The organism is Mucilaginibacter rivuli (genome assembly GCF_019391655.1).
Lineage (GTDB): Bacteria > Bacteroidota > Bacteroidia > Sphingobacteriales > Sphingobacteriaceae > Mucilaginibacter > Mucilaginibacter rivuli.
In genome coordinates this window covers 57672-115342 of record NZ_JAHXPQ010000002.1, presented here as the reverse complement: position 1 = coordinate 115342, position 57671 = coordinate 57672, and the positions used below count along the sequence as shown (strand labels likewise).

The window sequence follows — 57671 nt, the reverse complement described above, 5'->3', positions numbered from 1 at the left end:
GGTTTAGCATCAACATTAGCTTTATTAATGCCATTATTATAGGTGCCGACCCATAGGATTTGGTCTTTATCAAAAAATATCCTGCTGACGTAGGGAGAATTAAGTGACCATGGGTTCATGGAATTGTAACTGTAATGTACCTCTTTTCCTGTAGGCAGATACTGTTGAACAAGGGAGTTGCTCGTCCGATCAACGGACCAATTATAGTGCTTCGCCGTGAACTCCGGGCTAAGAAAAGGATTACCCTTCCGTATCAGGTTCAACAAGGCTGGTGATATTTTGTTGCTGGGTATACGTTCGAAATCATCCGTTTTGTAATTATATCTGCAAACGACATTCTGTTCAAACGTTTGTATCCAAAGGGTCTGGTGTTCATCAGTCACCACATCCAGTACCTTGTTGCCGGTAATACTGTGGGGATCTTTTGCATCATGCCGGTATATCCTGAACTTGTAGCCGTCATAACGGCACAGTCCCGATTCCGTACCGAACCACATAAAACCATATTTATCCTTCGCTATCGCATTGATTGTATTTTGCGATAGCCCGTCGTCGGAATTGATATGTTCAAACTTCAACTGAAGGTCCTGCGCTTGCCCGCTTAATCCCAGACAGGTCAATAACGCCAGAATAAATGCGGTAAATCTTAAAAACGGTATTCTTCCCATCTGCAAAACGCTCGGTACTCTAGTTTATCGGTTCTCAAATATAGTCAAAATACCTTTTTGGTGCCCCCCCGTTTTGTATCCTCCTTGACTGGCAGGTACCCTTATTCTGCATAAACATGCGTTTAAAATGGCTATTGGTGAAAAATCGCCAAAATGAGACTGCTTTTTGATACAATTTTACAGGTTGCATTAACCGCAAAAAAAATAGCCTTCATGATACAGATCTGAAACAACCACTGGTTTGATCTGCATTTATGGGTATCCTGCAAGTTTCAGTTTTTATGTTGACTTTACTTCTTTTTCATTAAGTAATCAAATCGGGATCTGTTGACATTGCGGGGGACGTAAATCAGGACAATAAGGAAGTGCAGATATGTTTTTTATGGTATTATGATACTAATTTACAGTTGTAGGTAGATAGGCCTGACTAAATTTGAATGACGATAAACCGATTAGAAGTTGGTCGCCAAGCTATCTTTCGCTCTTGGTCACGCTGATGGATGGACGAACAACATAAGCTACATATCATTGGCTGTATGGTCGCCTGGTATTGATGTTATTTTATTAGAAATGAGAAACGAAAAGTCAGCATATTTTGGCGGCAAAACCTTGGTCAAAAGAATAGCGGGGTCTATTGCGATGGATATCAGTAAAGGGGTATACAAAGTGAATCAGCGCCTTCCGTCGATCAACGATTACAGCTCTACCTATGCAGTAGCGCGTGATACAGTAGAAAAAGCATACGGCGAGTTAAAAAAGGTTGGCATAATCACAGCGATGCAAGGCCGTGGCTATTACGTGTTGGAAAAGCCCGAGACCAGGGTTCGTGTCCTGTTATTGTTCAACAACTTTGGCGATAATAAAAAACAGTTATACGATGCCCTTGTCACAGCCTTCAGGCACCAGGGAAAAATAGACCTTCAGATCTATCAGGATAATCTGTCTATATTGGAAGAGCTGGTCGATACCAGGCTGAATACTTATGACTATTTTATCGTTGCATCAAACTTCGCGACAGAACAGGCCAGGGAAAATTTCAATCGGGTGATTGGCAAAGTACCTCCTGAAAGGTGCATCGTGTTAACCAAAGACCCTAATACACCACCAGTCCATGGTTTGGTGGTACACGATATCGAGACGGATATGTTTAACATCTTAAACACCTCCAAACATTTACTATCAGCATACAAACAAATAAGTGTTGTTTGTCCGAATGGTTGCGAAAATGCAGAAGAGATCAAAAGAGCGGTAAAGCGCTTTTGCAAATCTGCAGGAATGGAATTTGATATCCTGTTCACTTTTGAAAATTTAAGGCCTGTCGCAGGTACCGTTTACATCATGATGTGTGAGACTGAACTGAGTGAATTATTGAAAGCGGTCAAACTCTCCCGCCTCACAGCGGGAAATGAGATCGGCATCATATCGGCCGGCGACACCATTTTCAAAGAATTGCTCGGCATTACGGTGGTTGCCATTGACCAGCAGCGGATCGCGCGATCGATTGCTACGCAAGCGCTGACCCACAAATCAGGCAAAGTGGAGGTTACTTTAAAAATGATCATACGTGATTCGGTTTAAGAAACCAACAGATCCGTAAAGTGGCCCGCGTTGATCTTTTGGATCTCGGCATTGGTTAAACCGGCATTGCCGTTTTAGCTGTAGTTTTTACAATTATTAACCGCCCTGAGGCATATATAAACCTTTTATTAAGACATTATGAATATTAAAAAATTGCTATGGCTGCTTGTTATGCCTATAACTATGGCCAATGCCGCCGCTGCTGACAAAGAGCCGGATTGGGTAAAAACAGTCGGCGCAAGAGTCGCACCGGTGCAAAAAACTGTCTACTGGATCGGAAACAATGAAGATCCAGAGACAGGTGCTCACATCAGCACCTCGCTCATACAACATGTAATTGATCTTTGTGCAGCGAAAGGTGGCGGGATTGTACGTTTTCGGCCCGGTCGGTATTTAACAGGATCGATATTTGTCAAATCGGGCGTTTGCCTGGATATTGACAAAGACGTCGTGCTCATTGGCAGTCAGAATATTAAGGATTATCCCGAGATCGATACGCGCGTAGCCGGGATAGAAATGAAATGGCCCGCTGCGCTTATTAACATCATTGGGCAACATCAGGCATGTGTTGAAGGGGAAGGCGCAATCAATGCTCAGGCAAAACCATTTTGGGATCTCTATTGGAAAACCAGAAAGGAGTACGAAAAGATCAACATGCGTTGGGTCGTCGATTGGGACGTGAAGCGCCCCAGGACGATATTATTGTATAATAGCCAGGACATTACCCTGAAGGGATTGTCAATAAGCCAGGCCGGATTTTGGACGGTTCAGGTGACTTACTCGCATCATGTGACCATTGATGGGCTAACCATACGCAATAATATTGATGGTACCGGACCTTCGACCGATGGTATCGATATCGATTCATCGACTTTCGCATTGGTGCAAAATTGTGATATAGATTGTAACGATGACAATTTCTGCCTGAAAGCAGGAAGGGATTGGGATGGATTAAGGGTTAATAAACCTACAGAGTACGTTGTTTTTCGCCATTGTGTAGCCAGGAAGGGCGCCGGGCTGCTCACCATAGGAAGCGAGACAGCGGGATTTATCAGGCACATCTACGCGACGGACATGACCGCTTATGGCACCAAAAATGGATTCAATATGAAAGCGGCAGCAACACGTGGTGGCGGTGCAGAGGATATTACGCTAACACATGTCGTAATGAATGACGTGGGAACTGCTTTTCAGTTGAGCCTCTATCAAAACCCAAGTTTTACCCACAATGAATATCCTGCCGGTATCAGGGCCGACTCCTTACCGGCTCATTGGAAAACGGTTCTGATGAGGATTGAACCGATATCCAAAGGGATACCACATTTTAAAGATGTCCATATCTCTGACATTTGTGTGAACAATGCTCAAAAGATCGTTAATGCCAGTGGCCTGCAGGAATCACCTTTGTGTGATTTCTTTTTTACCAGGTTAATTGGCACCTCCGTTACGGCGGGCGATATCAAACTTGTGCAAAACTGGCACTGGTCGGATAATGAGATCACAACAGGTGACGGATCTAAATTATCGACGAACTGATATCGATAAAAACTTGCACGCAGGTCGCGTTTCGGCGTTGCGTAAAACATCATCTATTCAAATAAATGGCATTTTTTCCAGGCTAAACCCGGTTTTTTTGCTATTTAACTATTTATACGCTTCGTACTTCAAGAATAACAGATACAATTTTCAGGGTTTTTTGAGAGGATTTTATAGGAAGCGAAGTAGGCTGGCACCCTAATTTTGGTACAACCAATAAAGATGGCGCGTTCGCATTTATTCGTGCGACCGGTGCTTTCCGATTAAAACCGATTTATAGCCATGAGATTAAGAATCACAGCCTTGTTGCGGAAATTTTGCGCTTGGGTAGCAGGCGGTGTACTGCGGGTACACGTTCTGCGTGGATATCAAAGTCCCGGCACGCCCTTGTTTGCCTTTTAACCAATTAAACCAACTATTGATTTATGAAGAAAATTTACCCCGTATTTTTATTCCTTTTGTTGCTCGCAAATGTGAACGGGGCTTTTGCCCAGGCACCAGTGATCAGCTCTTTCTCGCCAAATACCGGCGCTATAGGAACAAGTGTTACCATTAATGGAAATAATTTCAGTACGACTGCCAGCACGGTTAATTTCGGCCCGGCAAAGGCTACCATAACGTCAGCTTCAGCGACACAACTTATTGTGACCGTTCCGGCGGGGGCGACCTACCAGCCGATCTGCGTAACAGCCAGTAATTTGACCGGATATTCGGCTTTACCTTTTGACCCGGGTTTCGCTTCGAAAAAAAGCACCTATGCGCCCGCTGATTTTGATAATCCGATATTAACCGATAACGGCGCAGGTACTTATCCAAGGATGTCAGTGGCTGGTGATTTTGACGGCGATGGTTTCACCGATCTCGCTGTGGTCAATCCGACAGGCGGTAATATTACCATTTACCTCAACAACCCGGCTTCACCCGGCACTTTCACAGCGGCACAAACGTACGCAACAGGGGGAACGGCCGGCATATTTATTACCACCGCTGATCTTAATGGCGATGGTAAACCGGACCTGATCACTGCTAACAGCACCTCTAACAACGTATCTGTTTTATTAAATACTTCAACAGGTTCGGGAAGTGCCAATATCAGTTTCGCTTCACCGGTGTTATTGGCTACCGGAAGTATCCAACCTTTTTCCGTAGCGGTTAATGATATTGATGGTGACGGCAAACCGGAAATCGCAGCCTGCGGTTCATCCAATAACGTTTATGTTTTTCAAAATAAAACGTTGGCAACCGGAGCTGCTATCTTTTCAAATGGCGTAACTTTCAGCACCGGCAGTGGCAGTTTGTCAGCAAACTTTGTGACCATGGGAGATATGGATGGTGATGGCAAACCTGAACTCGTGGTTGTAAATGGTGTGGTGAGCAACAGTACGGGTATTAGTTTCTATATCTTCCGAAATGCAATGGCATCGGCAGGCACGATAGCAACTGCTACGTTTGCCTCGCCGATATCTTTTCTTTCCGGCATTTCCAATCCGATCTGTAACGGGATCGCTCTTGGTGACCTCGATGGCGATGGTAAACTTGACGTGGTCGTTTCTAATACCCATACCAACAACCTCAGCGTATTTAGAAACAACAATACAGGGACAGGGACATTCTCTTTCGATGCTGTTGTGATCTTCGCCACAGGAGCGGGCGGTTCCTTTGGCCTGCCTGTGATCAGTGATATCGACGGTGATGGGAAACCGGATATCGTGGCCAATAACAACGGCGCAACAACCATATCTATTCTCCACAATAACTTCACGAGCGGAGCGATCAGTGCAAGTTCTTTGATTAAAACCGATCTTCCGAATGCGGGTGCGTCGCCGGGTTTCCCGACGGTGGCAGATCTCGACGGTGATGGCAGGCCGGACCTGGTCATCGGTACCTCATCAACTTCCAATACAAAATTCTCCATTTTTCACAATAACCCCGCGATCCCGTTAGTAACCACTATTACGCCTTTAAACGGCACTGTGGGCTCATCGGTGACAATTAACGGGAACTACGGATTTTCTATTCTACCCGCTAATAATATCGTTTGGTTCGGCGCGACAAAAGCGACTGTTACCTCCGCGACCAGCAATAAACTGACCGTTACCGTGCCTTCAGGCGCCAGCTATCAACCCATCTCCGTCCTGAATAGAACAGTACCAACCAGGGGGCTGAGCGCTTCCTCGGCATTAACCTTTAACCCTACTTTTACCTCCCTGAATAGCATCAGCCCGGCTGACTTTGATCCCAAGGTGGATATCGCGGCCACCGGAACCGGCCCATTACAAATCCTGACCGGGGACCTTGACGGCGACGGACTGGCCGATATGGTCGTAGCAAATCAAACAACCCGTACCGTTTCGATCTATATACATACCAATCCCACTGCAGGCTATGCTACCGCATATCCGTCCACCCCAAATTACACCCTGACGCCAACAGGCGGTACCACTCAGGCAGTTTATATCGCTTTAGGCGATCTCGACGGAGATGGTAAGCTTGACCTGGTGATGAGTGGATCGGTAGTTAGTTCTACTAATACTTCTCTGGTCTATCCGACCTCGACGGCCACAACGGGTAATTTATTTGGCACGCCACTGAATGTAAGCAGCGCAGGCGCTGTAACAGCCATTGCCATTGCCGACCTGGATGGAGATGGGTTAAATGACATCGCATTCGCCGGTGCAAGTTCAAATTCGCTCAGCTTATTACGAAATACCTCCACGAATGTATCGACGGGCGGTGTTTCAACACAAACTTTCAGTTTCGCGTCCAAAGTTGATATCAATCCAGGTCTATCTGCGAATGCACTCGGTTTGGCGGTAGGCGATATCGATGGCGATGGTAAACCCGATCTTGTAATCAGCAACAACAGTTCAAGCGTAGGTCAGGTAGGGATCCTGCGCAACGTTATCGCAGCCCCGGGAACGGCGCTTTCTGCGACCAACGGCACATCCTTTGTGTATCCTACTGTTGCAGCCAATACGATTATCGCCGGCAATTTCGCAACTACAGGCCCTAATAACATCACTTTAGGCGACCTTGACGGCGATGGAAAGATCGATGTGGCGGTAACTTTAAGGGCAGGTTCTGGCGTGGGCCTGTTACGCAATACATCAACGTCTAATAATTTCACATTTGACCCATTGGTAATATTGAATACAGGGTCCGCACCTAAATCCGTGTCGATCGCGGATATGGACGGTGATGGCAAACCCGACCTTATAGTTGGCAATAACGGAACATCTAAGGTTTCGGTATTGCGAAACGTATCCACAAGTGGCGCTACCCTTTCAACATCGTCATTTGCCACAAATGTCGATTACGCGACAGGAAATGGTACCGGAGTGATTGCTGTTCAGGATATCGACGGCGACAGTAAACCTGATATTCTGGTACCTAATCAGACAGCCAACACCATTTCCATTATTCACAATAATCCATCGACTCCGGTTGTCACTACGTCTACGGGAACGACAAGCTTTCAATCAAATACCAGCTCAACACCGGTAGCGGTAGATGCGGGCGTCACGGTTACCGAGACCAATGGGCTAACACTGGCCAGCGCTACAGTGTCTATTACCACGGGCTTTGTTTCCCCTGAGGATATACTGGCATTTACTAATGATGGTACAACAATGGGAAATATTGCGGGTAGTTATAATAGCACAACAGGGGTATTAACGTTAACATCATCAGGGTCTACAGCCACGCTGGCACAGTTCCAGGCGGCGTTGCGGGCTGTTACATACATTAACGGCAATGCCCAGACCACAACAACCGGTCGTACAATCTCTTTTGTAGTTAATGATGGATATCAAGCCAGTCCCGTTGCCACCAAAGCGGTCGCTATCGTTTCAACCAATGCAACATTAAGCGCTTTATCCCTGGACGCAGGTACATTAACGCCAGCCTTTGATGCCGGTACAAATACTTATACAGTATCTGCGGCGAATAATATTACATCCGTTATTGTTACACCTACCGCAGCTGTTTCTGGCGCTACGGTGAAGGTAAACGGCACCACGGTCGCCAGTGGCACAGCCTCGGCCAGCATTAACCTGAATGTAGGTACGAACATTATTACGATAGTAGTCACTGCTTTAGACGGGACGACCACCAACACCTATATAGTAACCATTGCTCGTGCACCATCTATCGACGCAACCTTATCAGGTTTGGCTTTAAGTGCTGGTACAGTAAACCCAGCTTTCGCATCAGGAACTACCAGCTATACGGTATCGGTAAGTAATACAACGACAAGCATTACGGTTGCGCCAACAGTTAACCAGGCGAATGCCACCGTAACAGTTAACGGTACAGCGGTAACCAGCGGTTCGGCTTCGGGCAGTATCGCTTTAGCGGTAGGCGCAAATACCATCACTACAATAGTAACTGCCCAGGATGGTACAACCACTAAAACTTATACCGTAACTATAACCCGTGCGCAATCCAGCGACGCGACCTTAGCGGCATTGGCCCTAAGCAGTGGAACATTATCGCCAATCTTTGCTTCGGGCACGACCAGTTATACCGCATCGGTAAGCAACGCCACTGCAACAATAACAGTTACCCCAACGGTAAATGAACCTAATGCCACATTAACCGTAAACGGAAACCCGGTAGCCAGTGGCAGTCCTTCGGGCAATATCGGTTTGAACGTTGGGGCCAATACCATCACCACCGCTGTCACGGCACAGGATGGTACAACCATTACATACACTGCTACAATAACAAGGTTTTCTAATGATGCGACCTTGTCAGCTTTCACGGTAAGCGCAGGTGCATTATCTCCAACTTTCGCATCAGGAACCACCAGCTATACTGCATCGGTGAGCAATGCCACAACAAGTATTACGGTTACGCCAACAGTGAACCAGGCTAACGCGGCTGTAAAAGTAAACGGCACATCAGTTACCAGCGGTTCGGCTTCAGGCAATATTAGCCTGAATGTCGGTACAAATACGATTACTATCGTAGTCACCGCTCAAGATGGCACTACGACAAATACCTATACCACAACCGTAACCAGAGCAGCATCAAACGACGCGACTTTATCGGCTATGGCAATAAGTGCAGGTTCGTTAAGTCCAGCTTTCATATCAGGCACCACCAGCTATAATGCATCGGTAAACAACGCAACCACAACAATAACTGTTACCTCAACGGTAAATGAACCTAACGCCACAGTAAAAGTAAACGGAAGCACAGTAGCCAGCGGCAGCGCCTCTAGCAGCATCAGTTTGAACGTTGGTGCCAACATCATCACTACTGTAGTAACAGCACAGGATGGCACCACAACAAATACGTATACCACTACCGTAACAAGGCTTTCAAACGATGCGACCTTATCGGGATTGGTAATTAGTGCAGGTACATTGAACCCAACTTTCGCATCGGGCACCACCAGCTATACTGCATCGGTAACTAATACCACTACATCATTAACAATTATTCCAACATTGAACCAGGCTAACGCCACCGTAAAAGTGAACGGAACCGCGATAAGCAGCGGGTCGGCTTCGGCGAGCATCCCATTATCGGTAGGCACCAATATGCTTACTACCGTAGTCACCGCTCAGGATGGCATAACTACTAATACTTATACTACTACGGTAACCAGGGCAGCATCAAGCGATGCAACCTTATCGGCAATGACAATAAGTGCGGGCTCATTAAGCCCGGGTTTCGCATCAGGTACGACCAGCTATACGGCTACAGTAAGCAACGCCACCACGACGTTAACCCTTACCCCTACGGTAAACCAGGCTAATGCTACTGTAAAAGTGAACGGTACAGCGGTAACCAGCGGTTCAGCTTCGGGCAGTATCACATTATCGGTTGGTACCAATACGATCACTACCGTAGTAACCGCACAGGATGGCACAACTACGCAAACTTATACAACTACCGTAACCCGTGCGGCTTCATCGGATGCGACTTTGTCGGGATTGGCAATAAGCGCAGGCGCATTAAGCCCCGGTTTCGCATCAAGTACGACCAGCTATACGGCATCTGTAGGTAACACGGTCACAACATTAACGCTTACCCCAACCGTAAATCAGGCTAACGCCATTGTAAAAGTGAATGGGACAACGGTAACCAGCGGCTCGGCTTCGGGCAATATCACATTATCAGTAGGTACCAATATCATTACAACGATAGTAACTGCACAGGATGGCACCACAACAGGTACCTATACAATAACCGTAACGAGAGCCGCATCAAGTAATGCGTCACTATCAAATTTGGTACTGAGTACGGGTACCTTAACCCCCACTTTTGCATCAGGCACTACCAGCTATGCGACCGGTATTTCTACCGCCGTACCTTCGATCACGGTAACCCCAACGGTATCGGATGCAACCGCCACGGTAAAAGTAAACGGTACGATAGTAACCAGCGGCACAGCCTCGGGCAATATTACAATGAATACCGGATCGAATACAGTTACCATTGTCGTAACAGCACAGGATGGTACGACGACCAATACCTATACCGTAGTCGTCACAAAATCTTCCTTGTCATCGGTTTCTACATTAAATAACTTGGCCCTAAGCACAGGCACGTTAAGTCCGGGTTTCGCATCGGGCACCACCAGCTATACCACATCGGTAAATAACACTACTACTAGTATTACGGTTAGCCCAACTGTAACGGATGCTGCTTCAACAGTAACGGTAAACGGCACGACGGTAGCCAGTGGTTCGGCTTCGGGCAGTATTGCATTGTCGGTAGGAGCAAATACTATCACTACGGTAGTTACAGCGCAAAACGGGATCAACGTGAGCACTTATACCATTACGGTAACCAGGGCAGTATCAAGTGATCCGACCCTGTCTGGATTAGCAATAAGTGCAGGTTCATTAAGCCCAAGCTTTGCAGCAGGCACCACCAGCTATACCGCATCGGTAAGTAACGCTACCACAATATTAACCCTTACCCCAACGGTAAACCAGGCTAACGCCACCGTAAAAGTAAACGGTACAACCGTAACAAGCGGTACCGCTTCGGGCAGCATCAGCCTGAATGTAGGTACAAATACCATTACCGCAGTTGTGACTGCACAGGATGGTACCACAACCGGAACTTATACCGTAACCGTAACCAGAGCAGCGTCATCCAATAATAATTTGTCTAACCTGATAACCAGCAGTGGTACACTATCACCTTCGTTTGCAGCGGCTACCAACAGCTATACCGCTATAGTAAGCGGCTCAACAAGTTCGATAACCCTTACACCAACTACGGCTGATGCTACCGCCACTGTAACTGTAAACGGCACAACGGTAACCAGCGGCGGCACTTCGGGCAGTATACCACTGAGTTTGGGCACTAATTCGATCAGTATTATGGTAACTGCTCAAAACGGTGCAACCAATACTTATACCTTATCGGTAACCCGGCAGAATATACCGCAAACCATTACCTTTAATGCGTTAACACCCGTAACCTATGGTGCAGTTGATTTTGCGCCGGGTGCTGCCAGCACGAATACAGGTATTGCCATTACCTATGCCAGTAGTAATACAGCAGTAGCCACCATTACAGCAGGCGGGCTGATCCATGTGGTAGGGGCAGGCAGTACGAATATCACGGCATCACAAATTGGGGATGCCACTTATGCCGCCGCTACGCCGGTAGCACAGGCTTTAACAGTAAATAAAGCAGCATTATCCATTACTGCGGATAATCAAAGTAAGAACTATGGCGCCATTAATCCTGCTTTAACAGCCAGTTATAGCGGTTTTGTAAACGGCGATACGAATGCCAGCTTAACCTCTCAGCCAACTATAAGCACAACTGCGGTAACAGGCAGTGCGGCGGGTACTTACCCGATCGCCGCGAGCGGAGCGGCCAGTAATAACTATAGCATCAGCTATACCGCAGGTACATTAACAGTAAACAAAACTGCTTTAACCATTGCTGCGAGCAATGCGTTAAAAACGTACGGCGCTGCTAACCCAACACTGGCAGTGACGTATAGCGGTTTTGTGAATGGCGATACCAATACCAGTTTGACTGCACAACCAACCATTACAACCACGGCTGTAACAGGCAGTGCGGCGGGTACTTACCCAATCACCGCAAGTGGAGCGACGAGTAATAACTATACCATCAGCTATACCGCAGGTACATTAACAGTTACCCAGGCAAGCTTAACCATAGCGACAAGAAATGCCACTAAGATATACGGTGCAGCTAACCCAACCTTGGCGGTAACCTATACCGGTTTTGTAAACGGAGATACGAATACCAACTTAACCACTCAGCCAATCATCAGCACAACGGCTGTAACAGGCAGCGCGGCGGGTACCTATCCGATCACGGCAAGCGGCGCGGCAAGTAATAACTATAGCATCAGCTATTCAGCGGCTATTTTAACCGTTACCCAGGCAAGCTTATCCATAGCGGCAAGCAACGCCACCAAAGTATACGGTGCTGCCAACCCAACTTTGGCGGTCACCTATAGCGGTTTCGTGAACGGTGATACGAATAGCAGTCTGACCACGCAGCCGACTGTTGCAACGACAGCGGTAGGAAGCAGCGCCGTCGGAACATACCCGATCACAGTAGGCGGCGCGGCAAGTAATAACTATAGCATCAGCTATACCACAGGCACATTAACCGTTAGCCAAGCCACACTTACGATCGTGGCAAGTAATGCCATCAAAGTATACGGCGCAACCAATCCAACATTAGGAGCGACCTATACCGGCTTTGTGAACGGCGATACGAATGTCAGTTTAACCGTTCAGCCAACCATTACAACCACAGCGGTAACCGGCAGCGCGGCGGGTACCTACCCGATTACCGCAAGCGGCGCGGCAAGTAACAACTATAACATCAGCTATGCAGCAGGTACATTAACAATTACCCAGGCAACACTGACCATCGCGGCAAGCAATGCCACTAAAGTGTACGGCGCTGCTAACCCAACATTGGGGGTAACCTATACCGGTTTTGTAAACGGAGACACGAATGGCAGCTTAACCGCCCAGCCAATTATTACAACCACGGCGGTAACCGGCAGCGGGGTAGGCACTTACCCGGTAACAGTAAGCGGCGCGGCAAGCAATAACTATAGCATCAGCTATACAGCAGGTATATTAACAATTACCCAGGCAACACTGACCATTGCGGCAAGCAATGCCACTAAAGTGTACGGCGCTCCTAACCCAACATTGGGGGTAACCTATACCGGATTTGTAAACGGCGATACGAATGCCAGTTTAACTGCCCAGCCAATTATTACAACCACGTCGGTAACCGGCAGCGGGGTAGGCACTTACCCGGTAACAGTAAGCGGCGCGGCAAGCAATAACTATGCTTTTAGTTATACAGCAGGTGTGTTAACGGTAAGCCCTGCAGCGTTGATCATAGTGGCCAATAACCAAACCAAGGTCATCAATACTGCTAACCCGGCATTAACAGCAGCCTATATCGGTTTTGTGAATGGTGATACCAACAGCAGCTTAACTACACAGTCAACATTGACAACTACGGCAACATTGACCTCGCAGGTTGGCACCTACCCCATTACAGTAAGCGGAGCATCATCGCCAAACTATAGCATCAGCTATACACCGGGTACCTTAACAGTAACGGCATCAGGGAACGCCAGCCTGGCTAACCTAACTGTCAGCGCCGGTAGCTTGAGCCCGGTATTTGCCCAAGCGACAACAAGCTACACTGCAAGCGTATCGAACGCGGTCGCATCAATTACCTTAACCCCAACCACCGCCGATCCTACATCTACTGTAAAAGTGAATGGTGTAATCGTAATCAGCGGCACTACCTCGCAAAATATACCATTGGTGGTTGGTCCGAATATCATTACTACGCTCGTAACCGCACAAAATGGTACAACGGTAATCACCTATACCACCACAGTAACCCGTGCGCCATCCAGCAACGCGAATTTGGCTAATCTGACCATCAGTAACGGTATACTTGCCCCGGCCTTTGCACCATCGACTTATGTATATACTACGCTGGTTGACAATACGGTGAGCCAGTTTGCGGTTACGCCAACATTGGCCGATGCAACAGCAAGCATTCTGATCAACGGACAACCGGCAGCAAATGCTAACCAGAGCGGTTTGATCAACCTGCTGGTCGGCGATAATATCATTACCGTATTTACAACCGCGCAGGATGGTATTACCAAACTGACTTATACGCTTACTGTGCACAGGGCAACAGCACCGGATGCCATCAAGCCAAACAATATCCTGTCACCTAACGGCGATGGTAAGAACGATGCCTGGATAGTGAAGGATATACAATCGTACCCGAATAATAAAGTGACCATTTACGATAGGGCCGGGCGTGTGATATATACCAAAAACACCTATACCAATGACTGGACCGGAACCTTCCAGGGATCGCCATTGGCTGAAGGAACGTATTATTATGTGATTGACTTGGGTACGGGGGATGCGCCGCTAAAAGGTTTTGTAACCATACTTAGACAGCGATAGTTTATGAGTAAAGATAAAAGAATAAAGAGCAAAGACATGACAAATTATATCAGCATAAATAAGATCGCCATAGTTAGCATACTATGTATGGTGCTTATTCTAGGTATCCAGCAGGCAAGCGCCCAATTAACCGGCATGCAAACCATGTATTACCAAAATCAGTACCTGGCTAACCCGGCAATGGCAGGTATGGAGCAAGGCCTGAATATCAACCTGGGTTATCAGCAACAATGGACAAGCGTGCCCGGAGGTCCTAAGCTGCAGAATTTCACTGCGGATTATAACTCGGGAAATAATGTAGGCCTCGGTTTGAATGTCAGTGGCGACAATGCCGGGTTGATCAATCGTACAAGGGTAATGGGTACCTATGCCTATCACCTGCCATTGAGCGATAAAGATGATAAGCTAAGCTTCGGTTTATCGTTAGGTATAAACGATACCTATATCGATTATACGAAAGTGAACGGCGACCAGGGTGATGTGGCCGTGCAGAACTTTAATCAGCGCAGTATTTACGTTGACGGCGACTTTGGGATATCATACACCGGCCGGAAGTTTACCGCTCAGGCAGCGCTGCCGAATATGAAGACCTTGTTCTTCAGCAATGACAACAACAATAACCTTGAGGTTGACCGGGCAACTTTCTTTACCGCATTAAGCTACAAAATTCATGCTGACAACGGCATCAGTAATTACACCCTGGAACCCAAGATTGCGTATCGGGGAGTTAAAGGTTTTGACAACATCCTGGATGCCGGAGCGCAGATGACGATGAACGACTATAACATCAACTTTGGTGGAATGTATCATACCAATAAGAGTTTTACCATCACCTTTGGGGTAAACCTGGCAGCGATGGATATCATGGCAGCTTATAGTAACAATACAGGCCCGCTAAGTGTTTATGCCAACAACACTTTTGAGTTTGGGATAAAATTGAAAATGTTTAACAAATAAACACCGGTTTGCTGTAATAGTTAATAGTCAGAACCTAAACTTTAAATATTAATATTAAGTTACAATGAGCGACAAAGAAGAATGGATAAAACCGGAAATGAAAATATTAAATACCGGAATTACAAAAGAGCAATGTTTAAAACTATCTGAGCATGACGCTATGAAACATTTAAACGACACCCATATTAAACAAACAGATACATCAACGATGAAGAAAATTATTACCGTATTATTTATCGTAAGTAGCTTGACGACAATATCGCATGCGCAGCAAACAGCCAGGGTCAAACAAACCCCTCAGGAGCAGGCAGCCAAAGAATGTAAGGCCCTGAAAAAAAAGCTTGACCTAACCGATGAACAGGTGCAAAAGATTACCGCCATTTTTGCGGAACGGGATACTAAAATTGCGGATGGCAAGGGATTACCCGAAGCGGGAAGTGTGATAAAACAGGCCGATGAAGATGCCAATAACCAGGTTGATGTGTTGCTGACCCCGGATCAGAAAAAAATATTCGGCCAAATGGTTACTGATAAAAAATCAAAAAAAACTACCCAAAAATTCCTTATACCCAATAGCAAAGCAAAAAAGAGGTTTTAAGTTGTTATATTATTTAAAAGAAGAGGCGATCATGTTGATGGCCTCTTCTTTTAATGCGCTTATGCAATGGTTGAACAACTCTTTAACTTGAGGGCTTAAACAGGGCCGATTATGGGAGATAGGCATCGTTTCAAACTCAGCTTTTTTAAGGTTTTCTCCGTCTGACACTGTGTTTAAAGTCCATTTTTTTTATCATTTCTAAAGCAGTGTCCCTTCGTCCCCCTTTTACCCAGTCAGTCAGTTCCGATTTGTAAAAATAGAGCCGCTTGCCCCTTTTGTTGACCGGCACTTCGTTTCGGCAAACCTTACTGTACAGCGTTGGTACGGCAAGGTCAAGAAAGTCAGCGGCCTGCTTTATTGTCAGCAGATCTTCGGACTGACACTGAGATTGCCCGGTTAGCAAATGCTCAATACGTTCAACTTTCTCTAAAAGTAATGCAACCGCGTCCGGAAGTTGTTCGAAAGTTATCTTTTCCATGGTCATTACCTTCAAAAAATCAGCTGCTGAGGAAAAAAATTAACCGCATTTAACGTTTAAGAAAACTTTGCTGCGGTTATTCCGCTTATAAGAACGTTCGTAACGGATATAGCCCATCTCGTTCAGGTCGTGTAAGCATTTCAGGTAGGTCGCCCGGGCTGAGATTTTCGCCTTTTCCATGATCTCGTGGCTAAAAGCCATCACTGGATTTTCGAAACCTTGCTCCTGCCAGCAGTGGAGCAGCACCGCGTACAACCCAATATGGGCGACACTGATGCGGGCATCATTGCTGATGGCTTCAAAAAATCCCGATAATGGCCTGAATTTTTCCACGGGTAGACCTCCTTTAAACGCGGATGCCCGGTTTCCTGGCCTTTGCTAAATTGGCCTTTTGCTCGTCGCCGACTCCGGCTTTTTGGCTTTCCTTTTTATCGGCTTGTTGGCTTTGCTCCTTTTGGTCCGGCCCTGGGGATACCTGTTGCTGCTGCTTTGCGCCATCCTGTTTGCCTTGCGCCTGCCCTTGGTTTTCCGTTTGTGCCAGCTTTTGCTTTTCAACCGGTTTGACGATCAGGCTCTGGCCGTTGCTATCGTAAAAGTCGAATCGTTGCATGCGTGGATTGGCAGCCACGGTCGCTTTGACCTCCTCCTCCCCTTTCATGACCGTTACATTAACCTTATTGCCTTTTTGCATCGAAGCCAGTAAACGGGCTTTATCATATGGTTCCGCCAGTTCTTTGACCGGGTACCTGTTCAGCTCCTTTTCGTGGTTCCAGAACATCGTCTTCGGCAGGAAATTGCCGTATTCATCGCTCTCCTTAAAATTAAGGCCCTTCCAGCCCAGGTAGGTATCCCCTGTTGGTACCATTTTGATCTCCCCATTCACCTCCTTTGGTTCTACCTTGGGCTGTTCCCGGTAAGCAAAGCGCCCGTCCATCATGTTGTACCTTTCCTGCAAGGTATAATTGTATTGCTGGCCGACAAAAAAGGTCTGCTTCAGGTCTTCTTTCCCCCCCTGCTTCAGCGTCACGTCGAAGCGGTTAAAAAATGTCAGGTCCTTTTGCTGGTCATCCCCTTTGGAAAAATACAACACGCTGTCAGTCTGATCTTTGCCGAACTGACGGGTATGGGGCAAAGAGAATTCTTTCAGCCCCTGCTCCATTTTCTCTTTCAACGGTTGGGCGATCTCTTCGCCGAAACCCATGTAAAGCAACTGGTTCTTTACATAATCATAGCTTTGTTCATTCATGATCTTTAAATGTTAATGGTTAATTTTTCGTTATAAAGCAGCCGGGATATTTCCGGGCCTAAGATCTCATCGGCCCGGTATAAAGCTGTTGTTTTTGTTCACCCTAAGCAATAAAGGGTGGCCATCCTTCAGCTTGGCTTTGATGCGTTTCACTTTTTTTGAAAAAAGCCCTTTGGCGGTATTCAACCCCGCACCGGCGAGCTGTGCGGTCACCGACGGGTCGAGGCTCATGAATTCCACGCCCTGTACACCACTAGCCGCCCCGTCTTTCATCGCGTCCCCCGTAACCGCTTCCGGGACATCGATGCCCTCGAGACCGTCGTTCCTATCGTACACAGTGAGGTCGACAGGCAGTATCGTGTTACCGATTCGGATAATCTTGAGGTTGAGCGTCAGGCGCTGGTTATACAGCATTCCTTTACCATAGATCAACTGGCCCTTGGGGATCAGTTGCCCGCTTAGCGTGACCGTATCCAGAATTTTAATACGCACCACGCTGCCTTCAGTGATCTTTTGCTTGCCGTCAACGATTGCGGGGATCGCCTTAAATTTCGTGGCCACCGCTGCGCTATCCCCGACACTCTTTTCTTTCACCCTTTCCGGGTGCTGGATATCGAGGATCTTTTCCAGCAGGTTGTTCATTTGCTTCAATTGCGGATCTTCGGATACGACCGGGTTCTTCAGCGGGCTGCTGTAGTCCGCAGCAACCTGCGTCACAGGTTTGTTTTCCAGTGCAGGCTTATTGATCGTCGTTTGCAGTTCGGCCAGCTTTTGGTAAACTTTCGCTTCGTTTGCGGCAGGGTCAGTACCGGCGCCGATCAACCTGGAGGAATGTATCGACCCGGGCAAAGCACTTCCCCTAAGGGTTGGATTCAGCCGGGGAAAATACAGTCCCGCTGTATCTGTATCCGCTTTTGGGTGATAATAGGGATCGGTTTTCATTTGCTGCTTCAGCTTGTCCGAGTCCTGCGCCGCCTTATCATAATAGCTCATTTTGTTCAGCGCGCTGTTATCCTTCAGTTTGGCATCGGGCAAGCTGCTGTTAAAACCTTTTTGGCCGGCTTTGGCGCTGACCTGGTTTCCTTTGCCGCCACCGAGCGCCCAGAAAAGCAGCATCAGGAAAGGGATCACAATCAGTGGCAGCACCAACATCATTTTACGTTGGCGCTCCATTTTGGGGGTAAGCATTGTTGTTTTCATGGTTTCTTTTGTTTGTTTTTGAATGATTCGTTATCGTAACCCGGCAAATTCCCGGGGACGGAAAAAATAAATAGGGCCGGGGTTAACGATTGATCACTTTCATGTCCTTGTTTTCTACCGTCGTCCAGCGCTCGATTAAAAACCCGTGCGGGTTGTTATCACTCCGGGAAACATTCCGCAAGTCCCCCTCTGTGATCAGGCTCCGCGTGACCGTGCTCGTCGTTCGGATGATGCTTTGCGTAGCATAGCAGCGAAAGGCGTAGGGATAGGATCGCAGGTCGACCGACACGCTGTCCACCTGGATCTGCTGGCTGATATTTCCTGCGATAATGTTCGCGTAATACCCGCTCTCCGTCAGGTTATCATATTCCTTCTTGGCAGATCCGTCTGCGAGGTAAAGCGCTTTGCTGAGATTAGCCCGGATAACTTTATCATCCGGGTCAAGCGTGAAAAATAACTGGTGGAATGTCCGGACATGGTCACGGGCCTCGACGGCCACATTATCCTTTCGGTCCGCTGCGACAGCCTCCAGCACCTTGCCATCGTACAGGATGTAAACTTTTTGCTGTATCGCCGAGATCAGGCTCCTGCACTGATAGACCGTATAACATACGATCAGGAAGCTGCCGGCTACGACCGCGATCGTAAATCCCCGGACATGCTGGAATGCGGTCTCGATATTTCTTAATTTCTTGAACATGATTTTTTCTCCTTTTTGATCTGTTTCACCAACCTTGTTTGTCGTATCAATGAATTATTGCCGGTGAGGGAAAAAATAAACGGGTATGGCAGCAACTTTCGTGGCGACCTTTGACGAACTTTGAACCTTCTTTTTCCCTCACCTGCACCCTGTTCAGCCTCAGGTTTTCCCTGATAGTTTTCCACGCATCGGATCCTGTCCGCCTGCGCTTCCGGCAGGGTCCTTTGGTGGCGGTGTTTGGGTCATGTTCTGCATGATCAACCCGCCGACATAGGTCGTGGCCATCGAAGCCAGCGCGCTGGTCTTATTGAATAAAGCGTGCCCGCCGACATTCACGATATAGCCCGCGATACTCGGTACGGTAAAATAACCAACGATACCGATGACCATAAAAATGAGATAGGCCGTATTGGAATTGCCAAACTCGTTTCCCTGGAGGTTGCCGGATTGCTGTAACCGGATCATGTTCTCCTGGATCTTCGCGATGATCGCCCCGAAAATATTCGCCACAGGCAGCCACATGAACACATTGACATACCTTGCGATCCACTGTTTCAAGGTGTGCTGGAACCCGTCGAAAACCGAGAAGCCGAAACACAGCGGCCCTAGTATGGCCAGCACGATGAGTTTGAACGTCCTGATCGTGTCAATGCACAGCGCTGCAGCTTCGAACAGGACGTTCAATAGTTCGGCGATCGCTTTTTTGATCATGTTCTTCCAGCCCCAGCCCGAGAACTGGTCTGCCATATTGGTCGTCGCCGCCGTACCGTTCGTACTTGTCCCGTCCGGGTGGCTATACTGGTACCACTTGTCAGGATCACCGTTCATATTGGTCGTACCCTGCTGGGGGTCGGGTGCTTTTTGCTGACCGTCCAGCATCACGGCGATCGCCTGGTTCGAATTGGTGACCATGCTTTGGGTTGCTGTCACTACAGGCTGTAATACACCGTTCATGAGTGACAATACGGACGGGAAGACCAGGATGCAGAACCCGATCGCGAACGGCCGCAATAAAGGGTAAATATCTACGGGTTCAGCTGATGCCATATGTTTCCAGACCCGGGCAGCGATATACCACAGCGTCGCGAAACCCGCAATACCCCTGGCGACCCCGATCATACCGGAGCACATCGGGATCATCTGGTTATAAAGGCTATTCAATATCCCCTGCAAACTGTGGATGTCATCGGCGACGCCCTGTGCACGGGCGATAGCGGGTGAGCAAACAAGCAGGGCTATCGTTAGGATTGGGATAGTGGTTTTTCTTTTCATGGCTTTCGTTTAATTAATACCATATAAATTTTTGATGTCTCGCTGATCACCCGCGTCCCTTGCCCGCTGTACCGCCACCCGGTAATTGCGGTCATTAAAGCTGCGCAGGAAGGCCAGCTGTCCATGCCCGCCTGTGTAAATGCGGTCGATCGCGGCCAGTCGCTCCGCGTCACTCATGCGCATCTTGCTGTCGCTCATGACCATCGAAAGGTCGTCGAGGTTTTTCAGGCTGGCGCTCACCAGGTTATTGTAAACAGTGAGCATATAGCTCACCTCATCCGGGCTGAAATGCTTGTCCTGCCGGAAACCGGCATACGCCGAATGGTACTCGCTGATCATTGCGCTCTGATCATTGATAATATCCGCGACCCTGGGGTATTTCCGGACTGCCGGGCTGACGATGAGCAAGCCGTCCAGGAATGCTTCGTGAAGGCTGAAATTACCCTGCGACACATCTTTGACAGTGTGGTAACCTTTGCTTAGAACTTCGTACCCCGTATACATTTGAGAAAGGATACTTTTCAACCCGGCGAGTTTCTGATAGTCCAGCGCCAGTTGCTCCGTCAACTGGGCGATGGATTGGGCTTTTCCGGTACGGGGGAACATTCCCGCCGTCAGTAAGCCAATGCAAATAATGATGACTTTCTTTTTCATAATAATGCTTGTTAATGTTTTTGATCTGTTCGATAAAAGAAGAAAAACAGACTAACCGATAGGCCTAAACCATCGCCTTTTTATTTTTTCCCTCACCGGCCAACAGGTTTACCCGATCCCGTATAATTTTTTAAGCTGCTCATTATCCAGCCTGGCCCTTTTCCGGTCGGTCGCCATTTGCCGGCAATGGCTGGTAAACGAAGAAGCGAAGGCCTGCTTATCCTGCATAGCGGCATACACATGATCTACCCTGTCGAGCCGCTGGTGGTCCGTCATCTGCATTTTTCCGGGTGTCAGGACATCGTTCAATTCTGCGATGTCCGTCTTGCACTTGCCCAGCAGGTTCTGATAAACAGCCTTGATATAGGCGATCTCCTGCGGGCTGAGTATTTGCTGTTTTTGCTGCCAGGATAGTTCGGCGGTGAACAGGGTAATGATCTGCTGCTGCAGGTCGGCTACCGCTTTGGCTTTCGGGTTGTTTTTAATGGCTGGGTTCACCTGTTGCAGGGAATTGAAATAGGCCGCATGCAGATCGAAGGTACCACCTTTGAGTTCATGGACAGTGTTCAACCCGCTTTCCGCGATATGATAGCCTGTTTTGATCTCCTGCAGATAGGTTTGATAACCTGCGATCTGGGCAAGCATCAGGTTGGTCTTTGACGACTGTTGGTTAAAGATGCCCTGGGCGTTGCTACCTATGGCAAAGAGACAGGTGAGGGAAAAATATATCAAGGCGCTTTTGAGAGTTTTCATGGTATATGTTTTGACGTTAATATTGATTAGCTTTAAGGTGTGATCTTTCCCCTAATTGATTCCATACATCTGTTTGACAGCTTGCCGGTCCAGGTCATCCTTAGCCCGTTCAAGGCTGAGGGTGACATTCTGGTTATTGTATTGCCGCAAATGATCGAGGTTGGTCTGCATACCCGACGATGCATGGTGCACCATACTTATCCGTTCTGCGTCATCCATCTGCGTTTGGAAGGAATTGACCGCCAGCATCACCTCATCCAGGTTGCGTGCGCTTTCCTGCAGGATGCCGCTGTAAATTTTTTCCATGGCATTCATCTCCGCCGCTGAAAAGTGGCTGTCGCGGTGAAAAAGCGTACTGGCCTGGTGGTATTCATCGAGCAACTGCCTTTGCTTACTGACGATCTTTCGTACCTCGTCATAGCCACTGATGATGGTTTTAACTTTCGCCAGTTCCTGGTAATAATCGCTATACAGGCTGCGCTCTTTATTCAACCACCCTGAAATATCGTTCAGGCTGTTCAGGTGCAAGTTGTTTTCCAGCGAGGCCTCCGCGTTTTGCAGGGCGATGGTCTGGTTCTGTAATTGCTGCACTTTGATATCCAGCGCCGTAATGACCTTTTTGACGGCTGCCGTGACTAAGCTGACGACGGGGATCTGTGCATAAACAGCGTTACCGCTTAGGGAAAAAAACAGGACCGCGAGCGGGCAGATCAGGATCTTAACTTGACTTTTCATGGTTTTTATGTTAGAGTTTTTCGAAAATTTCTAAGGACCGCTCACCGGATTCCGGCCAGTCCTCGAGATACAATTGCCTTTGTGCCGGATCGAAGACGAGGTACCGTTCCCTGCCCAGGGCGATCAGGTGCCCGTTAGAGTGCCATCCGTAAGTGGCCAGGTAGCTTTCTTCCCTGAGCAGGTTGCCGTTAACAAAGTGGCGGTGTGTCACTTTAAAAATGCTGCCATGCGGGTTGATCAGGATCTGCACCGCGTAATCAGCCACTGGCTCGTCTTCGTGCCATTTTCTAACGTAAACGTGTTCCATCGCCTGCTGGCTGGCTGCCTGGTCGTTCCAATATTGCAGGGCCGCGCGAAGGGCGCTCCATAAACTGTCTAATACCTGTTGCTTTTTCATCTGTTCTCCTCCTTATCTGTTTTGTTGTTTGTTTTATCCTGGACCAGCATTTCGATGCCCTTCTCCATGCTGCCGTATTTTTCGGCGTATTCACGCACGACCACCCTTTCTTTCCCTTCGGTGGTATAGGCATAGTATTCTTCCTTGCAGAGCTCATTTTTAAACACCTTCATCTGCTGCCCGCCAAGGTCGATGAAGAGTTCTCGGTTATCCTTATTCACCGATAAAAGGATGGTCTTAGCTTTTTCGCTCATGCCCAGCACATCGGTGAGTTTTTCGATCTTCCCCTGGAACTTGCGCATATCCATCAGGATCTTCACGTCGGCATTGTTGATGATCGCGTCCTTGATGATCGGTGAGTTGATCACATCCTCGAGTTCCTGCGTGGCCACGATAGGTATTCCGTTAAATTTCCGGATGGTCTTAAAGGCGTAGCGCACGAATTCTGCCATACCTGCTTTGGCGATGGCCTTCCACGCCTCGTCGATGGTCAATACTTTACGCACACCCTTCAACTTGCGCATCTTGGAAATGAACAGTTCCATGATCACCAGCGTCACCACCGGGAACAGGATCGGGTGGTCCTTGATATTATCCAGCTCAATGACAATAAAGGGCTGGTTCAGCAGGTCGAGGTTTTCCCTGCCGTTGAGCAGGTAATCGAATTCCCCGCCTTTATAGTAAGGCCGCAACACGTACAGGAAATTGTCCATGTCAAAATTTCGTTCCTTCACTTTGTGCCCTTTCAATACCTCCACATAGCGGGTCTCCAGGTACTCATAAAAAGTGTCGAAACAAGGGAACAAGGCGCCGCCGGCAGCTAAATGCTGATAATATCCCTGCAACGCATTGGAAAGCGCCACATATTCCGATCTGTTGAAACTCTCGTTCTCTTCCTTCCAAAGCGAGATGAGCAAGGCTTTTAAACTTTCCTTCTTTTCGGTATCCAGGACTTCCCCTTTCGCCAAATAAAAAGGGTTGAACCGGATCGGTTTTTCTTCCGTGTACGTAAAATAATGACCTTGTACCAGTTCGCAGAGCCCTAAATAGCTGCCGCCGATATCGATGATCAGGTGATGCGCCCCCTGGTCGAACAGGCTGCGTAAAATATGATTCAGGGTGACCGATTTACCGCCACCGGATGTTCCGATCACCAGCGTGCCCATATTCGAAGTGATCCCCTTTTTACGGGGTTCATCATAGAGGTCAACAAAGACCGGAGTGCCGCCGCGGTCACAGAAACGGATACCTTCTGATTCCGGCGCGCTCTGATAATTGCTCTCCATCGACAGAAAGCAGCAGGCCTGTTCGGCGAAAGTGTCGAAGGTATCGTTCAGCGGGAAGTCCGACGCGTTCCCCGGGATACCGGCCCACCAGATCTGTGCCGCACCGGCGGTCTCCGGCTTCGCTGCGGCATCCATCGCCGCGAGCGCCGAAGCCACCTGGTTCCTGGCATCTTTGAATTGCGTAACATCATCCGACCAGACCAGCACATTAAAATGCGCCTTGACCGGCAGCCTCCCTTGGCTGATGGCTTCGTTCAGGAACGCGTTCGTCGCGTCCAGGCTGATCATATTCTCCCGCGAATAAGCCGAAAGGGATTGCAGGCGCAAACGTTTCTTCTCCAGCTGTTTGAGCGTCGCCTGCGCGTCTCCCACCAGAATGTATTGGTTGTAAATATGGTTGCAGGGCAATAAGAGCCCTAAACCCGCAGCGAAACTGACCGGGAACTTGGTCTTGTCGGTAGAATAAGCCTCATAGGTCATCCGCGAACCGCACATGCCCGGCAGGTTCTCCGCATCACCTAAAGTATACAGCGCCACCTGCCGGTCGCCGATATGGATACCCTCATCGAACCGGATATCTTCATATAAGATGTGGTCTTCCCGATCAACAAGATAGCAATAGCGTTCAATAATGCCGCTCTTTTTGGCCTGGCTTTGTAAGCCGCCGGCATCGATGCGGGTCAATCGGATCAAACGGCTGTCCTCCAGCAGGCGCTTGAACTGCATCGCCAGGTCGAGGAATACCCGCAGTTCGTTGGCACTTAAGGTATCCTGTGGCACCAAAGCAGGCCGTATCAAATTGGAGAACAGCGAACTGGATGGTTTCCGGCCTGATGGTTTCCGGGTCAATAGCACGTAGCAGTCATGCTGAAGGTATGGCCTGCCCCTGAAATAACGGTCACTCGCTTTTTTCAGGAAGCCGGGTTCTTCACCGGCCTTAGCCGGCTGATACGCCCGCTCAATGAACCAGTCCTGTTTGTGCAGGATACTATTTTTCGGTAATACCCTGACCGCTTTGACCCAGGCCTGGTGCAGGGTCTCGTAATCCTCATCCGAAAGTGTGAACAGTTCGGGCAGATCGACCTTGAACGCTATGGTGATATCCCCCTGTTTCGACAGGATACAATCATGCTCGATGCCCATGACCGGCAGTATATCTTTTAACTCTTTTTCCATGTGATTCATTCCTATAGTTTTTAGCTGGTGAGGAAGAAATTGGGTCTTTATTTTTTCCCTCACCGGCAGATCGTATCATTTTAAAAAGCGAACTACAACCGCTGGCGTTTCCCCGGCTTCGCGCGCCTGGCGTTATCCCCGTGTTGCTGCTGTAATTTTTCCAGATTGCGCCGGACAAGCCCCGGCAGCATAGTCGCGCTAAGCGGGACTACTTCCGCTTTCAATTCCTTTTGTATGGGGTATTGCCGGAGCAGGGTGTTCTGATCCAGGTCGTGCTGCCGCCCTACCGCGACAGGATCCAGCTCCAGGTCATGCGGTATCTCGACCAACACCACGCCTTCCGGCAAACGGGTCAGTCCAGTGTCGATATCGGCCACCTCCCGTGAGCCGGGGTGGTAAAAGGCCTGGTAACGGCCATTCTCCGTGGAAATACCCAAAGTCTTCAGATCGATCCGGGTCCAGTGTTCATCAACCGCCCTTAACTCCTGTAACCGCACATCAATGTAAAACAGGCTGCCGCAGATATCGATCGTTGGCAGCGCGCCATGAAGCCGTTTGGCCAGTAATTGCTGGTCGACGATAACCTCCATATCCGTTTTGCCTTCTAATTGTTCCACGGTATAACCGTATTTTTTAGCCATGCCTTCCGGGTCAAGTTCGATCAGCATCGGCACCTTTACCGCTGTCCAGTCTTCGCTTTCGTAAAAACCATTGGTTTTGTCATAGGCGCGTTTGCGCTCCAGGTCATAGACCAGGCTATAATAAGTTCCTTTATCCTCCATCTCGTCAATAAAGGAAATCGTGTTTGCGGAATTGGCACGTTCTATTAATACCTGCCTTTCAATATCCACTTCGAATACTGTCCCCTCGATCGTCATATAGGGTATTGGTCCTGTTCTCATGGCTTCGCCTCCCTGATTGTTAAGTGTTGGAAATTTCTGCGGGTATAAGACTTCAGCACTTTCGGTACCCGCTTTTGTGCTAAAGCTTTCATTAAACCATGCTCACCGTATTTATGGGAGAGCGCGAACAGCCGGGTGCTTCCCGAAACCGCCGCGCCCCCGACCAGGGTCATGCAGATATAGGCATTGGTTCCCGCAATATACAGGACGGCGAAAAGTACCATCAGAATGACCACCATGCCGCCGAAATACCAGATATATTGCGCCCGCAAACCCCGGAACTCGATGCTTTTATTGATCCCCTTATTGATATAATAGATGCTGTTGTTCATATTTTTACCCCTTTCGTTCTTTTAAGCGACCCGTTAACCGGTTCTGCGACCGGCTGCCTGCTATGAATTGACGATCGCTTTTCTATGGATATGCTATGGTCGTGGCTCACCGGTTCCATTGCCTGGAGAGCCTCGCCGGCTTTTTCATTTTTTGCTTCACCGGCAGCGAATTCCATTTCCGGCTGCTCCCCACGCTGCTGCTGTTCCTGTTTTTCCCGGATTTTTTGCGCGATCTCCTGTTCCAGCCGCGACAGTGCTGCCCGCATTTGCTGCAATTCGTGTTCTTTTTCAAAAGGCCTGTCCAGCATCGCCTTGAGCTGTGGCAGCTGCGCCTCATTTTCCCTGATTTCTTTTTGGTATTTCTCCACCAGGTGGTCAACCTTATCAATGGCATTCAAAAAATACCTTGCTGCCAGTTTAGGATTATCGGTGTTTGGCGCGCCGGAATTGAAGGTGTATTTGACTGTCCCATCGGGCCGTTCCGCATACAAACTATTGTAAGCTTCACCGCCTGTCCGCCCATCCAGGCTCCCTAATACGTTTTCGTGGCGGATACATAAGCGAAAGCCGTAGAGCTCGCCCAGTTCCTTCGGGTTATCGGCGTTGGTTTTGGGTTTCCAGGCGCGGTATAGCCGGATCAGGTAATTGCCGATTGCTTTCGCATCCGCGCTTTGCAACTCCTTTAGCAGTACATGGTTTAATTTGCTGCCATCCTTATCGGTTTTCAATTGACTATGGTAGAGTTGCTGGTCCTTTTGCAGTGCTTTCAGCGTAGCATGATGGGTGGTCTGATCCTTTTCCAGGCCTTCTACCTGGTAGCGCACCCGGACGATCTCCCGGAAATGCGCCGTTTTCAGGCTCTCGGTCACCGCGATCTTTTTCTCCAGCTTTGTTTTTTCCAATAAAGTCGTGTCGCCGGAAAGGATGGCGATATACTCCGAAAAATTCATCCCGCTCTTTTCATCGATCGAACCCTCGTCGATGGTACGCACGTTCAGCTCGCAGTTCTTCATTTGCGAGATAAAGGTTTGCTTGTTCTTGAGCAGGTTGAACTTGTAGTTGTCCAGGGACTGCTCGACAGCGTAGATATAATTCCGGACCTGGTTGCCGTAATTGGTTTTCGCAAGTTTATTGCCCTGCCTGGCCCCACGGCCGTTACGCTGTTCCAGTTCGCTGGGTTTCCAGGGAATATCCAGATGGTGCATGGCGATCACCCGTTCCTGTACGTTCAAGCCCGTGCCTGCTTTTTCGGTGCTACCGATCAGGATACGGATCTCGCCCCTGTTCATCTTTTTGAAAAGCTCCGGTTTCTGCTTATCGGTCCAGTCATGGATGAAAGTGATCTGGTTAGCCGGGATGTCCATGTCATTGACCAGCTTATCCTTCAGCGCATCATAGATATTAAAAGCATCAGGTTTCGGGGTACCGATATCGCAGAATACGATCTGGGTACCGCGATAGGCATGGCTGTCCCGGTAGAGCTCAACCAGCTTCCGTGCGCAGACATTGACCTTGAGGTCCGGGTGATCCTCATATTTGTACGGGTCGATCAGCCGCATATCTGCAGCCATCTTTTTCGCGTAATTCGTGGCGATCAACATCCGGCCCTTATCCTCATCGTCCGTCAATGGCGGCCGCCCGATCAGTGTCGCGTCCCCATCCTTAGCGAACTGCATCAACCTTTTTATAAAATCGGTCTGTTCGGGTGTCGGCGGGATATTAATCAAGTGTTCGTCCAACACAGGTTTATCCAGCGCAATGTGTTTTGCGGTCTTATAGTCCGTGATCTCATTATAGAAAAGCGCCAGTTCCGGCACCTTGATAAAATGGCGAAAGCGCTCCTTGGCGATGATCTCATTAGTGACCGAAAATTCAAAGTCGGTCGTCTTTTTGGCGAAGACCGCTGCCCAGCCGTCAAAGTTCTCAATACACTGGCGCTCCATTTCCTTGGGCCGCAGGTATTTGAAGATGAGGTACATTTCGGTTAAACTATTGGAAATCGGTGTACCGCTCAGAAAGGTAACGCAAAGATCATTGTCGAATCTTTCCTGAAGGGTGCGGACCGCGAACAGCATATTGAGCGCCTTTTGGCTTCCCTCCATATTGCCAATGCCCGCTACCCGGTCGTGCCGGGTGGTGAAAGTCAGGTTCTTGAATTTATGGGACTCATCGACGAACAAATGATCCACCTGCATCTCTTTAAAATCAATGCCCTTATCTTTTCTGCCGTTGATCTCGTGTTCCAGCGATTTCAGCTTGGCCATTAAATTCTTTTTTCGGACTTCCAGCCCCTTGAGCATACGGCGCGAAATATTACCGCCTTCCGAACGCATGGTGTCGAGGTCCCTGTCCGTATTGTCGAGCTCCGCCTGGAAGATTCGTTGCTGTATTTCCGGCGACTGCGGGATCTTACCGAACTGGTCATGCGTTAAAATGATGCAGTCCCAGTTGTTGTTTTTAATCTCATGAAACAGCCGCAGCCGCTTATCCGGTGTAAAATCATTTTCACCCGGGACCAGGATGTGTGCGGCCGGATAGGCTTTACGATAAGTCTCGGCAATCTGATTGACATTGGCTTTCAGCGCCAGGATCATCGGCTTGTGCACAATACCCAGCCGCTTCATTTCCTGCGCGGCCACGATCATCGTCAGTGTTTTACCTAATCCAACCTCATGGTCGATGAGGGCGCCGCGGTTTTGTACGATGCGCCAAGCAGCGTTCTTTTGGGAGCTATACAGATCATCGATACCCAAAGCTTTTTTGTCGAGTCCCGGAAAACTGAGGTGCTCACCGTTATATTCCCGGAGCACGTAGCAGTTAAAAGTATCATTATATAGTTTTTCGATATGCTTTTTATCTTCTGCAGGCAGGTCGGCAAGCCAGTTGACGAAGCCTGTCCGGATCTGTTCGATCTTTTGATGGGCCAGCTGGATCGCTTCATTATCAGGATACCTTTTCGTGTTGCCCCCGGATTTTACTTCGTAGCTGAAATAAGGGCTGGTATTTTCGAGTGCGTGTTCTAGGAGCGTATAGCCAAAAGTCCGGCGGTTGCTTTCTTTTGGCGTAATAGCGAATTCCCTGGTGATCTTCAGGTTCGTTCCTTGCGTACTCACTTTAAAACTGTCGCCGGAATGCAGGTAAGCGATAGTCACCGGCAGTTCAAAAAAGTCCGAAGCGAAGCGTTCGTAATAATGGAGCGGGAACCAGCGTTCGCCCAAATTAAAATCAAGCAGTTCAAATGGGATAGCCTCCGGTTGTGCCTGCCTGATCGAGGCCAGGCTGCGCTCCAGTTGTTCGTTATCAGCCTCTTTGCGGGATTCCTGTTCCGCTATCGCCATTTTCTGCACCACATTGCCTGACAGGTATCGATCCACCGTTTCCCATTGCCGGCTTTCTGGGTTCAGCAGGATATGGCTTTGAAGGCTGACCGGTACTTCTTCTATCGAAAGCCCTGTCGCTGCACCGATAAAAGCGAGATCGACCGCGCCCTTTTCATTCAGGCAACGGGCAAGCGCCGACACCGGATCATCCGTTTTAAAGGCAACCTGACTTTGGAAAACCGGCCCAGTTAAAATATCAGCTGCCCTGAATTCATTTTCTTCTTTAACTTCTATGGATGACAATACCTTAAAACCGGCCAGCTCATCGCTGAGGATCAATTTGCGGTTGGCCGGCCGGTTCATTTCGCCGTACAGGTTCCGGAAATTGGTATAGGCCTCATTCAGGTCCCTGCGAAAAGCGGGGTATTCGGTCCGGGAGTTCGCCTCGGTTTCCGAAAGGGCAAAGTAAATATCCCTGATACGGATGTACCGCTCAAAAAATAAAGCGTCCCTTTGATCCGTCCATGGTTTAAACAAGGCTTGCGAACGGCTGTCATTGATCCCGTGGATGGTGCCGGTCTGCCCGTTCATGCTCACCAGGCTGCCTTCCTGGTGAAAAGCGTTGAGCGAGCGGAAATATTGTTCAGCGTTCTTCCCGAAATTAAAATAGGCCTTCAGGCTCTGATCGCCTTCGAACTCAAAATCATGGTTGAATGCATGTAAGGCGGGCACCAGTTTCGGCAATTCCTGGCTTAGCAGGTTTCCGTTCAGCCAGTTGTGGGGAACAATCACACCTTCGACATTAGCGACAAGTTTGTACAGGTATTGCTGCTGGGTCAAATGCCTCGCTGTAAGGAGCACGATCACTTCGTGTTCCGGCTTATCTTTGGTGCGGATGCTGCCGATCAAACGCGCGGAATTCTTTTGCACGAGTCCCTCCTCATGCGCCTGGATGTAATCGATCGCCCGGTTACCGCCTTCGGGGGGAACGCTATCGAACAATCCTAATTGCACAGCGGTGGACACGGCCTTGCTGTCGGGCATCGGCAGATATACCAGACGTGGTTCTTTTTCAGCATCGGGTTGCTGTTCCTGGGTCACGGCGATAGCTGCCTGCGCTTCCCGGAATGCTTTTGGGTTGAATGAATTTCTGAAGTCCGTGCGGAGGATAGTGTGCAGCTGATCACCAATGCCTTTCATGTGGCCGGTTTGCCATACCACCCGGTGTGCCTGCCCGTATTGGTTCGTTCCCGCTTTGATCTCGTTCCCGGCAACGATATCGGGATATAAGGCGATATACTTATTGAGATAAAAGGGGCCGTAATCGTTTCGAAGGGAGATATGCTCCAGCAATTGTTCTTCGCTCATGGATAGCCCGGTTTTATGACTGTGTTTTTGCAGGATGAATAAATGACTGGGCGCTTCGGTATTGCCGGTGTCTTTCATCAGGTTGTCAGGCATAACTGTCAGGCTGACAAAGTCCGCACGGTTCAACAGGTATCCGCAGGTTGCGCGGTTAGACGGGCTGTTCAGGAACGCGTCCGTCGTGAGGTAAGCCAGGATGCCACCCTCGGCCAGTTTATCCAGTCCTTTCGCGAAGAAATAATTGTGGATCTTACCTGTGATCTCTTTATCCGGAAAAACCGGGTCAAAAACCTGGAAATTGCCAAACGGTATATTGCTCATCACCAGGTCATGCTGCCCGTTTTCGATCAGTGGTGTTTCTTCCAGCCCTTTGATCTGGACATCGACGGCTACGGGTGAATTGGCGACTGCAGCCCGGAGCACCAAACCTGTCACCAGGTCCTTTTCCACCGCGGTCACTTTTTCAGCGTCAGGAAAGGCTTTGATGAGTTCTGTGACAAAGACACCGGCCCCGCTACTTGGCTCATAGGGCCGCTTAGGCGCGATGCCCTGTTCCTTTAAAACTGCGTATAAGCTTTCCGGCACGATGGCAGGCGTGTAATACGCGGTCAGTATGCTGTCCCGGATCGACTGAACTGCTTTCCGGTATTCCGATTCATCCAGTCGGTCCTTTAGTAATTGGTACAGCTCCATCATCGATGGATAGAGTTTCAGGTCGCTTTGTGAAGCATTCCTGTTCCGCCATTCCTGCTGGTCCCCCGCCGGGAATAATACGGCCTTCAGGCCGCCGAAACCGGAATAGGCCCGCAAGGCATCCATATCCTCAAGCCCGGGTATGAGCCCGTCCCGGAAATCCAGCGCGATGCGGATCGCCCTGATGTTATCCCGTAATTTCTGCAGCGGATTGTATGCCATGACGCGGAATTCTCTTTTTCGTTTCAGGTTAAGCGGCATAGCTGCCCACGTATTCTGCGATCATGCCCATGACCGCGTAGCGTAGCTCTTTGTTGTCATCAGTATCTTCGCTGAAGCCGAACACCTCGAAAATGGGCTCGCAGGCTCCGATCAGGTTGATGACCTCGTAGGTCAGGATGCCGGTTTCACGCATCCGCCCGTATTCCGCTTCAAACTCTTCTTCGAGCAGGCTCTTCATGTAATTGAAGCGGGAGGGCCGCAGGTCGCGGGTTAGTTCCTCCAGGCAAAGCGCCTCGATGACATAGGCCGGGCGCTTTTCAGCAGTGAGGGAATGAATGAGTTCCTGAACCGAGGCGACCTTATTTTTCAGGTAGGGTGCCAAGCGGTGGTCTTCCTGTAAGGAGATGAGCAAGTCTAAATGGTTCTGTACCAGATAGGCATGCAGTCTGTGGATCAATTGCTCTTGCATGATTATTTGTTTTTAGCGTTGTTAATTCTGTCTTAGCTGCGGGAATGGGATTTATTTTTCACCGACCAGCTTACATTCCGAAGAATGATTTGATAATGGTGGCGACGACAACCAGGAAAATACAACTGCCGAACCAGGCTGCCGCGACCTTACTGGTATCCTGGTCACCGCTATTCCATTTCGAATAGACCTTGACCGCGCCGATCAGGCCGAGGATCGCGCCGATGGCGTACATCAGGCTGGTGCCGGATTCGAAATAACTGCGCACCTGCGTATTGGCCTGGTTGATACCGGCGTTGCCGTCCTGCGCTTTGGCGATCGCAGTGATCGCGGTGCCGACAGCGACGATCGCCATCGTTTTCAGGGTTTTTACCCATAGGTTTCTTTTGCACTTATCCATCTCACGTTATCTTTGTTTTCAGTTCTGCACAAGCATTCCCCGGTCCTCCGTCCCGGCAAACCTTGGGACAGAGGAGAGGAAAACGCTACCGGTCTATCCCGCCTTCTTCACATGGCCTGCAGCACGGGGAAGATTAGGTAGGTTATCTTCAATTTTGGTATAGCTCCCGGTTAGCCCGGTACCCCTGGCCTCACGCAGCAGGTACCGGGGGACCGGAACTTTAAAGTGTCTCGTTCCACCATGCATCAACTTCATCTTCCGTCAGCAGCGCGGTGCCCGTTCGTTCGCACTCCTGGACGACCAATTCATTAATGGCCGGCCGCTGAGGCGAAAATTGCTGGTCCGGGAATTCCCTGAACAGCTTTTTGATCTGAGGGATCAGCACAGCGGGGGCGAAAGGTTTACCCGATGCGTTTTGAATGCATTGCTTCAGCTTTCCCCTGAGCTCGGACGTTTCTTCCAACGTTTCATCAGGAAAGTTTTCCCGACCGGCAAAGTGCACGGCTGTGGAACTGGCATGATGTTTTTCTTCCGGCTGTTCGAAGCGAAGCGTGTCAGGGATTTTTTGATCCATCTTTTCGCTGGGTAGGGGCTGCACCATTTGGCGGATATCCCCGGCATAATAGCGGAAGAGGACAAAGATGTAGTAGGCTGCAGCCAGGAAAATGACAATCTCAAAAAAGGTGGTCCAGGATAGTTGGTTCAACATGATCTTTCGTTTTTAGGTGATTCCTGTTTGTTTAATTATTCAGCCGAATAGTCAGCCTGTTTGACAATACAAAGGAAGCTCGGGCTGATGCCGTGTACAAGTCCAAGATGTGATTGTATCCGATTTGTATCCTTGTATCCTATTGATAATCAACAAGAAAAAAAACAAGTTTTGGCATAGTATAAAAAAACAGATTCAATAGAATGCTTTTACGGGAGCGCGATTGTCACTACAGAGCAAAAAAAAAGGCTTCCAATTTGGAAGCCCTAAATAGCAGGTGTACCGGTTTCAATACTCTTTTATCTTCTTAATCAACGCCTCGAGCGCGTTAATTGCAATCTCTTTGTCCCGTTTTTCTGGGTGGTAAGAATTACTGCGCATACTATCCCAGGACAACGAATCCTTGGTGCTTGTTGATAAAAATGGAACGATTGATTTGAATACCTGGCTTAAAGACCGTGATACAATAAGTTTGATATCATCAGCGGCTTTGAGGATGATGCCCATTTGGTCGATACTGAGCTCACAGATGATCTTGATCAATGTCGGGTTCTGATCCGCCTGGTCTTCTGGTAGCAATAGGTCAGGTAAAGAAACATTATACCTGCGCTCGATTGTTTGGAATAGCTCTTCCAGGTAACTGATTATCGCATTGCCTGCTGCTTTCAGTAAACTGCCCTCGGGGTAATTTTTTTGATTATTGACGGCCTGTTGTTGTAGTAACCTGATCGAATGAACGTATTGCTGCAACACGGCTTTTTTCTTTTTTTCAGAAATAATCCAAAAGGTTTGACTTTTCAGGCTGTTCAGTACCTGATGTATTTCCGTTTCGAATTTACCCTGCAACTGATATAACTCTTCTTCTTGTAGATTGTCGACACTTTGCTTTTCAGGATTTAGCGTATATTCTGTGACTTCGTCCAGCCATGCAAACGGATAAACAGGAACACTTACTGAGTCATTTCGCATAAATTATTCTATTATATGTAATTAAGAATTATAATCAATCTCCATTTACGAACATAGCAAAGCACCGATGGACAGGTCATGTGTTATCAAATTATCGATATCGTATAACCTCCACGCAATGGAGTATCTTAATTAATAGCTAATTAATCTGGTTAATTGGTCAGATATTGCTTCGTACTATGCCCTTTGATATGTTTAGTTTCTGGTCAATGACCGCAAAAGCATTGAGCACTTTGTCCAATTGTGATTTCGTATGGCTCGCCATAATATTTAACCTGATTCGTGAATCCTTGACCGATACCGCAGGAAACATGATCGGGTTAGTATATATGCCTTCCTTAAGCAGCAACCTTCCCGCCTCAAGCGTTTTAGCAATTTCGCCAACCTTTACCGGAATAACCGCCGACGCAGTGTTTCCAACATCAAAACCAAGACCGATTAAGCCAGTCTTGATGTAAATGATGTTTTCCCAAAGCTTTGCCTGCCACTCAGGTTCCTCATCAATTAATTCTATGGCTTTAATTATTCCCATGATAGCGGGAGTTGCAGTAGTAGAAAATAAATGTTGTTTCGATTGGTATTTAAGGTAATTGATTATTTCGGGTGTGGCGACAACATATCCGCCGATATTGCCCAGCGCCTTACTGAAAGTTCCTGTAATAATGTCAACTTTATCGAAAAGATTATACATTTCGATCACACCTCTGCCTGTGTTGCCAATTACACCGATGCCATGAGCATCATCGACAACCAAGTAAGCACCATATTGATGCGTAAGGCCCGCAATTTTATCCATCACCGCCAGATCACCATCCTGGCTGTAAACGCCATCTATAACGACCATTTTCGTTTGATAGGCATGTTGAGAAGCCTTCAGAACCTGTTCCAGCATTTTCAGATCGTTGTGCAGAAAGGTTTTTGTATTGGTAGTCAGACAGCCCTCCCTGACACTTGCGTGAACGGCCATATCGATAATCGCAATATCTGATTTGTGCAACAGGCATTGCAATGTAGCACTGTTGGCAGTATAACCGGTAGTGTATAGGATGGCATCCGTTTGTCGGTAGAATTCTGCGATTTTCTTTTCCAGTTGCCGGTGATAAATGAAATGACCGCCAATCGCAGGTGACGCGCCGGAGCCGGTTCCATAACGTTTTACCCCGTCAATTACAGCAGCTTTGACTTTAGGATGCTGACTAAACCCAAGGTAATCGTTGGAAACCAAACAAACACAGCGTGTCGGTTCGTGATCACCGGGCAATAAAAGATCCATTTCTGGTCCAACAGGTGACAGCGATTCGATCCTGTAATTTAAATGACCGTTTTCACGAAGGAAATGAAGATAGGCTTTAAATTCCAGGGCGGTGGCATAAACATCCTGGCCCGAAATGTTTTCAAAGTCTTTAAAACTCGCGCTTTTTAAATCTATATTTTTCATAGGTTATCCTTAAAGTAAAATAAAACCTAAAAATAAGTGCCTAAAATGCATGAAGTGGTGACATGGGTTACTTATTTAATAATTTATTAACCTAAGGGAAATATATTTATCCATGTCACCACTTCGGGTCAAAAATGAGCGTTCTTTTGGCTTTAAAAATCTTAGCTATGAGCACGGAATCACTGATCGGCTACTTGTCCGCTATGACAACGATTTCGGTTGGTTTCCGGCTGGAACTGGAAGCCAGGCTGGAAACCGAAACATACAGGCCACACCACATTGTTCATGCCGCAGGACAAGTAGAAAACCGGCTATGGTACCTGGAAAGCGGCTTGGTACGCGCTTATTATTTTGACCAGACAGGGAAAGAACATACGGTCGATTTTTACATGGAAAAAGAAATGATCTTTTCCTACAGTGGGTTCTGGAAAGAACCGAGCGATTATTACCTGGAAGTATTAGAGCATTCTGAACTGATCGCGATCACGTACCTTTCGCTCTATGAGTTGACCGACAATTTCCCTGAAACCAGAATCCTAACCGGTATCTTTACCCGGCGCAGGTACCATCAGGAATTATTCAGAAACCGGTTAATGACCTGGAACGCCGCCGAAAGGTACCGGCAGTTCAGGAAACGTTATCCCCATATCTTCAGAAGGGCATCGGTCCGCCTGATCGCTTCTTACCTCAATATGACCCGCGAAAACCTCAGCCGCCTCATGCGAAAGGATCTGTAAAGTGGTAACCTGCTTCCCGCTAAGTGGTGATCCAAATCACCATCGAATGATTCACCGGCACCTAATTTTACATCATGAAAAAAATACGCCTATCCGAAATTATTACCTTCTTATTCATTTTATTGTTTGCCTATACGGCTGTAAGCAAATTCTTAGATCACAATAAGTTTGTGTTCCAGATGCGATTGGCACCACTATCCATCTTGAAGTTGATGGCTCCAACTCTTGGTTGGATAGTCCCTGTCACCGAACTACTGATCGCCATTGCTTTATTGTCCGACCGGCTTCGATTGATTGCATTGTATTTTTCTGTCGTGCTACTGATCACCTTTGAAGTGTATATTGCCGGGATGCTACTGTCCGGTCACCTTTTACCGTGTACCTGCGGAGGAATCATATCAAAAATGAGCTGGAAGCAACACCTGATCTTCAATGCAGGATTTATTATACTGGCAGCCCTTGCCATTGATCAAAACAAAAAGTCCCGGTCTTCGGCAGACGATGATCAGGATCCAAATAATCTCAAAGACCTTTCACGCGCGTAAAGCAGGTGGTGCCGTTGCCTGAAATTAACGGCGTAATTAAAAGTATACTAAATTAAAAGTTATGAAAAAGTTTAAAAATGGATTGTTGGCTTTAGCCCTTGTCTTAGGTGTTTCCGGTGCATTTGTTTCAAAGACACATGCCGCTCCAAAAGCATTTGACATTGTTTACGACTGGACCAGCCCCGACCAGGGTGTATTTAGTGGCACTCGTGAGGAAGCGATCGATCATTACGGTTGCGAAAACGGCAGCCAGCTTTGTGCTACGGGGACAGCCGAAGGACAGCCAGATTCGGTTCTTGAGAAAAACTAACTAAAATGCAGGAAGCCCGAATCGGGCTTCCTGCATTTTAACATTACAAGTTTTCAATTGTGATACAATCCATGAGCCGGTCTTCCTTCATTAAAATTAAACCATATGGGGCCAATGACCTTTGGATTTTACCCAGATCACTGAAATCTATACTCATCTTAAAATCAACGAACTTGTCACGAGGTATACCGCTCTCATCCAATACCTGAAGTGGAGGCGTTAGAAATTCATTGTCAATATATTCCGCAAATTTCCCCCAGGTCATCACAACTTTTAGCGAGTCGCCGTTCACTTTTTGAAAACGGCTCTCTCCGGTGTTGTTCGTATTGACATTCAGGCCGCCTGGGAGTTGCTTAAATATATAGCAAGGGACGACCTTCTTTTGAATGCTGCTTTTTACATTGAAAAACAGATCCAACTGGGTTTGAATATATTTTTCAAGTCTTTGACCGGAAATGTTCTGATTCGCGATCAATTCATAAATGTAAAGACGTTTGGGATCCGCGTAACCTGCCGTATCATTAAACCTGACGGAGACCCTGCTGTTTGACAGGGGCTTACGTACAGGCGAGAACCCATAGGCGATTTTATACAGGTCAATAAATGAAAAGCTATTCCCGCTCAGGATCTTGCGGCTTCCCTTGACGTTTAGGCCTAATGTTTTAAACCCACCCATCTTATACTTGCTATCGTCTCGCGGCGCGAGGTAGGAGTAGATCATAAAGTTATTTCCAAAGTATGGGTACATCTGAACCAACAAAGGGTCGTCCTTCCTGCCCACACCGATCGTGGTTTTTTCTTTAAAATCAAGGGCCTTCCCGGCCAGAAAATCAGCGATATGCTCTGCCGTTGTATTTTTTCCGTCAGTAATATATCGGATGATCCCATTGCCGTCAATCCAAATATGTGTCGGAACATAGGTATAATCGAATAGCCTGACCAGTCTTTGCTCACCCGTGATAGAGGGCAACGTGTTGTTCCTGACGTTATCTGACCTCGCCGCCAATATGCTGACTTCCTTCCGCGAGTTTTTTGTCACCATGATGACCTGTACCTTCCCATCAAACTGTTTCTGAAGATTGACCATCTCGGGCATATGGTCTATGCATGAACTACAGTAGATCGCCCAAAGATCCAGAATAACCAGTTTACCTTGCAACTCCGAAAAATTGAGTTGCTTATTTGGGTAATGGTCCACAGCGAAATAATCATATGGTATTTTGTCTCCAACATGCAGAAATGTATCTGCCGCCAGCTTAACATGAGTATTACTGGCCTGCGCTTGATGCGCAAAAAATATTGCCTGCACCATGAAAAGCTTCGTTAATTTTATCGTGTATCTTATCATTTTCATATCAGTATCCTTGATTTTGTATTAACATAGGATCGGTATTGATCTCATTTTGAGGTATCGGAAGCACAACCGCTGTTGGTTTCCAGGTCGGTTTCAATACACTGATCACGCTACTTAAAGTACCCGTTCTTTTCAGATCCAGAAACCGGTTACCCCATTCTGTAAAAAACTCAACACATCTTTCATGAAGGATAGCGGCAACAACGGAGAGTTTGTCAATTGTTCCTGAGTAGGCTGTCAATCCAGCCCTTGTTCTGACAATATTCAAATCAGCGATTGCCCCGGTGATGTTGCCCTGTTGCACCCTTGCTTCTGCACGTATCAGAAATTGTTCAGTAGCCCGTAATGCGATCAAATATTCAGGTGCCGAGGTGTTCGCAGTCCTGTTATGATATTTATAAGGGTAGTAATAAGTCGTAGTACCGACGGTCGTGCTTTTAATCCAGTTGGTTTTTCTCAGATCACCGGTCTCAAATGTGTTTAACTGCCCCGAAGTATAAAAATAGCCCGGCGCCCCTGAGCTGGGGATAATGCCAGGTGCATCATTGATAAAGCCATTTTGCGTCCAGAATGACAATATCGTTTCCTGGCTAGTGGCTAAAAAAGTATTGGCCGTTGACGGCAAAGGGGTGTACAAGCCTGAATTGATGACCATAGTGGCGTTGCTTTCCGCATCAGGCCAATTCCTTTGCCATAGATAAATTCGGGACAGCAATGCCGTTGCCGCATATTTATTGGCCCGGACCTTACCCGAACCAATATAGGATATCTTCAGTCCGACCTGTGCGTCCTTAAGATCCTGAATAATCTGACTGTAAACTGTTACCGAATCGGCATTGACCGCGTTTTCATTGTTATTGACATCCGTATGTAAAATCAACGGGACCTTGCCATACGTATTGACCAGGTAAAAATACGACCAGGCCCTTAAGAATTTAGCCTCTGCTGTATATTGTGTAACCGTTGTTGTCGGTAGGGCTACGGAATGATTCAGTTGCTCGATCATGTCGTTACACTGGTAAATGGCGAAGTAGGAATTTTTCCAAAAATTAAGATTAGTGGCATTTGCCGGAAAGACGGCACTCTGCACATAATCGATATATTCCTGGGTAGCCCCGGTATAGTTTAGCTCATCCGAATAAAAACCCATGAATTTATTGTAATTCACATCGATCGTTTTATCAAACAAAGCGTAGGTGCTCACCATGGCGGCCGTTGCTGAAGTAGCATCCTTAAAAACCTTATCCGTTGTTAGCTGGTTTTGCGGGGTGTCGACGGAGATCAATTTCCTGCAGCCAGAAAAAATAACCGGACATAAAAGGATCATGAAAAGTGTATATGTCTTAAAATGTTTCATCTTACTTGTTTTAAAAGGTAATTTGCGTGCCGATAACCCATGATTTGACCGGTGGGATATTTTTTGTGGTGCTGTTATAGGCACCGGATTCCGGGTCGAGCAGCGCAGTATTGCTGTTCCACCAGGTGTATAGATTTTGCCCTTCAGCGTATACCTTTAACTTGTTAATCTTCAAACGGGTTAACCAGCTGAGGGAAATATTATAGGACAAGGCAACATTTTTTAGCCGGAAATAGGAGGCATCGAAAAAGTTTGCGGACGAGGAGCTATAATAAGGGTCTGAAACGGTTGACGGCCTGCCCACAGTCGTTTGATCGCCCGCTTGCTGCCAGCGGTTTTGTATGACGGAATAGTTATTGGAAAACGTTCCCGGGCTGGAAGTGATGCCCCCCTGGGCCATTTGTTTTACGAACTGCCCAAATACATCGAGTTGCCAGTTTTTATAAGATATGGTATTTCCGAAACCTCCATAAAAATCTGGCGTTTTCTTGCCCATTGAATAATAAAAATATGGGGTGGTCGATGTACTTCCTGGCTGGGCGGCATAAATCGCTTTTCCGGTAACTTGGTCTAAGGATACGAACCGGTAGCCATAAATCCGGGTAATATCCTCACCGATAACTAAGGTGTTGGCATAACTGGAGTTCGCAAAATTCTGGAAACTTTTCAAGGTGTTTTTTGGCAAGGTGATGTTAAATGCCATCGTCCAGGCCAGGTACTTATTTTGAATATTCTTCGTATTCAATTCAAATTCCCAACCGGTGTTTTCCACGACCGCAGGTAAATTAGCCTGGTAACTGCTGAAACCGGTCAGTGTGGGGATGGCATAAGCTACCAACTGGTTAGAACTCCTGGTCTGGTATCTGTTCACGGTCAACAAAATGCGATCCTGGATAAAGCCCAATTCAATCCCCATTTCCAACTTTTTATCCACTTCCCAGTGAAAGTCGCTGTTCGATATCCTGGATGGTTTTAAGCCGGAGGTATCCTGGTAAGTATAACCCGAACTGGCATAGGTAGATAAATATTGATAATCCGTAATCTGATCATTCCCAACAATCCCATAACTGCCCCTGATCTTGCCATAGCTCAACCATGGCAATTGCTTTTCAAGCCAGGTTTCCTTGCTGAATATCCAGGCAGCGCCCGCCGCGCCAAAAGTTCCGAATTGATTTCCGGGGCCAAATCTTGAAGAGCCATCTCTCCTGATGCTGACGTTAATGAGGTATTTATCATCAAGGTTGTAATTGACCCTTGCGAATGCCGATACATATTTATATTGCAGGTAAGAATTGGAAATCGTAGTGATCGTCCCGGCCGACGCTAAATTATTCAGCAGTTCTTCACTGCTGAAATTACTGGCATTTATGAATAATCCCTGGCTCAATGTATTCTGGTATGTACCACCTGCTAAAATATTCAAGGTGGAAGCGGAAAATTGTTTGGTGTAATTTAACTGAGGTTCGACGATGACAGATCGGTTGGAATTTTTTGCGAAATAGGAAAAATTCGATGGGCTGTTTTTCGGGTTTTGCGATGCCTTGGGGAAGGTCTGCACCTGGTCAATATTGATCTTATTATAACCCACACTCGTACTCAAATTCAATTCTTTGGTCAAATTGTACTTTAACACCAGGTTGGTTAGCAGGTTATCGGTATTCACCGTTGACCTGTCTTTGGTTTCGGCAAGCGGATTGATGCCGTAAGTCCAGTTGATATTCCCGTTCGCATCCAGCAAGGGCATATCCGGCGGCAACATAATATCATTCCTCAAAGTAGAGCTTGGATTAACCATGCTGTTATTATCTGTGGTGTAAGCGCCGGACAGCCCAATATAAAATTTATTGTTCAGGTCATGATGCTGAATACTGTACCTGATTCCACCCCTTTGGTATAAGTTATCGCCGGGGAGTACTGTGGTTTCTGCATGGTAATTCCCGCCAATGTTAAAGGTCGTATTGGCATTCCCGCCGGACACCGTTCCCTGAACGTCGGTCACATGGCCGGTACCGCCTAACATATATTTTGCCCAGTTAGTGGACTGTGTCGTGTCCCAAACCATCAGATCGGGCGCATAACTGGTCGATGTTGGGTCGGCTGATGGTACTTTCCCATCATTCTTGAAAGCCTCTCGCCGTACCTGTAGATATTGTTGCAGGTTTAGCAAGGACGGCTGGTTAGCAATCGTATTCAATCCTTCCGAAAAGCTGATATCTGTTTTGGTCTTTCCGGTTTTACCGCGTTTGGTCGTAATTAAAATCACTCCATTGGCACCCCTGGAACCATAAATGGCTGTAGCATCTGCATCTTTTAAAATGCTGATATTTTCAATATCAGCAGGGTTAATGCTATTGAACGGGCTAATCAAACCGCTAAGCGCAGTTGAACCAATAGCGTTGTTAGCATTGAGTATGTTAGACGAATATGGTACACCGTCGATAATATAAAGAGGGTCGGTTCCTGCGGTGATCGAACCTTTGCCCCTAATCTGGATACTGACACCGCCGCCTGGCAGCCCGTTCGTGGTCTGTACAAACACACCCGGCGCCCTTCCTGATACAGCGGAGAGAATATTTATAATTGGCTGTTTATCAATTTCTTCTGCAGTAACCGTAGATACACTACCAGTGTTTAACCGCTTGGTTGTTGTTCCATAACCAATAACTTGTACTTCATTTAATGAGTTTGCTTCCGGCTTTAACTGCACCGATAAAGCCACATTTCTGGAAAGGTCATAGGGTATCTGTGCCTTTTGATAGCCGATAAAGCTGATCAGTAATTGTCCATTTGGGAGAGGAGGATTTAATTTAAAAGCACCATCTTTATCTGTTATTATAACAGTTTTAGTGTTCTCCACCTGCACAGTCGCACCCTGTAAAGCCAATCCTTGTTCGTCAGTGATTTTCCCGGTTATCGTCTGTGCGGCCGACGGCGGTGGACTATTTTGGGCGCGCACCTTAAAAAAAAGGCAAAGCATGGCCAGTACTATAAATAGCATGTTTTTTTTCATGTGAATTTTATAAGGGATAAAAAAATAATCAAAGCAAAATGACGGCCCTGTCCCGGTATAACTATTAACTAATCCAAGACCGTCACGTGCTTGCTCATTCAGGTGGACAAATCAACAATACCCAGGTGTGTTTTGAAAACTTAGCCATGACCATGCCCTCCGCCTTGGCCTTCACATTGTCGTTCGGCCCTTTCGTAAATGGAAGTCACCAAATCGCTCAATAAACTCGGCAAATTCTCCTTACCCATAGCATCAAACTCAGTGTACTTAATACTCTGTTGACCTAATCCATCGGCAAACCATTCATCCAGTTCTTTTTGAAACTGACCATAGGGTACTTGGGCAAAACGGGTCATTATTCCAGTGAGTGTACTGAAATCCGGTTTATCCTGAATGTTCTTTGATGTTTCCACGTATGTTAATCAACTAAATCATCAATTCGAGTCATTAATTGAGAAAAACGCTAAAGGCGTGGAACCCACTTACCGCTTTAGAGGTCGTAGGAGACCTGGAAACGAATAAGCAGGCCCACGCCTTCGGCGTGAGCACTGACACTTATTCTCCCGTTTCCTTTTGAACTTCCTACGTTTCTAAAGCGAGACTCTAAGTGCGAGTACTTCCAAGTATTTTGAAGTATCCGCTAAACTATATAAATCCAGGTAAACGATTACTTGGGATTAATATAAAGTTTATATTTTCTAAACAAGTATACAGAATATCTATCCAAATTCCAAAAAATTATTTCATTTAACTAAACAGATGTACATTAATTCTAAATGTATGTAAAGAATTTATAAATTAATGACTGAATTGGGATTGTATTTAACGAAGAAATCGGTTAATAAAGCCGAAATATCGAGACGAACAGGAATTAGCAAATCAAGAATTACTCAGTTATCTAACAACGGAACTACTAAATTGACTGTAGAAGAGCTTTGTAAAATAGCGTTGTCAATTGATATTTCAGCCTGTGATTTATTAAATGAAATTAGTAAAAATATAACGTTGCCTAATAGTAAATAGAATGCTGCCATTAGCTTTTACTCTCATCATTTTCAGCTTCAGCCATTTGATAGGCCCAATCGATTATATTGTTAATCGTTGAAAGGATTTCCTCTTTTCCTTTTTCTGTACCCACATCAATATCACAAATCTTACCGCCGTTAAAACGTTTATGGAGAATGGCATAATAGATACCGCCAACCAGCAGGGCAGATACGGCACGAAAATTCACTTTGGTATTTTCAAAATGCTTATCGGTAAGTTCAAACGCTTTTTGCCCCATGGCTTCCCGTGCGTTATGGATACTTCGCATCAATTTACTCTCTGTAGAAAGCTCCCATAAGATCAAACTTTGCATTTCTTTATGCTGATCAAAAAAACTAAATTGTTCTTTCAATATTCCGGTAACTAAAGGCTTTGTCGACTTACCGGAAAAATCAGCTATCAAATTATTCATCTGATCTGAAAAAGTCATCCAGTAGTCCCGCTCAACAACATAGGCTTCAACAAGTTGATCAACGCCACCGAAATAACGATAGATCAATTTTTTGTTTACTCCAGCTTTACGGGCAATATTGTTAACGCCTAAGTGGCCAAAGCCTTGAGTTTGCAAAATCGCCCCTACTGCTTCAATCAGTTTCCTCTTCGTCAGTTCTTTATCTTTTATCTGTCTCAATACCGCCAAAAGTATATTATATTCAAAAACAGATGTTGCGTTTGCGACAAACGGCTAATATATTAGGACGAAAGCCCGAAATTCAGTGGACAAATACCCGTCGAGACACGATATTTCCTCCTAATTTGTTCTTCGTCACACCATCATAACCTTCCTCCATGTCCAAACTTATAGTCGGTACTGATAGAATGTTACATTAACATTTTCGCTATTGATATGGGCTTGTTTCTGTGTTATTCTTCATTATAGTCACACTATATTGATCACTTATCATCTAGGTAACCATAACTATTTCAGTAAACCTGCAGGAGTCGGATTTTAAATTTTGATGAATTCAGATTATAAATTTTTCCCGTTGACATACGCTTGAAAAGATTGACGGTAAGCATCCCCTATAGGTAGTTCTTGCCCTGCTATGACTAACTGTGTTTTTTGTATAGACTCTATCTTATCAAGTGCGACGATATATGATTTGTGGATACGCATGAAACTTTCTGAATGCAGCCTGTCCTCAATGTTCTTTAAGCCCATTCTGGTCGTAACGAGTTTACCGCTTGTCATATTTATCCGAACATAGTCTTTAAGTCCCTCGATGTATGTAATATCTTGTATCCTTATTTTTACCAGCGAATAATTAGCGTTTACAAATACATAATCGTTTTCTATAACCGGTGCTTTGAAATACAATTGTCTTGCCTGATATAATTCGTGGGCTTTTTCAACGGCTTTTAGAAATCTTGCAAAGGGAACGGGCTTCACCAAATAGTCAACAACATCCAGATCAAAACCTGCAAGTGCGTGTTCCTCAAATGCTGTTACCAAAATAACCATTGGCGGATTTTTTAGCGAGCGTAGCAATTCAAGCCCGTTCAATATAGGCATCTGTACGTCAAGAAACATCAGGTCAACCTGGGTTTCCTTCAATAGTTCAATCGCTTCCATTGGATTTCTACACGATGCCACTATATTAAGATAAGGTATTTTTCTTACATTATCCTCAAGCAGTTCGAGAGCTGGTCGTTCATCATCAAGTAATATACAGTTCATTATTACAGATTGATTTGAAGGTTAACGATAAACGTGTCTTTAACATGGTTCGTGGTAAACATATGTTTGCCAGGGTAAAGTAACTCCAGCCTTCTTTTTACATTTGCCAGGCCAATTCCCGAATTTTTAACAGAGCGGGAATGAGTGCCCTGGGCAACACTATTTAAGACGGTTAAACTAAGCATACGTTCTTTTTCATTAATAACTAATGAAATATCAATGATCGCCTTGTCAGTGATGACAATGCTGTGTTTAAACGCATTTTCTACAAATGGGATCAGCAACATAGGCTCTATCGTATATTTTTCAAACAGACCCTCTAAATTTAAATTAACTTTAATATCGTCCCCAAAACGTAATAATTGTAAATTGATGTAGTTTTTAAGATAGTCTAATTCTGTGGACAGGTTGATCTGGTTTCCATCAGTTTCATATAACATATAACGCATTAACTGTGATAAGCTAATGAGTGATGATTCCAATAAATCGGATTTTTTACGGGCCATAGAGACGAGGGTATTCATTAAATTGAAAATAAAATGAGGACTGATTTGTGAACGCAAAAAGTCGAGTTCCGTTTTGACATGGGCATACTCTCTTTCCTTCAGCAACTTATTGTGTAACGCGGTATCAACATATAGCCTGTAACAAAAACCGACTGTCAGAACGAATGTAAAGGGTATTAATGTAATGATGAGCATCGGAGAGAAACCGATATGTGGCAAAGGGGCATTTTTAAAATCAGGTGAATTCTGAATGTTCACACCCGGTGGTTGTGGAAAATCAGGCAGAAAAAAAATATTCAATATGATGTATAAAGCTGCTAATACTATTAAGGTACCTAAATAATAGTAGGTCCCATTCTTTTTCTTTCTTAACGGGTATATCAGATAAAAATGGATATAATAGCTAAGCATCAATACCGTGGTAAACATGGTATGATTGTATTGTATTTCGTGTCGTACCTGGAATGGCACGTTGTCCATTTTATTTAAAAACGGCAAAAATAAAATCAGACCCCATATCGCCAATGTGATAATAATGTTGAAAAACTTGGCAAGTTTAGAAATTCTCATACACGGAGTTGAATATTGAAAAAAACAGTTTTTGTATCACCTGATAATTAAAATGCCATCCCTTAATTGGTAATTGAAATGAGATTGATATCAAACCGTAAACAACTGAAAGCGGGTATACCACTATTCGCCGAATCGCCGTATGCTCTCCCTGATGGTATTAACAAAATAATTTTTCCACCTGTGGTGATTTTGGGCAACCCTTCCTGCCAGCCCGCAATAACATTATACATCGAAGTGGTAAGGCCGGCCGTCCCATCGCTTGTATTCGCCGAGTCAAACACGGTTTGATTAAATAAGTACCCGGTATATTGTACGCCGACAACTGAATTTATGGTAACCGCCGACGTGCCCGTTCCGGCTTTCGTAACCTTATAATAGAGTCCCGAGGCGGTTTTGGTAAAGCCGGACAAGTTATAGGTTTTGATGTAGTTTTTAATACTGATGTCATCATAACTGGCTTGATTATCGACTACGCTGACAATATAATCCAAGCATTGGTTGCCGTTAAGCCTGGTGGTACCTGATGAAACCCCGTTAGTGCCGTAGGCCAAATGCGAAGGTATCAACATCCTGATGCGGCCGCCTTTACGTCGCAGAATATTTTTTATACCATGTTCCAACCCTTTGGGGGACAAATAGCCTACATAGGTATTGGCGTGGTTGGCAATGGTGTCTGTGGTTACATAACTGCCGTCAAAAGCCGCAAACTGGTAGGTGTAATTTATTTTGTCCGGGTAATCCATTACTTTCCCCGTTCCAGGCGTGAGTATCTGATAGTACACTCCTGCAGTATCACCACCGGAAGTATCCTTTTTCATAGCGGTAAGGCCATTTTGTTTGATATAGTCCTGGATCGCATCTTCGTCAAACTGTTCAATTGTTTGTTCATTGTTGCTTTTTTTACAGGAAATTAATGCTGTGATTAACAGTACAGCAATACAGATAGTTGTTATTTTCATGTCGTAAATGTTATTGATAAACAAGTAAACTAACCGTATCGGCTCGCATAGCTGTAAAAATGCCGAGGCCGTTAACTACATTAGTTGCAGGGTTAGTCAGGTTAAGAGAGGTGCCGCCGCTGCTGTTGAGCGCATCGCTGTATTCTTTATTGATATGATATAGCAACACATTGTAATTGCCCAGATAGGTAAATGTCATTGCGCTGGTTTGGTAACTAACCACCTGGCCGAGGATGACTTCCGAATCTTTATACGCAGTTGTATTTCCTGAATTAAGCGGGTTGGGGTTTGATGTCGTATCCTGAAATACCATCAGGAAATAATCAGAATTGGGATTGGTCCAGCTAAAAACAACAGGAGTAAAAGTCTTAGGCGTACTCCCAAATGAAAAGCCGGGTACATATTGTTGTGTGGCAGAAGCCTTAAAGCCTACCGGCTTCGAGGGAACGGTTGTTTGGGCGGTCACAGTATTGCCGTTATAGGCGAAACTAAGCGAATACGTCTTATTATCTTTTACAAACGCTGTATTGCTGTATATATACACACCAGGGCTTGTTTCAATTGGGTTTATGGTATTTGTACCATCAGATATCTTAAGTTTCAATCCCGTAACCGGGTAACCATAAGAAATAGTATCATCCAGGTACTTTTGATAGTAAACCTTAACTTGTATTGGACTACCGGGAACCAGGAAGGCTTCGACAACGGGCCTTTCTTTATCAGAAACCGTAGTACTGGCCTTTTCACAAGACAAGATGAAAGTTGCCAAACACGCGAGAATAGCCAGGAGTATGAATTTTTTTTGTATCATTTATTTAAATTTTAAACTTAATGTGATGTTTGGTGTGAAACCCAGGTAGTCTACATTATTAGTAATTACCTGGTTGCTTACAATGGTGTATTGTTTATACCATACATTGGCCCGGTCATAAATATTGAACATGGAGAAGCCGATACTGCCGACTTTACGGCTGTCTACCTTGATCAGGTCGTAGGTTACTGCCGCATCCAAACGATGGTAGCTCGGTAAGCGCTGCCCGTTTTCGGCGCTTATGGTTAAAAAGGTGTGGCTATGCCCCGTGTAGTCATTAACCGTGTAGCTGGTAAGAGGTGCTGTGTAGGGCTTGCCGGTAGCGAATATCCAGGTGGAAGAAAATGTCCACCTTTTATAATGGTATAAATTAACCAACTTGAGTTCATGCCGGGTATCCTGGCTGGCTGGATACTCTCCGCCATATATCTCAAAATTGTTGACAGCATGGGCAAAGGTATAGCTTAACCAGCCGGTGTATTTTCCATGCGTTTTTTGAAGTAAAACTTCGAAGCCTTTTGTGTAACCCCTTCCTGTATAAAAATGCTGTTCCAACGAAACATTGGTACGGGCGTTACCAACTTCTCGCTGTGAATATTGCGATAAGCCTTCGAGGGTTTTGTAATATCCTTCTATATCTATCAAAAAGTTTTTTGCCTCATAGCTTATGCCTCCGATAAAATGGTTAGCAGAACTGACGGGAATCGTATTTCCATTTGAAAGCACCCAAAAATCCCGGCTACCGTTCAGGATATCTTCACGAATAACCCGGTTCGTAAACTGATTAAAATGCCCTGTAGCCGCTTTAAGTGTTAACCTGTCAGTTAAAGTGTATGTCGCCGACAGCCTCGGCTCAAAATAGAATTTACCCGTTGGTCCGTAATAAGAGCCACGCAGCCCGGGTTTTAATTGAAATTTGTCTGTCGCATTGATTTCAAATTCGGTATAACCACCGATAGTCAGCGCCTGGGTATTTTGATTAATGAGGGTACTGGTATCGTTTTGACTGTACACATAAGAAACGTTTTGCTGTGAACCGGAACCGCCATACAGTAGTTTTATTTTATCCGATGCCCGCCATTCCCAATCCGATTTAATGCTGAAATCTCTCAGTCTGTTTTTTTCAAATGTCCCGCTGTTGATACCTGTAGCTGTACCGGCACTATCTGTAAGGGTAACCTTTGTACTATTATCCCTGTCGCTATGATAGGAAGAATAACTGATCAGCGTGTTGGAATATAATTTAGAGTTCCATTGTCTCGACCATTTGGCACTTGAACCGACATTTCCATAGGTCGTCTTGTCAGACATGCTTAAGTCACTTACATTGGTAATGAAAGATGGAAGAGAAATAATCTTACTGTTATCCAGGTTGTCATTGCCAAGGTAAAGACTCCATGAAAAACGATTTTTTTGATCTGGAGCATAGGTATATTTCGCATTTAAATCATAAAAATAGGAGAACGGCGTAGTAACTGTCGGCGCTGAACCGCCGCCGCCACGCCCGCCACCGGTAGGCGGACCTCCACCTGAAGGCGGCCCCCCTCCGCCACCAGGGCCACCACCGCCAAATGCGCCACCATTTCCTGATGATGATCCTGTACTATTAGTTGTTGAGGTGCTGCTGTTGCTGTTTAATTTATTAAATATCTCGTTATATAAGGGCCCCTGATACGAATGCCTGTACGCAAATAATATCGTAGATTTATTATTAAGCGGCTTTTCCGCAAATATATTGGCGCTCAGCAAGCTAAGATCACCACCAATATTGGCTTCTTTACTGTTGCCCTCTTTTCCGACAATATCAGTTACGCTCGACAAACGCCCCCCATACTTCGCTGAGAAACCTCCTTTATATAACGTAACATCTTTAACTGAGTTGGCATTAAAAGCACTGAAGAAGCCGTACAAATGGTCAACCTGGTATACTGTAAATCCGTCAAATAATACCAAATTCTGATCTGGGGTACCCCCACGGACATATGCACCGGATGACGATTCGTTACTCCCGCTAATACCCGGCATTAATTGGAATGAGCGCAGAATATCTTTTTCTCCAATATTTGGCAGCTCATCAAGCTTGGAAGGCGTTATTTGCAGGACACTGACGCGCCTCTTGTCAATACTCATTACGCCATCGCTCTTTTTGTCTTTTATGTTTACTTCCGTGAGCGTCCGTACGGATGAAAAAAGACCGATGGTAAGTTGCCCGGTACGGTTCTCGGGCTGTAAACTATAGACAGCCGGTTGATAACCTATGTACGATATCTCTAAAATGCAGGTATCTGCGGGTACCTTTAAGAGTGTAAAATATCCATCCGTATTCGTAGCCGCAACAATAGAACTATTACGCAGCCTGACAATCGCAGATGGAAGGGATTCACCGCTTGCCTGGTCTATCACCCGTCCGCTGACAGCAAAAGGTTGCTGCTTTTCTGCTGTATGCGTCGGTTCCCGGCGCGTGGCAACGACTGGTGGGAAATTCTCCTGCGTTTCACGTGTAATGGTAAAAACAGGCTTAATTTCGTTACTGCTCTTTTTCTTGAGCAAACTGACATCTTCCGGATTACGAATAATGTAAATGGTTTTGTCTGATTCTACCCAGTAATGCAAGCCATTATCGCTGCATATTTTACCTAAGACGTCCCGGACTTTCTCCCTGAAAAAATGATCGACAATAGAATACCCCTTAACCATATCCTTGTCATATACGATATGCAATTGGGTCTGCTCTGCAATTGTGTCAAGCATTTTATCCATCGAAAGCAGGTAAAAGCCATCAATTATACTTTTAGATTCCAATTGCTGTTGTGCAACCACGTTTAAGCTAAAAAGGCCGGTAAAGGCCATAAAAAATAAAATTCGCTTCATATTCAGAACGAATTTTGTAAATTCAAATGTTAACAAAAGTTAAATGCGACGAACAGGGCGTGTTAGTCTATAAAGGCGGGAATTGTTGCGAATTAACTGGAAAATTTACAGCGGGATTGAATCCAAGTAAATATTGATCAATAGGTTAACAGTGACTATCACAGGCCGAACTTTTGGAACTTAAAACACAGGCTAAACATGTAATACCTGCCTAATCGGTTAACCTGCGTATCGGATACAGTATTGCCGTCTACGCTTCGTGACAGGTTGGTGTTTTCGTTAAACAGGTCAAATCCCGATAACTTGACGGATGCCATTTTATTTTTCAAAAACTCAACTTCCACATAGGTATTTAGCAGCAATGGATTACCATTCACGCTATTAGCATAACCGCTGGTTAAAGTTTTAGTGAGGTCATAGCCCAATATCAAGTTTTTACCAAAATAGTTTTTACCATTAATCCCAAGTATCCAGTTGCTCACCCTACTGCTGATCTGCGATGATAGGGAGTTTTGATTTTTATTCAAACTGTATGCCGCCGTCGCTTCAACATCCATCACAGCATCTAAGTCTGTACGGAAGCCTGCCTGCTGTCTCAATACGAGGTTCTGCCCGTCGTTCTTTTCGTGATTGATATAAGAAATATTAGAAGCATACGTAGCGTTACCGGTTAACGTGAGGGTATACATGCGCTCATTGAAAGGTTTTGAAAAAACGTAAAAGCCGTTGAAGGAATAATAGCCATCGGCATTTAAATAACTTGTTTCCTGTATTACACCAGGCCGGCTCGAACGGGTATTGCTGCTCACAATTTTATTTTCTGTTTGATTGACAGTGAAGTTTGTCAGTATGATATTACCCGAAGAAATATCAAACCTATTGAAACGCATGGAGACAGAATTGGTAAATTCCGACATGAGATTTGGGTTTCCGACAACCGGGTATTGTACATTTGAATAATCGTAAACCGGTTGAAGCTGACTATAAGAGGGCTGGTTAGCCATACCGGAATAAATAGCCGTAAACCGCTCGGTACGCGAAAAGTTATAGTTAAATCGTGCAGTAGGCACCCAATTAAATGTATTGTTATGATAAGCTATTCGCGTATTTAAATTGGTGCCATCTAAAGCTGAAGGCTGAAAGCCTATCCCTAATGTATAATTGTATTTAGCTTGTTGTGCCCTTAAATTTATTCCGGCTTGCTGTGTAGTAAAAACATAATGATATTGATTTGTCAATGTATCAACCCGCGTATTGGCCTCAGTTACAGGATCTATATTACCTGTTACTTTATCATTGTTATTGACGGTGCGGTTAAAATTATAGTTGATCTCTATAAATGTGGTTTTAGTAAGGGGTTCCAGATAAGAAAACTGTATTACATAACGGTCCGTACGATTGTTATTGGCTATCAATTGCCGAATATTTGACTGCCCGTTTTGAGTAACGGAGATATTATTGGTCTGTTGATCCTGGTTGGTTTGATAATCGTTGATGCTGCCCAATAAACTCACGTTCCGGCCCCGGCGTCGAAAACGGTGGTTATACAGGATGGTTCCATTAACAGTTGGCGATGCGGAAGTGGTATAGGTAATATATCTCCCGTTGGTGGTATTGAAATTAAAAGCCTGGTTTTGATCGGATGACGTCTTGTTATAAGAAAAGCCGGGCGTGATCTTAAAATAGTTTAAGGTATCCGGGCTATACTCCATATTCCAGGTAAACCGGTGATCCTTCTTTCCGGTATTCAGTGTCGTGTTCTGCTTATTAAGAATTGTGCTGCCGGTACTCGTAATTTGTTGGAGGGTTTGGCTGATTGTATAATTATGTTGGTCAGCGAGACTATAACTTCCGTATACTGACAGTTTCCCCCATTGATCACGAAAATTTGCACCGATTGATTTCACATCACTAATGCCATCAGTTCCGGTACTACCAGCAGCGTTTCCACCCCCAGGCCCTCCCCCTCCGGAACCCAAATTGCGAATAGCTGATGGGATGCCTGCTCCACCGCCGGGTGCCGAAAAGCTAAATAAATCTGAGTTTACATTATTGAAATTCCCTAAAACGGATACCTGTTTATCGTTTTTAAAGTAATTAGCCGATACCAGGGATTGATACCGGTCATCATTCCCGGCACCAGCTAAAACACGTCCAAAAATACCGTTATTCTTGTCTTTCTTTACTTGAATATTGAGTACTTTGTCCGCATCGCCGGTTTTCACACCGGAAAATCGTGCCTGGTCTCCATAGTCATCTATGATCTGTATTTTCTCAACAATATCTGCCGGGAGGTTTTGGGTAGCTGTTTTAACATCTCCCCCAAAAAAGTCTTTTCCGTTAACCTGTACTTTCGACACCGTTTTTCCTTGCGCAGTAACATTACCATTCTTATCGACTGATATGCCCGGCATTTTCTTTAGCATTTCTTCTACCATGGCTCCTTGCCTTACATGGTAAGCGCCGGCACTATATTCAATGGTATCTTCCTTTATTGTGATGGGATTTACAGCTATAATATTTACGTCTTTTAGATGATTAACCCGAACCTTGAGCACGATCGGCTCAAGCACAATCATTCCTTTATTCGAATCGAAAAAATACTTCCTTACGACAGGCTGATAGCCCATTAACAACACCTTCAGCCTAAATTCTGAACCAATTATTTTTTCAAACTCAAAAACACCATCAGGGTTTGTTATCGCAGAAGTCGAATCTTGTGCAATAATTAATTTTACTGTAGCACCAGGTAGCGCATTGCCGGTGCTGTCTCGTACAACACCACTCAATTGCCTCGTTTGAGCGATACTTACGATCCCACTCAAAAGCAATCCAGCCATTATCGCCAACTTAAACATGCTATGGCTTAACCAATGTTTGCTTCACCCAAAAATCTGTCGATTTTAACAAATCCCCGATATCCATATTCCGCATACCTCCGGGTGGTGGCCCGCTGCCCATGCCACCACCGGGAGGGCCTCCACCCATGCCGCCGGGGGGGCCGCCGCCCATACCCGCTCCGGCATCGCCCGGCATATCCGGCATTTTAAAGCCATTGACTTTTATATTACAGGCCAGAGGATCCGTTTGATCTACATTTAATGATAATAAACCAAGTGGGATAGCCGCCTCATAACAAAGATTGTTTTGCTCGTCAAAATCAATGGCGGTTTTTATTCCGTAACTGTTATAAATAGATATTTGATCGAAATTGATCAACGGGAACCCTTTTACTCCAATAATTACCATTTTTGAACGCATAGACCGCTGCATGGCGTTAATATCAGGACCCTCAACTCCTGGCGAAACTCGTTCCTGGCCCGCCATGTCCTTTTGGCTGATGATGGGAAAGGTCACAGCATAGGTTTCTTTCTTTTTCCCTTTTGGATTAACGGCAAGCGTAATGCCTGCGCTCATAATTCGCATTGTGGTAGATTGATCAGCAGTTTTAATAACGACATACAAATTTTTGTCATCGTTCGCTATAATATAATTAATCTTGCCAGTGCGATCGGCACTCAATTGTTTCTCGGGCCATTCTGTAAATTTACCATCGATCTTTACAACTGCTGGCGCAATTATGTTTTGTGTTAGTTTTTCCTGCCCCCTGGTGACAATAGGGATTATGGACATAGCGCTACTTGCTATAAAACAGGCTATTAGATATCCTCTCATTGATTTATATTTATTCAATAATATGGCTTATTTAAAAGGCGATTTTAAATAAGCGACCAATGCCTTATCTATTCAGATGAATCAGTGAAATTTCGCGAAGTAACGATGATGTTGTTTTCCGTTCGGAGATTTGGAGTTATTCCAAAATCAAATTAAAAGCGGTCACTTTCTATAAATTGATATCCAAGGAAAAGTAACTGTATTTTGCTGAAAATTGTCCTTTCATCGCAAATTTGTACCGGTTAGTCTCATTTTCCTACTCTGGTACTCATTCCTTGCTTACTTTGTGTTAACGCAATGATTAAAAATTCATTAAAAAATGGGCTATGAACACAATTACACTGCCTATGTTATGTTTAATCCTAATTATCCTTCTTGGAAAATTCTGGTATCGGAACATGCAGCTGCGAAAGCGAATTTATGAATTAAAGCGGTCTAATTCCGCAAAGGATAGGTTGTTCTCAATTATCGGGCATGATTTAAGGGGGATGATCAATAATATTCCCGCGGCTATTGATGTTTTTAGGGATGAAACATCAACCATTGAAGAAAAAGAGTTCATGCTTAACAGTATTGAAGGAAATGCGTTGGCTTCCGCTGAAACCCTGGATGGCCTTTTAAATTGGGGCAAATCTCAATTAAAGGGCCTTTTTACCCGTCAGCTCTGTTTCAATGCCGTTAATACAATTAGTAATGAGCTCAAATTGGTTGAAATTCCAGCTCAGCAGAAAAATATAACAGCAATTAACTGGGTTCCAAAGGAAGTGCAAATTTTAGCGGATATTGATCATTTCAGGTTTATAATACGGAACCTGATCTCAAATGCAATTAAGTTTTCAAAAATCGGGGGCACTATTGAAATAAATGCAGATGAAAATACGCAACCCGGCTTTGTATTGTTTTCCGTAAAAGACAATGGGATTGGCATCGAAAAGGAAAAAGAGAGTCAGATCTTTGAACCGTTTAACAACAGTATTGCCGGGACTGCAAATGAAACAGGCAATAGTATAGGGTTAATGTTATGCAAGGAATATGTAATTGAAAATGGGGGCAGAATATGGGTCGAAAGTAAAAAAAGCGAGGGATCTACCTTTCATTTCACAATGAAATCTTTCGATCATGATAATCCTGCTAAAATATCAGTTTGATTTTCTCAGTCTGGTTAACCAAAAGGCCATAGAAACAGAAGCATTTCGCGGAACCAAAGCGCATCTCTACTTGTACTACATGGCGATAAAATATAGTACATTAGATATCGGAAGGTAATTTTATGAAAAACACGTTAAGATTTATTTCAACACATATAATTGGCTGGACGTTGCTGCTAATGGTACCTTTTATTTCGATGCATCAGGTGGTGAAGTCGCTGGTTCCTAATATTGAAGAGATGTCATTTGTGCCGGTCATTGTTTTTGGCATGTTCCTGATCAGTACGTTCTATTTTAATTATTTTGTTTTGATCCCTAAGTTTTTGATGGTGAAAATGTATGGTCTTTACATCATAACTTTCCTGGGAACCTTGCTTATAGTCCTGGGGATTTCATGGACAATATTTCATGCATTCGGAGGAAGTCCCGAACAAATTGAAAGTATGAACCCTGTCTTGCAAAAGATAAGCCCCATAGCAAAAGCAAATGGCCTACTGACTTTGCTGGTTTTGTTTGTTGTCTCAATTTCTATGGCCCTCAGCGAAAGATTAAAAAAAACAGA

General features: G+C 45.9%; 43 protein-coding genes (2 of these 43 cut by a window edge). 11 read left to right on the top strand and 32 right to left on the bottom strand.

All coding sequences use genetic code 11. From position 1 onward, the window contains the following. A protein-coding gene (locus KXQ82_RS04570; protein WP_219486983.1) for a hybrid sensor histidine kinase/response regulator transcription factor crosses the window boundary here: on the bottom strand, positions 1 to 668 show its beginning. Its footprint begins 3049 nt before the window's first position; 668 of the gene's 3717 nt are visible here — the first part of the coding sequence; the start codon lies at positions 666 to 668; its stop codon lies beyond the left edge, outside the window. A 570-nt stretch (positions 669 to 1238) separates the two neighbouring features. On the opposite strand from KXQ82_RS04570, the gene KXQ82_RS04565 reads away from it, so the two are divergent. From KXQ82_RS04565 to KXQ82_RS04545, 5 genes are all read left to right on the top strand, one after another. Beyond that, positions 1239 to 2246, top strand: coding sequence for a GntR family transcriptional regulator (locus KXQ82_RS04565; protein ID WP_219486982.1), 1008 nt, complete (start codon positions 1239 to 1241; stop codon positions 2244 to 2246). Between the two features lie 252 nt (positions 2247 to 2498). Next, positions 2499 to 3782, top strand: coding sequence for a glycoside hydrolase family 28 protein (locus tag KXQ82_RS04560; RefSeq protein ID WP_369412425.1), 1284 nt, complete (start codon positions 2499 to 2501; stop codon positions 3780 to 3782). Between the two features lie 425 nt (positions 3783 to 4207). After that, positions 4208 to 14257, top strand: coding sequence for a cadherin-like beta sandwich domain-containing protein (locus KXQ82_RS04555; RefSeq protein ID WP_219486980.1), 10050 nt, complete (start codon positions 4208 to 4210; stop codon positions 14255 to 14257). A gap of 3 nt (positions 14258 to 14260) precedes the next feature. After that, positions 14261 to 15214 carry a PorP/SprF family type IX secretion system membrane protein gene (locus KXQ82_RS04550; protein ID WP_219486979.1) on the top strand — a complete coding sequence of 318 codons (954 nt, stop codon included), beginning with the start codon at positions 14261 to 14263 and terminating at the stop codon, positions 15212 to 15214. A gap of 64 nt (positions 15215 to 15278) precedes the next feature. After that, positions 15279 to 15812, top strand: a complete 534-nt coding sequence (locus KXQ82_RS04545) for a hypothetical protein (RefSeq protein ID WP_219486978.1) — start codon at positions 15279 to 15281, stop codon at positions 15810 to 15812. A 145-nt stretch (positions 15813 to 15957) separates the two neighbouring features. On the opposite strand, the gene KXQ82_RS04540 is transcribed toward KXQ82_RS04545, so the two are convergent. The 19 genes from KXQ82_RS04540 to KXQ82_RS04450 form a co-directional block, all read right to left on the bottom strand. After that, positions 15958 to 16290, bottom strand: a complete 333-nt coding sequence (locus KXQ82_RS04540) for a helix-turn-helix domain-containing protein (protein WP_219486977.1) — start codon at positions 16288 to 16290, stop codon at positions 15958 to 15960. A 39-nt stretch (positions 16291 to 16329) separates the two neighbouring features. Then, positions 16330 to 16623 carry a hypothetical protein gene (locus KXQ82_RS04535; RefSeq protein WP_219486976.1) on the bottom strand — a complete coding sequence of 98 codons (294 nt, stop codon included), beginning with the start codon at positions 16621 to 16623 and terminating at the stop codon, positions 16330 to 16332. 13 nt (positions 16624 to 16636) lie between these two features. Beyond that, positions 16637 to 17536, bottom strand: a complete 900-nt coding sequence (locus tag KXQ82_RS04530; RefSeq protein WP_219486975.1) for a hypothetical protein — start codon at positions 17534 to 17536, stop codon at positions 16637 to 16639. Positions 17537 to 17602: 66 nt separating this feature from the next. Beyond that, positions 17603 to 18736 carry a conjugative transposon protein TraM gene (locus KXQ82_RS04525; RefSeq protein ID WP_219486974.1) on the bottom strand — a complete coding sequence of 378 codons (1134 nt, stop codon included), beginning with the start codon at positions 18734 to 18736 and terminating at the stop codon, positions 17603 to 17605. Positions 18737 to 18818: 82 nt separating this feature from the next. Beyond that, positions 18819 to 19436: a conjugative transposon protein TraK gene (gene traK, locus KXQ82_RS04520; RefSeq protein WP_219486973.1), complete on the bottom strand. Its 618-nt coding sequence runs from the start codon at positions 19434 to 19436 to the stop codon at positions 18819 to 18821. 159 nt (positions 19437 to 19595) lie between these two features. Then, positions 19596 to 20708: a conjugative transposon protein TraJ gene (gene traJ / locus KXQ82_RS04515; RefSeq protein ID WP_219486972.1), complete on the bottom strand. Its 1113-nt coding sequence runs from the start codon at positions 20706 to 20708 to the stop codon at positions 19596 to 19598. A 9-nt stretch (positions 20709 to 20717) separates the two neighbouring features. Then, complete coding sequence (locus tag KXQ82_RS04510) at positions 20718 to 21362, bottom strand: TerB family tellurite resistance protein (RefSeq protein WP_219486971.1); 645 nt, start codon at positions 21360 to 21362, stop codon at positions 20718 to 20720. Positions 21363 to 21470: 108 nt separating this feature from the next. Beyond that, entirely contained in the window at positions 21471 to 22115 is a 645-nt protein-coding gene (locus KXQ82_RS04505; RefSeq protein WP_219486970.1) for a hypothetical protein, read from the bottom strand. 51 nt (positions 22116 to 22166) lie between these two features. Further along, on the bottom strand, positions 22167 to 22850 hold the full coding sequence (locus tag KXQ82_RS04500; RefSeq protein WP_219486969.1) for a conjugal transfer protein TraI: 684 nt from the start codon (positions 22848 to 22850) through the stop codon (positions 22167 to 22169). Positions 22851 to 22860: 10 nt separating this feature from the next. After that, positions 22861 to 23247: a hypothetical protein gene (locus tag KXQ82_RS04495; RefSeq protein WP_219486968.1), complete on the bottom strand. Its 387-nt coding sequence runs from the start codon at positions 23245 to 23247 to the stop codon at positions 22861 to 22863. Next, complete coding sequence (locus KXQ82_RS04490) at positions 23244 to 25709, bottom strand: TraG family conjugative transposon ATPase (RefSeq protein ID WP_219486967.1); 2466 nt, start codon at positions 25707 to 25709, stop codon at positions 23244 to 23246. Before KXQ82_RS04490 ends, KXQ82_RS04495 begins: the two co-directional genes overlap by 4 nt. 92 nt (positions 25710 to 25801) lie before the next feature. Continuing rightward, positions 25802 to 26611: a hypothetical protein gene (locus KXQ82_RS04485; protein ID WP_219486966.1), complete on the bottom strand. Its 810-nt coding sequence runs from the start codon at positions 26609 to 26611 to the stop codon at positions 25802 to 25804. Next, on the bottom strand, positions 26608 to 26943 hold the full coding sequence (locus KXQ82_RS04480) for a DUF4133 domain-containing protein (protein WP_219486965.1): 336 nt from the start codon (positions 26941 to 26943) through the stop codon (positions 26608 to 26610). The genes KXQ82_RS04485 and KXQ82_RS04480 overlap by 4 nt, the downstream gene beginning before the upstream one ends. Then, complete coding sequence (locus tag KXQ82_RS04475) at positions 26940 to 32582, bottom strand: helicase-like domain-containing protein (protein WP_255563429.1); 5643 nt, start codon at positions 32580 to 32582, stop codon at positions 26940 to 26942. Before KXQ82_RS04475 ends, KXQ82_RS04480 begins: the two co-directional genes overlap by 4 nt. Next, the gene (locus KXQ82_RS04470; RefSeq protein WP_219486964.1) at positions 32572 to 33012 is read right to left on the bottom strand and encodes a hypothetical protein; all 441 of its coding nucleotides are present in this window, start codon (positions 33010 to 33012) and stop codon (positions 32572 to 32574) included. The genes KXQ82_RS04475 and KXQ82_RS04470 overlap by 11 nt, the downstream gene beginning before the upstream one ends. A 70-nt stretch (positions 33013 to 33082) precedes the next feature. Beyond that, positions 33083 to 33367 carry a DUF4134 domain-containing protein gene (locus tag KXQ82_RS04465; RefSeq protein WP_219487489.1) on the bottom strand — a complete coding sequence of 95 codons (285 nt, stop codon included), beginning with the start codon at positions 33365 to 33367 and terminating at the stop codon, positions 33083 to 33085. Positions 33368 to 33632: 265 nt separating this feature from the next. Beyond that, a complete protein-coding gene (locus KXQ82_RS04460; RefSeq protein ID WP_219486963.1) occupies positions 33633 to 34121 on the bottom strand; it encodes a hypothetical protein in 489 nt (162 codons plus the stop codon). Between the two features lie 288 nt (positions 34122 to 34409). Beyond that, a complete protein-coding gene (locus tag KXQ82_RS04455) occupies positions 34410 to 35090 on the bottom strand; it encodes a hypothetical protein (RefSeq protein WP_219486962.1) in 681 nt (226 codons plus the stop codon). 160 nt (positions 35091 to 35250) lie between these two features. Beyond that, positions 35251 to 36528 carry an aminotransferase class I/II-fold pyridoxal phosphate-dependent enzyme gene (locus KXQ82_RS04450; RefSeq protein ID WP_219486961.1) on the bottom strand — a complete coding sequence of 426 codons (1278 nt, stop codon included), beginning with the start codon at positions 36526 to 36528 and terminating at the stop codon, positions 35251 to 35253. Between the two features lie 203 nt (positions 36529 to 36731). On the opposite strand from KXQ82_RS04450, the gene KXQ82_RS04445 reads away from it, so the two are divergent. The 3 genes from KXQ82_RS04445 to KXQ82_RS04435 all read left to right on the top strand — a co-directional run bounded on the left by KXQ82_RS04445 (position 36732) and on the right by KXQ82_RS04435 (position 38120). Then, positions 36732 to 37265: a Crp/Fnr family transcriptional regulator gene (locus KXQ82_RS04445; RefSeq protein WP_219486960.1), complete on the top strand. Its 534-nt coding sequence runs from the start codon at positions 36732 to 36734 to the stop codon at positions 37263 to 37265. Positions 37266 to 37339: 74 nt separating this feature from the next. After that, on the top strand, positions 37340 to 37810 hold the full coding sequence (locus KXQ82_RS04440) for a MauE/DoxX family redox-associated membrane protein (RefSeq protein WP_219486959.1): 471 nt from the start codon (positions 37340 to 37342) through the stop codon (positions 37808 to 37810). 61 nt (positions 37811 to 37871) lie between these two features. Beyond that, on the top strand, positions 37872 to 38120 hold the full coding sequence (locus KXQ82_RS04435) for a hypothetical protein (protein ID WP_219486958.1): 249 nt from the start codon (positions 37872 to 37874) through the stop codon (positions 38118 to 38120). A gap of 43 nt (positions 38121 to 38163) precedes the next feature. On the opposite strand, the gene KXQ82_RS04430 is transcribed toward KXQ82_RS04435, so the two are convergent. From KXQ82_RS04430 to KXQ82_RS04415, 4 genes are all read right to left on the bottom strand, one after another. Beyond that, positions 38164 to 39474 (bottom strand): TlpA family protein disulfide reductase, encoded by a 1311-nt coding sequence (locus tag KXQ82_RS04430; protein WP_219486957.1) that lies wholly within the window; start codon positions 39472 to 39474, stop codon positions 38164 to 38166. A 1-nt stretch (position 39475) separates the two neighbouring features. After that, on the bottom strand, positions 39476 to 40831 hold the full coding sequence (locus KXQ82_RS04425) for a RagB/SusD family nutrient uptake outer membrane protein (protein WP_219486956.1): 1356 nt from the start codon (positions 40829 to 40831) through the stop codon (positions 39476 to 39478). A gap of 10 nt (positions 40832 to 40841) precedes the next feature. Then, positions 40842 to 43841 (bottom strand): SusC/RagA family TonB-linked outer membrane protein, encoded by a 3000-nt coding sequence (locus tag KXQ82_RS04420; RefSeq protein WP_219486955.1) that lies wholly within the window; start codon positions 43839 to 43841, stop codon positions 40842 to 40844. A 140-nt stretch (positions 43842 to 43981) separates the two neighbouring features. Then, positions 43982 to 44254 carry a hypothetical protein gene (locus KXQ82_RS04415; RefSeq protein WP_219486954.1) on the bottom strand — a complete coding sequence of 91 codons (273 nt, stop codon included), beginning with the start codon at positions 44252 to 44254 and terminating at the stop codon, positions 43982 to 43984. A 388-nt stretch (positions 44255 to 44642) separates the two neighbouring features. Between KXQ82_RS04415 and KXQ82_RS04410 the strand changes: the two genes are divergently transcribed. Beyond that, on the top strand, positions 44643 to 44864 hold the full coding sequence (locus KXQ82_RS04410) for a helix-turn-helix domain-containing protein (protein ID WP_219486953.1): 222 nt from the start codon (positions 44643 to 44645) through the stop codon (positions 44862 to 44864). 10 nt (positions 44865 to 44874) lie between these two features. On the opposite strand, the gene KXQ82_RS04405 is transcribed toward KXQ82_RS04410, so the two are convergent. The 8 genes from KXQ82_RS04405 to KXQ82_RS04370 all read right to left on the bottom strand — a co-directional run bounded on the left by KXQ82_RS04405 (position 44875) and on the right by KXQ82_RS04370 (position 55919). Continuing rightward, positions 44875 to 45519, bottom strand: a complete 645-nt coding sequence (locus tag KXQ82_RS04405) for a TetR/AcrR family transcriptional regulator (RefSeq protein WP_219486952.1) — start codon at positions 45517 to 45519, stop codon at positions 44875 to 44877. A 339-nt stretch (positions 45520 to 45858) separates the two neighbouring features. After that, positions 45859 to 46566, bottom strand: a complete 708-nt coding sequence (locus KXQ82_RS04400; RefSeq protein ID WP_219486951.1) for a LytR/AlgR family response regulator transcription factor — start codon at positions 46564 to 46566, stop codon at positions 45859 to 45861. Between the two features lie 2 nt (positions 46567 to 46568). Beyond that, complete coding sequence (locus tag KXQ82_RS04395) at positions 46569 to 47642, bottom strand: sensor histidine kinase (RefSeq protein WP_219486950.1); 1074 nt, start codon at positions 47640 to 47642, stop codon at positions 46569 to 46571. A gap of 62 nt (positions 47643 to 47704) precedes the next feature. Continuing rightward, on the bottom strand, positions 47705 to 48604 hold the full coding sequence (locus tag KXQ82_RS04390) for an FKBP-type peptidyl-prolyl cis-trans isomerase (protein ID WP_219486949.1): 900 nt from the start codon (positions 48602 to 48604) through the stop codon (positions 47705 to 47707). A gap of 10 nt (positions 48605 to 48614) precedes the next feature. Continuing rightward, positions 48615 to 49415, bottom strand: a complete 801-nt coding sequence (locus KXQ82_RS04385; RefSeq protein ID WP_219486948.1) for a DUF4249 domain-containing protein — start codon at positions 49413 to 49415, stop codon at positions 48615 to 48617. Beyond that, positions 49416 to 52286 carry a TonB-dependent receptor gene (locus KXQ82_RS04380; RefSeq protein WP_219486947.1) on the bottom strand — a complete coding sequence of 957 codons (2871 nt, stop codon included), beginning with the start codon at positions 52284 to 52286 and terminating at the stop codon, positions 49416 to 49418. It abuts the gene before it with no gap. Positions 52287 to 52444: 158 nt separating this feature from the next. Further along, the gene (locus KXQ82_RS04375) at positions 52445 to 55126 is read right to left on the bottom strand and encodes a TonB-dependent receptor (protein ID WP_219486946.1); all 2682 of its coding nucleotides are present in this window, start codon (positions 55124 to 55126) and stop codon (positions 52445 to 52447) included. A 19-nt stretch (positions 55127 to 55145) separates the two neighbouring features. Continuing rightward, positions 55146 to 55919: a hypothetical protein gene (locus KXQ82_RS04370; RefSeq protein WP_219486945.1), complete on the bottom strand. Its 774-nt coding sequence runs from the start codon at positions 55917 to 55919 to the stop codon at positions 55146 to 55148. A 440-nt stretch (positions 55920 to 56359) separates the two neighbouring features. Here KXQ82_RS04370 and KXQ82_RS04365 point away from each other — a divergent pair, with 440 nt between their 5' ends. Both KXQ82_RS04365 and KXQ82_RS04360 read left to right on the top strand, forming a co-directional pair. After that, complete coding sequence (locus KXQ82_RS04365; RefSeq protein WP_219486944.1) at positions 56360 to 57109, top strand: sensor histidine kinase; 750 nt, start codon at positions 56360 to 56362, stop codon at positions 57107 to 57109. Positions 57110 to 57231: 122 nt separating this feature from the next. Next, positions 57232 to 57671 carry the 5' portion of a sensor histidine kinase gene (locus tag KXQ82_RS04360; protein WP_219486943.1) on the top strand. The gene runs 586 nt beyond the window's last position, so the window shows 440 of its 1026 coding nt (coding positions 1-440); it begins with the start codon at positions 57232 to 57234; the stop codon falls past the right edge of the window.

What these genes read in the sequence shown, in the direction of transcription:
- KXQ82_RS04385 (WP_219486948.1), bottom strand. Translation starts at nt 49,415, where the DNA reads ATGATACAAAAAAAATTCATACTCCTGGCTATTCTCGCGTGTTTGGCA.
- KXQ82_RS04565 (WP_219486982.1), top strand. Translation starts at nt 1,239, where the DNA reads ATGAGAAACGAAAAGTCAGCATATTTTGGCGGCAAAACCTTGGTCAAA.
- KXQ82_RS04370 (WP_219486945.1), bottom strand. Translation starts at nt 55,919, where the DNA reads ATGTCCATAATCCCTATTGTCACCAGGGGGCAGGAAAAACTAACACAA.
- KXQ82_RS04475 (WP_255563429.1), bottom strand. Translation starts at nt 32,582, where the DNA reads ATGCCGCTTAACCTGAAACGAAAAAGAGAATTCCGCGTCATGGCATAC.
- KXQ82_RS04420 (WP_219486955.1), bottom strand. Translation starts at nt 43,841, where the DNA reads ATGAAAAAAAACATGCTATTTATAGTACTGGCCATGCTTTGCCTTTTT.
- KXQ82_RS04375 (WP_219486946.1), bottom strand. Translation starts at nt 55,126, where the DNA reads ATGGCTGGATTGCTTTTGAGTGGGATCGTAAGTATCGCTCAAACGAGG.
- KXQ82_RS04545 (WP_219486978.1), top strand. Translation starts at nt 15,279, where the DNA reads ATGAGCGACAAAGAAGAATGGATAAAACCGGAAATGAAAATATTAAAT.
- KXQ82_RS04390 (WP_219486949.1), bottom strand. Translation starts at nt 48,604, where the DNA reads ATGAAAATAACAACTATCTGTATTGCTGTACTGTTAATCACAGCATTA.
- KXQ82_RS04500 (WP_219486969.1), bottom strand. Translation starts at nt 22,850, where the DNA reads ATGAAAAGTCAAGTTAAGATCCTGATCTGCCCGCTCGCGGTCCTGTTT.
- traK (WP_219486973.1), bottom strand. Translation starts at nt 19,436, where the DNA reads ATGTTCAAGAAATTAAGAAATATCGAGACCGCATTCCAGCATGTCCGG.
- KXQ82_RS04510 (WP_219486971.1), bottom strand. Translation starts at nt 21,362, where the DNA reads ATGAAAAAGAAAGTCATCATTATTTGCATTGGCTTACTGACGGCGGGA.
- KXQ82_RS04490 (WP_219486967.1), bottom strand. Translation starts at nt 25,709, where the DNA reads ATGGAAAAAGAGTTAAAAGATATACTGCCGGTCATGGGCATCGAGCAT.
- KXQ82_RS04505 (WP_219486970.1), bottom strand. Translation starts at nt 22,115, where the DNA reads ATGAAAACTCTCAAAAGCGCCTTGATATATTTTTCCCTCACCTGTCTC.
- KXQ82_RS04395 (WP_219486950.1), bottom strand. Translation starts at nt 47,642, where the DNA reads ATGAGAATTTCTAAACTTGCCAAGTTTTTCAACATTATTATCACATTG.
- KXQ82_RS04425 (WP_219486956.1), bottom strand. Translation starts at nt 40,831, where the DNA reads ATGAAACATTTTAAGACATATACACTTTTCATGATCCTTTTATGTCCG.
- KXQ82_RS04445 (WP_219486960.1), top strand. Translation starts at nt 36,732, where the DNA reads ATGACAACGATTTCGGTTGGTTTCCGGCTGGAACTGGAAGCCAGGCTG.
- KXQ82_RS04550 (WP_219486979.1), top strand. Translation starts at nt 14,261, where the DNA reads ATGAGTAAAGATAAAAGAATAAAGAGCAAAGACATGACAAATTATATC.
- traJ (WP_219486972.1), bottom strand. Translation starts at nt 20,708, where the DNA reads ATGAAAAGAAAAACCACTATCCCAATCCTAACGATAGCCCTGCTTGTT.
- KXQ82_RS04485 (WP_219486966.1), bottom strand. Translation starts at nt 26,611, where the DNA reads ATGAGAACAGGACCAATACCCTATATGACGATCGAGGGGACAGTATTC.
- KXQ82_RS04430 (WP_219486957.1), bottom strand. Translation starts at nt 39,474, where the DNA reads ATGAAAATGATAAGATACACGATAAAATTAACGAAGCTTTTCATGGTG.
- KXQ82_RS04470 (WP_219486964.1), bottom strand. Translation starts at nt 33,012, where the DNA reads ATGCAAGAGCAATTGATCCACAGACTGCATGCCTATCTGGTACAGAAC.
- KXQ82_RS04555 (WP_219486980.1), top strand. Translation starts at nt 4,208, where the DNA reads ATGAAGAAAATTTACCCCGTATTTTTATTCCTTTTGTTGCTCGCAAAT.
- KXQ82_RS04410 (WP_219486953.1), top strand. Translation starts at nt 44,643, where the DNA reads ATGACTGAATTGGGATTGTATTTAACGAAGAAATCGGTTAATAAAGCC.
- KXQ82_RS04450 (WP_219486961.1), bottom strand. Translation starts at nt 36,528, where the DNA reads ATGAAAAATATAGATTTAAAAAGCGCGAGTTTTAAAGACTTTGAAAAC.
- KXQ82_RS04440 (WP_219486959.1), top strand. Translation starts at nt 37,340, where the DNA reads ATGAAAAAAATACGCCTATCCGAAATTATTACCTTCTTATTCATTTTA.
- KXQ82_RS04455 (WP_219486962.1), bottom strand. Translation starts at nt 35,090, where the DNA reads ATGCGAAATGACTCAGTAAGTGTTCCTGTTTATCCGTTTGCATGGCTG.
- KXQ82_RS04435 (WP_219486958.1), top strand. Translation starts at nt 37,872, where the DNA reads ATGAAAAAGTTTAAAAATGGATTGTTGGCTTTAGCCCTTGTCTTAGGT.
- KXQ82_RS04525 (WP_219486974.1), bottom strand. Translation starts at nt 18,736, where the DNA reads ATGAAAACAACAATGCTTACCCCCAAAATGGAGCGCCAACGTAAAATG.
- KXQ82_RS04380 (WP_219486947.1), bottom strand. Translation starts at nt 52,286, where the DNA reads ATGAAGCGAATTTTATTTTTTATGGCCTTTACCGGCCTTTTTAGCTTA.
- KXQ82_RS04495 (WP_219486968.1), bottom strand. Translation starts at nt 23,247, where the DNA reads ATGAAAAAGCAACAGGTATTAGACAGTTTATGGAGCGCCCTTCGCGCG.
- KXQ82_RS04480 (WP_219486965.1), bottom strand. Translation starts at nt 26,943, where the DNA reads ATGAACAACAGCATCTATTATATCAATAAGGGGATCAATAAAAGCATC.
- KXQ82_RS04465 (WP_219487489.1), bottom strand. Translation starts at nt 33,367, where the DNA reads ATGGCGATCGTCGCTGTCGGCACCGCGATCACTGCGATCGCCAAAGCG.
- KXQ82_RS04530 (WP_219486975.1), bottom strand. Translation starts at nt 17,536, where the DNA reads ATGAATGAACAAAGCTATGATTATGTAAAGAACCAGTTGCTTTACATG.
- KXQ82_RS04540 (WP_219486977.1), bottom strand. Translation starts at nt 16,290, where the DNA reads ATGGAAAAGATAACTTTCGAACAACTTCCGGACGCGGTTGCATTACTT.
- KXQ82_RS04400 (WP_219486951.1), bottom strand. Translation starts at nt 46,566, where the DNA reads ATGAACTGTATATTACTTGATGATGAACGACCAGCTCTCGAACTGCTT.
- KXQ82_RS04460 (WP_219486963.1), bottom strand. Translation starts at nt 34,121, where the DNA reads ATGTTGAACCAACTATCCTGGACCACCTTTTTTGAGATTGTCATTTTC.
- KXQ82_RS04365 (WP_219486944.1), top strand. Translation starts at nt 56,360, where the DNA reads ATGCAGCTGCGAAAGCGAATTTATGAATTAAAGCGGTCTAATTCCGCA.